Origin of the sequence: uncultured Desulfovibrio sp. (genome assembly GCF_944324505.1) — a bacterium.
Lineage (GTDB): Bacteria > Desulfobacterota > Desulfovibrionia > Desulfovibrionales > Desulfovibrionaceae > Desulfovibrio.
The window spans coordinates 115,343-173,013 of record NZ_CALUWO010000005.1 but is presented as its reverse complement, the minus strand read 5'-3'; the positions used below and the strand labels follow the sequence as shown (position 1 = coordinate 173,013).

At 64.3% G+C, this 57,671-nt stretch carries 44 protein-coding genes and 1 riboswitch (2 of these 45 running past the window's edge); of the genes, 24 read left to right on the top strand and 20 right to left on the bottom strand.

What is annotated here, in order from left to right:
- The 3 genes in view from Q0J57_RS07290 to Q0J57_RS07280 are tightly spaced (at most 2 nt apart) and all read left to right on the top strand, a layout consistent with a single transcriptional unit that may run on beyond the window.
- A protein-coding gene (locus Q0J57_RS07290; protein ID WP_297218757.1) for a hypothetical protein crosses the window boundary here: on the top strand, positions 1–205 show its 3' portion. It extends 176 nt beyond the left edge of the window; only the last 205 of its 381 coding nucleotides appear in the window; the start codon falls outside the window, past its left edge; it ends in the stop codon at positions 203–205.
- 2 nt (positions 206–207) lie between these two features.
- On the top strand, positions 208–1,560 hold the full coding sequence (gene miaB / locus Q0J57_RS07285; RefSeq protein ID WP_297218755.1) for a tRNA (N6-isopentenyl adenosine(37)-C2)-methylthiotransferase MiaB: 1,353 nt from the start codon (positions 208–210) through the stop codon (positions 1,558–1,560).
- The gene (locus tag Q0J57_RS07280; RefSeq protein WP_297218753.1) at positions 1,553–2,155 is read left to right on the top strand and encodes a bifunctional nuclease family protein; all 603 of its coding nucleotides are present in this window, start codon (positions 1,553–1,555) and stop codon (positions 2,153–2,155) included. The genes miaB and Q0J57_RS07280 overlap by 8 nt, the downstream gene beginning before the upstream one ends.
- Positions 2,156–2,294: 139 nt before the next feature.
- Here the strand turns inward: Q0J57_RS07280 and Q0J57_RS07275 are convergent, their stop codons facing one another.
- The 4 genes from Q0J57_RS07275 to Q0J57_RS07260 all read right to left on the bottom strand — a co-directional run bounded on the left by Q0J57_RS07275 (position 2,295) and on the right by Q0J57_RS07260 (position 9,974).
- A complete protein-coding gene (locus Q0J57_RS07275; protein WP_297218752.1) occupies positions 2,295–6,626 on the bottom strand; it encodes an acyl-CoA dehydratase activase-related protein in 4,332 nt (1,443 codons plus the stop codon).
- Between the two features lie 30 nt (positions 6,627–6,656).
- A complete protein-coding gene (locus tag Q0J57_RS07270; RefSeq protein ID WP_297218750.1) occupies positions 6,657–7,409 on the bottom strand; it encodes a CerR family C-terminal domain-containing protein in 753 nt (250 codons plus the stop codon).
- Between the two features lie 233 nt (positions 7,410–7,642).
- Complete coding sequence (locus Q0J57_RS07265; RefSeq protein ID WP_297218749.1) at positions 7,643–9,076, bottom strand: MATE family efflux transporter; 1,434 nt, start codon at positions 9,074–9,076, stop codon at positions 7,643–7,645.
- A gap of 43 nt (positions 9,077–9,119) precedes the next feature.
- Positions 9,120–9,974 (bottom strand): 1,4-dihydroxy-6-naphthoate synthase, encoded by an 855-nt coding sequence (locus tag Q0J57_RS07260; RefSeq protein WP_297218746.1) that lies wholly within the window; start codon positions 9,972–9,974, stop codon positions 9,120–9,122.
- Positions 9,975–10,144: 170 nt separating this feature from the next.
- On the opposite strand from Q0J57_RS07260, the gene mqnE reads away from it, so the two are divergent.
- The 3 genes from mqnE to Q0J57_RS07245 are packed head-to-tail and all read left to right on the top strand — an operon-like array spanning position 10,145 to position 13,252.
- Complete coding sequence (mqnE, locus tag Q0J57_RS07255; RefSeq protein WP_297218744.1) at positions 10,145–11,287, top strand: aminofutalosine synthase MqnE; 1,143 nt, start codon at positions 10,145–10,147, stop codon at positions 11,285–11,287.
- Positions 11,284–12,408, top strand: coding sequence for a cyclic dehypoxanthinyl futalosine synthase (gene mqnC, locus Q0J57_RS07250; RefSeq protein WP_297218742.1), 1,125 nt, complete (start codon positions 11,284–11,286; stop codon positions 12,406–12,408). Before mqnE ends, mqnC begins: the two co-directional genes overlap by 4 nt.
- A 1-nt stretch (position 12,409) precedes the next feature.
- Positions 12,410–13,252 carry a menaquinone biosynthesis protein gene (locus tag Q0J57_RS07245; RefSeq protein ID WP_297218740.1) on the top strand — a complete coding sequence of 281 codons (843 nt, stop codon included), beginning with the start codon at positions 12,410–12,412 and terminating at the stop codon, positions 13,250–13,252.
- 175 nt (positions 13,253–13,427) lie between these two features.
- On the opposite strand, the gene clpB is transcribed toward Q0J57_RS07245, so the two are convergent.
- From clpB to Q0J57_RS07210, 7 genes are all read right to left on the bottom strand, one after another.
- Positions 13,428–16,043, bottom strand: coding sequence for an ATP-dependent chaperone ClpB (clpB, locus tag Q0J57_RS07240; RefSeq protein WP_297218738.1), 2,616 nt, complete (start codon positions 16,041–16,043; stop codon positions 13,428–13,430).
- A gap of 37 nt (positions 16,044–16,080) precedes the next feature.
- Positions 16,081–16,395, bottom strand: coding sequence for a chaperone modulator CbpM (locus Q0J57_RS07235; RefSeq protein WP_297218736.1), 315 nt, complete (start codon positions 16,393–16,395; stop codon positions 16,081–16,083).
- On the bottom strand, positions 16,392–17,342 hold the full coding sequence (locus tag Q0J57_RS07230; protein WP_297218734.1) for a J domain-containing protein: 951 nt from the start codon (positions 17,340–17,342) through the stop codon (positions 16,392–16,394). The genes Q0J57_RS07235 and Q0J57_RS07230 overlap by 4 nt, the downstream gene beginning before the upstream one ends.
- A gap of 239 nt (positions 17,343–17,581) precedes the next feature.
- Positions 17,582–18,682, bottom strand: a complete 1,101-nt coding sequence (gene secF, locus Q0J57_RS07225; RefSeq protein WP_297218732.1) for a protein translocase subunit SecF — start codon at positions 18,680–18,682, stop codon at positions 17,582–17,584.
- Positions 18,683–18,700: 18 nt separating this feature from the next.
- Entirely contained in the window at positions 18,701–20,284 is a 1,584-nt protein-coding gene (secD, locus tag Q0J57_RS07220; RefSeq protein ID WP_297218730.1) for a protein translocase subunit SecD, read from the bottom strand.
- 103 nt (positions 20,285–20,387) lie between these two features.
- On the bottom strand, positions 20,388–20,732 hold the full coding sequence (gene yajC, locus Q0J57_RS07215; protein WP_297218728.1) for a preprotein translocase subunit YajC: 345 nt from the start codon (positions 20,730–20,732) through the stop codon (positions 20,388–20,390).
- A 78-nt stretch (positions 20,733–20,810) separates the two neighbouring features.
- The gene (locus tag Q0J57_RS07210; RefSeq protein WP_297218726.1) at positions 20,811–21,626 is read right to left on the bottom strand and encodes an alpha/beta fold hydrolase; all 816 of its coding nucleotides are present in this window, start codon (positions 21,624–21,626) and stop codon (positions 20,811–20,813) included.
- Positions 21,627–21,681: 55 nt separating this feature from the next.
- Here Q0J57_RS07210 and Q0J57_RS07205 point away from each other — a divergent pair, with 55 nt between their 5' ends.
- From Q0J57_RS07205 to yedF, 10 genes are all read left to right on the top strand, one after another.
- Positions 21,682–23,010 (top strand): amidohydrolase, encoded by a 1,329-nt coding sequence (locus Q0J57_RS07205; protein ID WP_297218782.1) that lies wholly within the window; start codon positions 21,682–21,684, stop codon positions 23,008–23,010.
- 149 nt (positions 23,011–23,159) lie between these two features.
- Positions 23,160–23,426, top strand: a complete 267-nt coding sequence (locus Q0J57_RS07200; protein ID WP_297218724.1) for a PxxKW family cysteine-rich protein — start codon at positions 23,160–23,162, stop codon at positions 23,424–23,426.
- A gap of 243 nt (positions 23,427–23,669) precedes the next feature.
- The gene (locus tag Q0J57_RS07195; RefSeq protein ID WP_297218722.1) at positions 23,670–24,923 is read left to right on the top strand and encodes a M20 family metallo-hydrolase; all 1,254 of its coding nucleotides are present in this window, start codon (positions 23,670–23,672) and stop codon (positions 24,921–24,923) included.
- Positions 24,904–26,808, top strand: coding sequence for a tRNA uridine-5-carboxymethylaminomethyl(34) synthesis enzyme MnmG (mnmG, locus tag Q0J57_RS07190; RefSeq protein ID WP_297218720.1), 1,905 nt, complete (start codon positions 24,904–24,906; stop codon positions 26,806–26,808). Before Q0J57_RS07195 ends, mnmG begins: the two co-directional genes overlap by 20 nt.
- Before the next feature lie 250 nt (positions 26,809–27,058).
- The gene (locus Q0J57_RS07185) at positions 27,059–27,904 is read left to right on the top strand and encodes a hemolysin family protein (protein WP_297218718.1); all 846 of its coding nucleotides are present in this window, start codon (positions 27,059–27,061) and stop codon (positions 27,902–27,904) included.
- Positions 27,894–29,510: an apolipoprotein N-acyltransferase gene (gene lnt / locus Q0J57_RS07180; RefSeq protein WP_297218716.1), complete on the top strand. Its 1,617-nt coding sequence runs from the start codon at positions 27,894–27,896 to the stop codon at positions 29,508–29,510. Before Q0J57_RS07185 ends, lnt begins: the two co-directional genes overlap by 11 nt.
- Positions 29,511–29,525: 15 nt before the next feature.
- A protein-coding gene (prfB, locus tag Q0J57_RS07175) for a peptide chain release factor 2 (RefSeq protein WP_297218714.1) occupies positions 29,526–30,642 on the top strand; the annotation gives its coding sequence in 2 pieces (ribosomal slippage) (positions 29,526–29,600 and positions 29,602–30,642; 1,116 coding nt in all).
- A 144-nt stretch (positions 30,643–30,786) separates the two neighbouring features.
- Positions 30,787–31,062, top strand: coding sequence for an HU family DNA-binding protein (locus Q0J57_RS07170; RefSeq protein WP_297218781.1), 276 nt, complete (start codon positions 30,787–30,789; stop codon positions 31,060–31,062).
- 30 nt (positions 31,063–31,092) lie between these two features.
- Positions 31,093–31,971 (top strand): 4-hydroxy-tetrahydrodipicolinate synthase, encoded by an 879-nt coding sequence (gene dapA, locus Q0J57_RS07165; protein ID WP_297218712.1) that lies wholly within the window; start codon positions 31,093–31,095, stop codon positions 31,969–31,971.
- Positions 31,972–32,094: 123 nt separating this feature from the next.
- On the top strand, positions 32,095–32,688 hold the full coding sequence (gene yedF, locus Q0J57_RS07160; RefSeq protein ID WP_297218710.1) for a sulfurtransferase-like selenium metabolism protein YedF: 594 nt from the start codon (positions 32,095–32,097) through the stop codon (positions 32,686–32,688).
- A gap of 446 nt (positions 32,689–33,134) precedes the next feature.
- Here the strand turns inward: yedF and Q0J57_RS07155 are convergent, their stop codons facing one another.
- The 3 genes from Q0J57_RS07155 to hydG all read right to left on the bottom strand — a co-directional run bounded on the left by Q0J57_RS07155 (position 33,135) and on the right by hydG (position 39,376).
- The gene (locus Q0J57_RS07155) at positions 33,135–34,337 is read right to left on the bottom strand and encodes an iron-containing alcohol dehydrogenase (RefSeq protein WP_297218708.1); all 1,203 of its coding nucleotides are present in this window, start codon (positions 34,335–34,337) and stop codon (positions 33,135–33,137) included.
- A 205-nt stretch (positions 34,338–34,542) separates the two neighbouring features.
- Positions 34,543–37,584: a hypothetical protein gene (locus Q0J57_RS07150; protein ID WP_297218706.1), complete on the bottom strand. Its 3,042-nt coding sequence runs from the start codon at positions 37,582–37,584 to the stop codon at positions 34,543–34,545.
- A gap of 394 nt (positions 37,585–37,978) precedes the next feature.
- Positions 37,979–39,376 (bottom strand): [FeFe] hydrogenase H-cluster radical SAM maturase HydG, encoded by a 1,398-nt coding sequence (hydG, locus tag Q0J57_RS07145; RefSeq protein ID WP_297218704.1) that lies wholly within the window; start codon positions 39,374–39,376, stop codon positions 37,979–37,981.
- Between the two features lie 477 nt (positions 39,377–39,853).
- Between hydG and Q0J57_RS07140 the strand changes: the two genes are divergently transcribed.
- The 5 genes from Q0J57_RS07140 (at position 39,854) to Q0J57_RS07120 (ending at position 46,616) form a co-directional block, all read left to right on the top strand.
- Positions 39,854–41,224 (top strand): aminotransferase, encoded by a 1,371-nt coding sequence (locus Q0J57_RS07140; RefSeq protein ID WP_297218702.1) that lies wholly within the window; start codon positions 39,854–39,856, stop codon positions 41,222–41,224.
- Between the two features lie 201 nt (positions 41,225–41,425).
- Positions 41,426–42,511 carry a BMP family ABC transporter substrate-binding protein gene (locus tag Q0J57_RS07135; RefSeq protein ID WP_297218701.1) on the top strand — a complete coding sequence of 362 codons (1,086 nt, stop codon included), beginning with the start codon at positions 41,426–41,428 and terminating at the stop codon, positions 42,509–42,511.
- Positions 42,512–43,011: 500 nt separating this feature from the next.
- Positions 43,012–44,130 (top strand): alanine dehydrogenase, encoded by a 1,119-nt coding sequence (ald, locus tag Q0J57_RS07130; RefSeq protein WP_297218698.1) that lies wholly within the window; start codon positions 43,012–43,014, stop codon positions 44,128–44,130.
- A 535-nt stretch (positions 44,131–44,665) separates the two neighbouring features.
- On the top strand, positions 44,666–45,766 hold the full coding sequence (locus Q0J57_RS07125; protein WP_297218696.1) for an ABC transporter substrate-binding protein: 1,101 nt from the start codon (positions 44,666–44,668) through the stop codon (positions 45,764–45,766).
- Between the two features lies 1 nt (position 45,767).
- Entirely contained in the window at positions 45,768–46,616 is an 849-nt protein-coding gene (locus Q0J57_RS07120) for a YgjP-like metallopeptidase domain-containing protein (RefSeq protein WP_297218694.1), read from the top strand.
- 10 nt (positions 46,617–46,626) lie between these two features.
- On the opposite strand, the gene Q0J57_RS07115 is transcribed toward Q0J57_RS07120, so the two are convergent.
- Both Q0J57_RS07115 and Q0J57_RS07110 read right to left on the bottom strand, forming a co-directional pair.
- On the bottom strand, positions 46,627–47,286 hold the full coding sequence (locus tag Q0J57_RS07115) for a TrkA family potassium uptake protein (protein WP_297218779.1): 660 nt from the start codon (positions 47,284–47,286) through the stop codon (positions 46,627–46,629).
- Between the two features lie 284 nt (positions 47,287–47,570).
- A complete protein-coding gene (locus Q0J57_RS07110; protein WP_297218692.1) occupies positions 47,571–48,932 on the bottom strand; it encodes a potassium transporter TrkG in 1,362 nt (453 codons plus the stop codon).
- Between the two features lie 86 nt (positions 48,933–49,018).
- Positions 49,019–49,132: riboswitch (TPP riboswitch) on the top strand.
- Positions 49,133–49,196: 64 nt separating this feature from the next.
- On the opposite strand from Q0J57_RS07110, the gene thiC reads away from it, so the two are divergent.
- Positions 49,197–50,486, top strand: a complete 1,290-nt coding sequence (gene thiC, locus Q0J57_RS07105) for a phosphomethylpyrimidine synthase ThiC (protein WP_297218690.1) — start codon at positions 49,197–49,199, stop codon at positions 50,484–50,486.
- A 327-nt stretch (positions 50,487–50,813) separates the two neighbouring features.
- On the opposite strand, the gene Q0J57_RS07100 is transcribed toward thiC, so the two are convergent.
- Positions 50,814–51,740, bottom strand: a complete 927-nt coding sequence (locus Q0J57_RS07100; protein ID WP_297218688.1) for an EamA family transporter — start codon at positions 51,738–51,740, stop codon at positions 50,814–50,816.
- Between the two features lie 118 nt (positions 51,741–51,858).
- Between Q0J57_RS07100 and Q0J57_RS07095 the strand changes: the two genes are divergently transcribed.
- Both Q0J57_RS07095 and Q0J57_RS07090 read left to right on the top strand, forming a co-directional pair.
- Positions 51,859–52,329, top strand: a complete 471-nt coding sequence (locus Q0J57_RS07095; protein WP_297218685.1) for a transcriptional repressor — start codon at positions 51,859–51,861, stop codon at positions 52,327–52,329.
- Between the two features lie 49 nt (positions 52,330–52,378).
- On the top strand, positions 52,379–52,582 hold the full coding sequence (locus tag Q0J57_RS07090) for a FeoB-associated Cys-rich membrane protein (RefSeq protein WP_297218683.1): 204 nt from the start codon (positions 52,379–52,381) through the stop codon (positions 52,580–52,582).
- A gap of 134 nt (positions 52,583–52,716) precedes the next feature.
- Here Q0J57_RS07090 and Q0J57_RS07085 read toward each other — a convergent pair whose 3' ends face one another.
- The 3 genes from Q0J57_RS07085 to priA all read right to left on the bottom strand — a co-directional run.
- The gene (locus tag Q0J57_RS07085; RefSeq protein ID WP_297218681.1) at positions 52,717–54,135 is read right to left on the bottom strand and encodes a DnaA/Hda family protein; all 1,419 of its coding nucleotides are present in this window, start codon (positions 54,133–54,135) and stop codon (positions 52,717–52,719) included.
- Positions 54,136–54,963: 828 nt separating this feature from the next.
- The gene (locus Q0J57_RS07080) at positions 54,964–55,623 is read right to left on the bottom strand and encodes an OmpW family outer membrane protein (protein WP_297218679.1); all 660 of its coding nucleotides are present in this window, start codon (positions 55,621–55,623) and stop codon (positions 54,964–54,966) included.
- A gap of 165 nt (positions 55,624–55,788) precedes the next feature.
- Positions 55,789–57,671, bottom strand: partial view of a primosomal protein N' gene (priA, locus tag Q0J57_RS07075; protein ID WP_297218677.1) — the 3' portion only. The gene runs 478 nt beyond the window's last position; only the last 1,883 of its 2,361 coding nucleotides appear in the window; its start codon lies beyond the right edge, outside the window; its stop codon occupies positions 55,789–55,791.

Sequence of the window (57,671 nt, the reverse complement as noted above, 5' to 3'; positions counted from 1 at the left end):
TGGCTCCGTGGGGCCGGAACTGCCGCTGGATGAAAGCAACAGCGTGCGCGAAGTGGTCCGCCAGGTCCACTCCCGCGTGCTCATGAACTACCACACGGCCAGAGCCGTGCTGGAATGGCTGGAAGACCGCGTGAGTGCCCTGGAAATGGATGCCGGCGAAGATGCCGGCTTCTTCGGCGGACACCCCGGCAATCCCGAGCAGTAGGCATGAAAGAGCACAGCTTTCACATCATCACCTTTGGCTGCCAGATGAATGTCCACGACTCGCAGTGGCTGGCGCGTGCCCTGGAGGCCCGCGGCTTCTGCGAGGCTGCCCCGGAAGAGGCGCAGGTCATTGTGGTCAATACCTGTTCCGTGCGCGAAAAGCCCGAACTCAAGGTCATGAGCACCCTGGGGCGCATCCGCCAGATCACCGGCAATTCGCCGCGCGTGCTCGTGGGCGTGACCGGCTGCGTGGCCCAGCAGCTGGGCGAAAACCTGTTCCGCCACCGGCAGGTGCGTCTGGTGGCCGGCAGCGACGGCATTGCCTCGGCCCCGGCGGCCATCGAACGCCTGCTGGAGGATCCGGCCCTGCGCCTCTCGCTGCTGGACTTCACCAGCCATTACGAGGAGCGCGAAGCCGGGGCACCCCTGCCCCGGGCAGCAGCCGGCCACGTGAACATCATGCAGGGCTGCGACAATTTCTGCGCCTACTGCATCGTGCCCTTTACGCGCGGCCGCCAGAAATCGCGCCTGACGCCTGCCATCCTGGCCGACTGCCGCGCCCTGCTGGCCTCCGGTGCCTCGGAAGTGACCCTGCTGGGACAGAACGTCAATGCCTTCGGCCGGGACAAAAGCGGCGACGGCACCTCCTTCCGGCAGCTGCTTGACGCCGTGAACGCCCTGCCCGGCCTGGCCCGCCTGCGCTATGTCACCCCCCATCCCAAGGATATGGGACCGGAAGATGTGGCCGCCTTCGGCGAGCTGGAGCACCTCTGCCCCCGTCTGCACCTGCCCCTGCAGGCCGGCTCCGATGCCGTGCTCAAACGCATGGGCCGCAAGTATGATGCCGCGCGCTTTCTGGCGCTGGTGGAACAGCTGCGCGCCGCCTGCCCGGACATTGCCCTGTCCACGGACCTCATTGTGGGCTTTCCCGGCGAAAGCGAGGACGATTTTCTCCAGACGCTGGACATGATGCGCGCCTGCAACTTCATGTCCAGTTTTTCCTTCTGCTATTCGGACCGGCCCGGCACCAGTGCCAGCCGCTTTCTGGACAAGATTCCGCCGGATGTGCAGCAGGACCGCCTGCTGCGCCTTCAGGCCCTGCAGGATACGCTTTCGCAGACCTGGCTGGCACAGCGCGTGGGGCAGGAAACGGACGTGCTGCTGGAAGAACGCAGCCGCCGCGACACCCCCGGAGACGACGAAAGCTGGCAGGGCCGCGATCCTTACGGCGCGCTGGTGCATGTGCCCATGCCCGCAGGCGAGCATACGGGGCGCATGGTCCGCACGCGCATCCGCCATGCCCACCGCCACAGCCTGGTCGGGGAAGCTCCCCTGCCGGAGCGCGGTGATGATTGAAGTGCACGTCACGTCCCTGGGGCTGGCACCCGACCGGAAAACCCCGGTCATCTGGCTGCGCCAGGTGGATGGCGATGCCACCCTCATGCTGCTTATGGGCGCCATGGAAGCCATGTCCGTTTCCCTGGTGCTCAACGGCGAAGCCCTGCCGCGCCCCCTGGCCCATGATCTCATGCTCATGAGCCTCAGGGCGCTGGATGCCCGGCTTTCCGCCGTGGAAATCTCGGACCTGCGCGACGGCATCTACTATGCCACCCTGACCATCCGTGCCGAAGGACGCACCATCCGTCTGGACAGCCGGCCCGCCGATGCCGTGGCCCTGGCCCTGCGTGCCCGTGCGCCCATCTATGTGCGTCCCTCCCTGCTGGGCCTGGACGACCATGCCCCCGGTGCGGAACAAACGACCGCGCCCGCCCCCCAGCGCCCGGATGCCGCTACGGACATGGCCCGCCAGATGGAAGCCCGGCGCGAGGCCGACAGCCTTGCCGGGCGGCTGTCGCGGGGGCTGTCCCTGCCGCATGCCGATCCTGACGACGAACGGCGCTACCGGGACCTGCTGCGCGAGCTGGAACCGGATACCCCGCGCAGGATGTAAGCACACCGCTCCGGGCCGCAGCACGCCCGGAGCCGGCCACCCCAGGCCGGCCCAGAAGCCGGCCAAGGGGCCTCCCCAATGCCTTTCAAGTGTCGCCCGGATGTCGCCTGCCTGCGGCTTGCGGATGCCCCTGACCGGTTCAGCGGCCCGGCGCCTGTGCCGCGCGCAGGTCGCCCGCCGTGGCCGGCGGCACGCCCTGCCCGTCCTGCCGGGCCATATCCATGTGGCTGTGTGCCACGGCCATGAAGAGCTTGATGCGGTTGAGCTGATTGGCCTCGCTGCTGCCGGGGTCGTAGTCCACGGCCATGAGGTTGGCCCCGGGGCGCAGGCGCTTCAGTTCCTTCATGACGCCCTTGCCCGTGATATGGTTGGGCAGGCAGCCGAAGGGTTGCAGGCACAGCACGTTATTGACCCCGTGATCCATGAATTCCAGCATTTCCGCCGTGAGCAGCCAGCCCTCGCCGGCCTGATTGCCCCGTGAAATGATGCCCCGGACGCTGCTGGCCAGATCGCCGATGCGCGATGCCGGCATAAAGCGGCTGCCCTGCAGGGCACGGCGCATGGCCTTGCGCAGCCCTTCCACCCGGCGGATGAACAGCCAGCTTGTGAGGGCCGGCAGAATGCGCCCGCCCAGACGACGCCAGGAATAGACCGGATCCATGGAGCAGTAGAGGAAAAAGTCCATGAGGTCGGTGAGCACCGGTTCGCCCCCTTCCTCGCGGATGCGCTGCACCACGTGGTTATTGGCATCCGGATGGTACTTGAGCAGGATTTCGCCCACAATGCCCACCCGCGGCCGCGGCACGCCATCCAGCTTGATCTGGGAAAAATCGCTGACAATCTCCGACATGTGCGTGCGGAAGACCGTATTGTCCCCTGCGGAGGCGCTGGAACGCGCCCGCCGCATCCAGGATTCCAGCAGGCTGTCCGTATCGCCGGGGTGCAGTTCGTTGCTGCGGCAGGACATGCTCACGCGTTGCAGCATGTCGCCGTACAGGCAGCCCAGCACCATGCGGTGGAAAAGCCGGGCCGAGATGCTGAAACCGGGATGGCGGTTGATATTGCCGCTGGTCATGGTGAGCACGGGCACCTGGGGAAAGCCGGCCTCCTGCAGAGCCTTGCGCAGCAGGGCCGGATAATTGCTGGCGCGGCAGGGGCCGCAGGTCTGGGCCAGCATGAGCGCCGTACGCTGGGGATCGCACTGGCCGCTGGTCAGCGCATCCAGCAGCTGGCCGATGACCACGATGGCCGGATAGCAGGCATCGTTATGCACATAGGTCAGGCCAAGCTCAATGGCCCGCGGACTCACCGAGGGCAGCACATCCAGATGATAGCCCGAATGGTTGATGACATCCTTGAGAATGTCAAAATGCAGGGGGGACATCTGCGGGGCAAGGATGGTATGGGTTTCGCGCATGGCCTTGGTAAAGATGGCCCGCGGCACGGGACTGCGCCGCACGGTGCGCCGCACGGCAGCCTCGCGCCGTTCGCGCACCGCAGCCATGAGCGAACGGATGCGGATGCGTGCCGCCCCCAGCGATGCCCCCTCGTCAATCTTGATCAGGGTATGCAGGCGCCCGGCACGTTGCAGCAGCTCCGCCACCTGATCGCTGGTGATGGCATCCAGCCCGCAGCCGAAGGACGTCAGCTGCACCAGTTCCAGCTCCGGCCGCTCGCAGACCAGGGTGCTGGCCCGGTACAGGCGGGAATGGTAGCTCCACTGGTCCAGCACCCGCAGGTTTTCGTCCTCCCGGCCCAGGTGAGCCACGCTGTCTTCGCTGAGCACGGCCGCGCCCAGGGAGGCAATGTAGTCCGGCAGGCCATGGTGCACGGCCGGGTCCACATGGTAGGGCCGCCCGCACAGCACAATGCCCAGCCCGCCGCTCTCGCGGACCAGTTCCAGAATGCGCTCTCCCTCGGCCCGTAGCTCGGCGCGGTAAGCCTCGAATTCCTCCAGGGCCGCCCGCCCGGCCTCGCGCAGTTCGGCGCGGGGCAGGTCCATTTCCTTGTACAGGCAGTCCACCAGCGCATCCAGGCTCTGCAGCGACACAAAGGGCGTGTGCAGACGCACCCCCTGTTCGCGAACCTCGTCGATATTGAGGCGGATGACCTCGGGATAGCCCGACACCACGGGGCAGTTGTAGCCATTGGCCTTGGTGATGGCATCCCCCCGCTCGCGGGGCAGGCAGGGGAAGAAAATGCGCTTCACCCCCTGGCGCAGCAGGGCCGTCACATGCCCGTGCGCCAGCTTGGCCGGATAGCAGACCGTCTGCGACGGCATGGAGGACAGGCCCAGGTCAAAGATGTCCTTGTCCGACGGCGGCGAAAGGATCACGCGGAAGCCCAGATGGGTAAAGAAGGTAAACCAGAAGGGATAGTGCTCATAGATATTGAGCACACGGGGAATGCCCAGCTCGCCGCGCGGGGCCTGGGCCGCGTCCAGCGGCGTATAGGCAAAGAGGCGCCTGTTCTTCCAGGCATAGATATTGGGCATGGGCGCGTGACCGCCCTCGCCCGGCGTTCCGTTCTGTCCGGCGCCGCGCTCGCAGCGATTGCCGGAAACAAAGCGCCGACCGTTGGAGAAGCGGTTGAGCGTCAGGCGGCAATGATTGCCGCAGCCCTGACAGCGCAGGCGCCGGGTTTCAATGCGCAGGGAGCGCAGGGCCGCGGACTCCAGGGGATGGCGGCTGCCTTCGGTCACAGGACGCCGGGCCACCAGCAGGGCCGCCCCGTAGGCCCCCATGAGGCCCGCAATATCCGGCCGGAAAACCTCGCGCCCCAGCAGGCGTTCCATGACGCGCAGCAGGGCGTCGTTCATGAAGGATCCCCCCTGCACCAGCACCTTGTCGCCCAGCTCGTCGGGGCTGCGCAGACGCAGCACCTTGTACAGGGCGTTGCGTATGACGGAATAGCAGAGGCCGGCAGCAATGTCGCCGATTTCCGCGCCTTCCTTCTGGGCCTGCTTGACCTTGGAATTCATGAAGACCGTGCAGCGGGACCCCAGGTCCACGGGATGCCGGGCAAAGAGCGCCGCCCGCACAAAGTCTTCCATGCTCAGGTTGAGGCTCTGGGCAAAGGTTTCCAGAAAGGCGCCGCAGCCGGCGGAGCAGGCTTCGTTGAGCGTGACGCCGGCAATGCAGCCGTCCCGCGCCTTGAGGCACTTCATGTCCTGGCCGCCGATGTCGATGACATAGCTGGTTTCCGGCACCAGCCGGCAGGCGGCCTTGAGATGGGCCACGGTTTCCACTTCGGTCATGGACGATCCCAGGGCCGCCTGGGCAAAGCCGGCGCCATAGCCGGTGCAGGCGCTGTCCTCTATCCAGGCGCCCTGGGGCAGGCTGTCCACCAGGTCCGCCACAAAGGGCAGCAGCTCGGACAGGGGGTCGCCCTGATTGCGGCGATACCATGTGGTGATGACGGCGCCCTCGCGATCGGTCAGCACGGCCTTGACCGTGGTGGACCCCAGGTCCACCCCCAGATAGAGGGGACCGCGGGCATCTTCCAGCGGGCAGCGGGGCACGGCGCCGGAGGCATGACGCCGGCGAAAGGTCTCGTACTCCTCCTCGCTGGCAAAGAGCGGCGGCAGCGCACTGGCCCCCTCCCCTTCGGGAATCCGGTTGCGGGCGCGCCGGGCCAGCTCCGCCACATCCACCGGCGCCGACTGCACGGGCCGGGGCTGCCCCGCCAGCGGCACCAGGCTCAGGGCCGTGCCGCGGGCCACGATGTACTGGGCATCGGGCACATTCATGACCTCTTCCGGCGCAAGGTGCAGCGTTTCGATGAAGCGCTCCCGCAGGGCGGACAGAAAATGCAGCGGTCCGCCCAGAAAGGCCACACGGCCGCGGATGGGATGCCCGCAGGCCAGACCGCCGATGGTCTGTTCCACCACGGCCTGAAAGATGGAGGCGGCCAGGTCCTCGCGCGCCGCCCCTTCATTGAGCAGGGGCACCACGTCGGTCTTGGCAAAGACGCCGCAGCGCGAGGCAATGGGATAGATGGTGGTATGCCGCAGGGCCAGGTCGTTGAGGCCCTGGGCGTCCGTATGCAGCAGGGTGGCCATCTGGTCGATGAAGGCCCCGGTTCCCCCGGCGCAGGCCTCGTTCATGCGCAGATTATCCGACCCGTCGGAAAAATAGATGATCTTGGCGTCTTCGCCGCCCAGCTCCACAGCCACATCCGTTCTGGGCGCCAGGACGGAAATGGCGCGCGACGTGGCCAGCACCTCCTGCACAAAGGGCAGCTCCAGCGTCTGGGCCAGACGCAGCGCGGCCGAGCCGGTAATGGCCGCACGCACCCGCAGGCCGGGCCGGCGGGCAGCCAGCTCGTCCAGCAGGTCACACAGGGTCAGCCGCACGGCAGCCCCGTGGCGCCGGTAAATGGCCTCCAGCAGATTGCCCTGACTGTCGGTCAGGGCCAGCTTGACAGTGGTGGAACCGGCATCCAGCCCCAGGAACAAGACGGAATCGTCCATGCTTCTCCTATCCTTCCGCATCCGCGGCAATCAGGCCCCGTGCGGGCCGGCGCCGGTCGCGCCGTCATCCGCACAGGCAAATTCAGTGGGCAGCTTTCCGCGCCGCTGCCAGCTCCGGGCAGCGGCATCCAGCACGATCATGGCCATCTCGCCCATATAGCCATGGATACCGGGCGTATGACACAGGCGCGGCACAAGCAGCTGCAAAAATTTTCTGTCTGTCACCAGCAGCAGCATGAACGGCCCCAGGGCGCTGATGAGGCAGCACTCCAGCTCCGGCTTGCTCTGGGGAATGCCCGTCATCTCGCTCACAATGTCCTTGACGATCTGCACCTTGGTGCAGACCACCCGGCGCATCACGTCCTGGAGGTATTCGGACGGGGCCACGATTTCCCGCGCCCAGGCGCGCATGAGCCACTGCTGCTGCGGCGCCGTCAGGCCCGAACAGAGGGCTGCCAGAATGCGCTGCATCTTCCGGCGGGCCGGGATGGCCTCGTCGGCCAGGCGTTCCAGAAATTCCCGGTTGAGCAGACGGTCATGCACATCTTCCAGCACGGCAATGTACAGCCCCTCGCGGCTGCCGAAATAGTAGTTGATGGCCGCCATATTGACCTGCGCCGCCTCGCAGATGCTCTTGCTGGTGGTCTGAGCAAAGCCGTTTTCCGCCATGAGGTGTCCGGCTGTTTCGATGATGCGGGCGCGGGTCTGCTCGCCGTCACCCCGCATGGGGCGTATCACAATACTGTCGTCTTCCGCCGATGGGGCGGCCTGTCTGCTGGGCATGGCTTCCTCGACATGGCCTGAGCCGTGGATTGGCGCCCATGGATGGGGGCGCACTGCTTAGAATATCTAATTCAAATTTAAATTTCAACAAAAGGAATGTTTCTCTTTGTTACCGGCAGGATGTCGTCCCGCGGCCCGTGCCGGCACAGGCCCGCCGGCAGCCCCTGACGGTGGCGGGAAGCAGCGGCATGCGTCGCAAGGGGCCAGGCCCTTCGGCCCTGCCGGAGCGGCGGTCAGCGCTGGATCTTCTGCATGACGGCGCCCGTGCCCAGACGGTTCAGCACGCGCAGGCGCAGGCTATAGCAGAGGGCGCCAAAGCCCAGAGCCAGCAGATAGGCTATCCAGAAGCCCTGTGCCCCCAGCGGGGCCGGGGTCAGCAGGCTGGTGCGGGACAGGGTGAAGCCCAGGGGCAGGCCGATGCCCCAGTAGGACACCAGACAGATCAGCGAGATGATGCGCGTGTCATTGTAGGCACGCAGGATGCCGATGCTCACGGTCTGAATGGCATCCACAAGCTGATAGGCCGCCATGAGGGGCAGCAGTCCCATGGTCAGGGCGGCCACCCTGGCATCATCAATGTAGATGGCAATGATTTCCTGACGGAAGAGCATGGTCAGGCAGGCCATGACCAGGGAACAGGCCATGCCCAGGCACAGGGCCGTGCGCCCCACCACACGCGCCCGCCACACGCGCCCCGCCCCCAGGAAGTGGCCCACGCGTATGGTGGCCGTGATCTGCAGGGAAAGGGGCAGCATGAAGATCAGCGCACTGAAATTGGAGGCAATCTGATGCCCGGCCACCACGATTTCCCCCAGAGGCGCCAGCAGAATGGCGCTTACGGTGAACAGGGAAACCTCGAAGCAGAGGGCCAGCGCCCCCGGAAAGCCGATGCGCAGAATACGCAGCACCAGCGCGCCGTCAAAGCGCGGAAACGGCGTTCCGTCTTCGGGGCGCGGCCTGGCGCAGGACGGGAAGAGCAGCGGACGGAACAGCGGCCGCAGGCTGCGGTAGCTGCTGTCGCGACGCACATAAAAGAACATGCACAGGGCCATGAACCAGTAGCACAGGGATGTGGCCACACCGCAGCCCACTGCCCCCAGGGCGGGCAGCCCCAGCTTGCCGTAAATGAACACATAGTTCACCGGCACATTGAGCATGAGGCCCAGCAGGCCCACGATCATGGCCGGCCGCGTGCGCGAGAAGCCCTCCAGAAAACTGCGGATGTTGACAAAGAGCATGAAGCCGGGCAGCCCCCAGAGCATGGCCCGCAGATAGCCCCCGGCCAGTTCCGCCATGCGCCCTTCCAGCCCAAAGAGGTCCAGATGGCGGGACAGCAGCTGAAAGAGACTCATGAGCAGCACGCTGAGAAAGAGGCTCAGCCAGATGCCCTGGCGCAGCAGATGGGCACATTCGGCCCGCCGCCCCGCCCCCACCAGATGGGCGCTCATAGGCGACAGCGCCAGCAGGCAGCCCACCCCCAGCAGGGAAATGGGCGCCCAGATGGAGCCGGATACGGCCACGGCGGCCATGTCCGTGGTACTGAACTGGCCGCTCATGGCCGTATCCACAAAACTCATGCCTATCTGCGAGGTCTGGGCCACCAGCACGGGCAGCCCCAGCGACACAAAGCGCCGCGCCTCGGCAGGCGAAAACACCGTCCGAAACATGTCTCCTTCCGTCAGTTCCTGCATGCAGCCGTCTGTCCGGGCCTCAGGCCCGGGCGGCAGGCACGAAAAGGCCCTCTGCCGGCAGGGACCGTCCCAGCGCGGCCGCGCCCTGCTCCACCAGCCGTTGCACGGCCTCCCGTCCCCGCTCGCCCAGATCGCGGCTGAACTCCGTCACAAAGGTGCGGATATGCGCCTGGGTCACCTCGTCGGACAGCTCCTGGGCATGGGCGCGGATATAGTCCGCCGAATCTGCCGGGCATTCCCAGGCATGGGCCAGGCTGGCGGCAATGGCCCGGTCAATGGCCTGCACCAGCGCGGGGTCCACATCCCGGCGGATCACGATGACGCCCAGCGGCAGCGGCGCATGGTAGGTGGCCTCCCACCATTCGCCCAGGTCAAGCAGCTTCACCAGGCCGCGCTCGCCGTAGGTAAAGCGCCCTTCATGAATGATGACGCCCGCATCGGCCCGGCCGTCCAGCACGGCATCCATGACGTGGCTGAAAAGCATCTCGTCACGCGGCCCCTGAAAGCGGCCCGTGAGCGTCAGCAGCTGATTGGCCGTGGTCATGAGGCCCGGTACGGCCACCCGGGCCGTGCGCTGCGCTTCCGGCGACAGGGCTTCGCGGGCCACCACCAGCGGGCCGCAGCCCCAGCCCAGCGCGCTGCCGGCGGAAAGTACGGCATAGGTATCCATAATGTGGGGCAGTACGCCCACCGAAATCTTGGTCACGGGCAGCTCGCCGCGCAGGGCCAGGGCGTTCAGCTCCTCCACATCGGCCATATGGGGCCGGAAGTGGCAGGGGGACGGCACAAGGCCGTGCAGCAGGGCATGAAAAATAAAGGTATCATTGGGACAGGGGGACAGGCCCAGCACCATGTCGGGTGAGGTGACAGCCATGATTTTCTCCTTGCAAGACAGAACGGGACCGAAGGCCGGAAAGGCCGGCATGCCCCTTGCGGCGGCGAGGACCAGCGGTTTGACAGCCGGCAGCGAGGGGCGTAGCCTAGCGCGATTCAACCGTCAAGCCGGGCGGGGAAGCGTTCCCCTACTCCCGCAAAGGAACATCCATGTTGGACGCTGCATACTATGCCGCACTGGGCCTTTCGTCCATTTATGAAAAGGTACTGGCCGGCCAACGCCTCAGCCGCGAGGACGGGATGGCGCTCTTTGCCTGTCCCGACATTACCGCCGTGGGGGCGCTGGCTCACCACGTGCGCTGCCGCATGCACGGCGACGCCACATCCTACGTGGTGAACCGTCAGATAAATTATACCAACGTCTGCGTCAACGGCTGCGTGTTCTGCGCCTTCCGCCGCGACAGGGACGATGAGGAAGGGGCCTTCCGCCTGAGCAAGGAAGACATCCTGGACCGTCTGCGTGCCGCCGATGCCACGCCGCTGCACCTGGACGAGCTGCACATCGTGGGCGGCTGTCATCCCGATCTGCCGCTGGAATGGTTCGAGGATGTGCTGCGCTCGGCCCGCGCCCTCAACCCCGATCTGCCCATCAAGGCCTTCACGCCGGTGGAAATCGAACACTTTTCCCGCATGGCGGGCATCAGCACCCTGGATGTGCTGCGCCGCCTCAAGGCGGCGGGTCTGGTCATGATGCCCGGCGGCGGCGCCGAAATCTTTGACGAGGGCCTGCGTGCCCGCATCTGCCCGCACAAGGCCTCTTCCGACGCCTGGCTGCGCATTTCCGGCGAAGCCCACAGCCTGGGCATTGTCACCAACTGCACCATGCTCTTCGGCCATCTGGAAACGCCGGCCATGCGCGTGGACCACCTCTGCCGCCTGCGCGAGCAGCAGGACAAAAGCGGCGGCTTCACCTGCTTCATCCCGCTGCCCTTCCTCACGCACAACAGCCGCCTTACCCTGCCGGAAGAAAAGCAGGAGGCTGTCCGCGGCCTGGACGAGCTGCGCACCATTGCCGTTTCCCGCCTGCTGCTGGACAATATCCCGCACATCAAGGCCTACTGGATCATGCTGGGCGTCAAGCAGGCGCAGGCCGCCCTCTGGTACGGCGCCGACGATCTGGACGGCACCATCATCGAGGAGCGCATCGGCCACATGGCCGGCGCCACATCCGCCCAGGGCATGACCATCGACGAGCTGGAAAACATGATCCGGCAGGCGGGCTTCCGCCCGGTGCGCCGCAATGCCACCTTCCGCGAGGTCAGCCCCCGGGCATCTTCGGAGGTTCGCGCATGAGCACGTCCCTTTTTGCCCCGGCGCACAGCGCCTTTGACGAAAGCCCCGCCGTGCGCCAGGCCGCGGAATGCGCCCGCAGCGGGCAGCGTCTGGACCGGGCCACGGCCGAGACCCTGTATTACGGCGCCTCGCTGCACACGCTGGCCGCCCTGGCCCATGCCATGCGCCTGCGCCTGCATCCCGAACCGGTGGTCACCTATGTGGCTGACCGCAACATCAATTATTCCAACATCTGTGTGTGCGGCTGCCGTTTCTGCGCCTTTTTCCGCGCACCGGGCGACCCTCAGGGCTATGTGATCAGCCGCGAGGAAATGGCGGACAAGATCGAGGAAACCCTGCGCCTGGGCGGCACGCAGATTCTTCTGCAGGGGGGGCATCACCCGGACCTGCCCCTGGAATGGTATGAAGACCTGCTGCGCTGGATGCGCGAACGCTGGCCCACGCTGCATATCCACGCCTTTTCCCCGCCGGAAATCTTCTTCTGGTCAAAAACCTTCGGCCTGCCTGTGGCGGAAATCCTGCGCCGCCTGCATGAAGCCGGCCTGCATTCCGTGCCGGGCGGCGGCGCCGAAATCCTCAGCACCGAGGTACGCGCCCGGGTTTCGCCCAACAAGTGCACGGCCGAACAGTGGCTCGGCGTCATGGAAGAAGCCCACAAGCTGGGCATGAAGACCACGGCCACCATGATGTTCGGCCACGAGGAAGAACCGCGTCACCGCCTGGACCATCTCTTTGCCGTGCGCGATCTCCAGGACCGCACCCACGGCTTCACGGCCTTCATTCCCTGGACCTTCCAGCCGGCCCATACGCGCATCGACTGCCAGCCCCTGCCCGCGCCGGCCTATCTGCGCCTGCTGGCCGTGTCCCGCCTGGTGCTGGACAATGTGCCCAACATCCAGTCGTCCTGGGTGACCATGGGACCGCAGGTGGCGCAGCTGGCCCTGTTCTACGGCGCCAACGATTTCGGCTCCCTCATGATCGAAGAGAACGTGGTGGCCGCCGCCGGGGTGTCCTATCACCTCACGCGCCGTCAGATTCATCAGATCATCCGGGCTGCCGGCTTCCGGCCCGTGCAGCGCCTCATGGACTACACGCCCGTCCAGCCCCAGCCGGAGGACTGATATGCAGCCTGCCACTCCCCTGCGCATGGGGCGCATCGGCTACCTCAATGTGCTGCCCATCTACCATCCGCTGGAAGCCGGCATCATTCCCCATGACTACGAGCTGGTGGCCGGACCGCCCGCCGTGCTCAACGACATGATGTCCCGCGGCGAATTGCAGGTTTCGTCCTGTTCCTGCTTTGAATACGGCCGGCGGCCGGAGCGCTACTATCTGGTGGATGATCTGTCCATCGGCTCGCACGGCTCGGTCATGAGCGTGCTGCTGCTGTCGCGGGTGCCCCTGCGCCAGCTGGACGGACAGACCATCCTCATCAGCGGCGAAACGCATACGTCCGTGGCCCTGCTCAAGCTGCTCATGCGTAACCGCTACGGCCTTGACGTGAGCTATACCACCGGCTCGGTGACCTCGGCCCTGCGCCGGGGCATGCCGCCCGTGGCCTTTCTGGCCATTGGCGACGAGGCCCTGCGCCTGCGCAACCACCCGGACTATCCCTACCGTGTGGACATGGCCGATGCCTGGATGGAGTGGACCGGTCTGCCCTTCATCTTCGGCCTCTGGGTCATCAGCCGCGCCGCGGCGGATGCGGGCATACTGCCCGATGACCCCGGCGCCCTGCTCCGTGCCGGACGCGACTGGGGCCTGGCCCACATGGACACCATCCTGGACCTCACAGGCTACGGCTGCCCCCTGAGCCGCGAGGAGCTGACCTTCTACTATCTGCACGGCCTCACCTATTCCCTCAACAGCCGCGAGCAGGACGGCCTGCGCCTGTTCTACGAAAAACTGGCCGACGCCGGCATGATTCCGGCCTGTCCGCCCCTCTGCTTCTACAGCGCCCGCTAGACCGCGAACGGCTCCTGCGTTTGCAAGCGCGGCCCGGTTCGCCCGCCCCGCGGCAGACAGCACGGCGAACAGCAGCCCGGCAGCAGCAAAACAAAAACGGCCTTTCCCCTGATGGGGAAAGGCCGTTTTCTTCTGCCTGTCCGGTGACGGACAGGCGCTATTTGTCAGGAGACGCTCAGGCCTTGGCAGGCGTTGTGGGCGTGAAGGTCAGGGCATCGTCCTTCACATCCACCAGCACATGCTGCCCGTCGCGGATGCTGCCGCCCACCAGCAGACGGGCCAGCGGCGTTTCCACATTGTGCTGCACATAGCGCTTGAGCGGACGTGCCCCGTAGACCGGATCGTAGGACGCGTCGGCAATGAAGTCGCGGGCCGCATCGGTGAGGTCCAGGGTAATCTTGCGTTCTTCCAGGCGCTGACGCAGACGGGCAAACTGCAGGTCCACAATACGGCCCACCTGATCCCGGTGCAGCGGCAGGAAGACCACGGTTTCATCCACACGGTTGAGGAATTCCGGCCGGAAGTGACGGCGCAGGTCTTCCATGACCATGTCACGGGCGCCGGGCTTCAGGCTGCCGTCTTCCGCAATGCCGTCCAGCAGATGGGTGGAACCAATATTGGACGTCATGATGACGATGCAGTTGCGGAAGTCCACCGTGCGGCCCTGGCTGTCGGTGAGGCGGCCGTCGTCCAGCAGCTGCAACAGCGTGTTGAAGACATCCGGATGCGCCTTTTCGATTTCGTCAAAGAGCACCACCGAATAGGGCTTGCGGCGCACGGCCTCGGTGAGCTGACCGCCTTCATCATAGCCCACGTATCCCGGAGGCGCCCCGATGAGACGGGACACGGAATGCTTTTCCATGTACTCGCTCATGTCCAGACGCACCATATTGTCCTCGGTATCAAAGAGGGCTTCGGCCAGGGCCTTGCACAGCTCGGTCTTGCCCACGCCCGTGGGTCCCAGGAAGATGAAGCTGCCCGTGGGCCGTGCCGGGTCGGACAGACCGGCACGAGCACGCAGCACGGCATCGGCCACGGCGCGCACGGCCTCGTCCTGGCCCACCACACGTTCGTGCAGCTGGTCAGCCAGATGCAGCAGCTTTTCCCGTTCGGATTCCATGAGCCGCGTCACCGGAATGCCGGTCCAGCGGGCCACGATTTCGGCCACGTCATCGGGGCGCACCTCTTCCTTCAGCAGACGCTGTGCACCGGCATCCTGCGCAGCAGAGGCCGCTTCCAGCTTTTTCTGCAGTTCCAGCAGGGTGGAATACTTGAGTTCCGCCGCCTTGTTGAGGTCGTAGTTGCGTTCGGCCTGTTCAATGGCCAGACGGGTCTGCTCAATCTCGCCCTTGATGCGGCGCACTTCGTCAATGCCGCGTTTTTCGTTTTCCCACTGCGAGCGCAGGCTGCCCTGCTGCACGCGCAGCTCGGCCAGTTCGCTCTCCAGCTTTTCCAGACGTTCGTGGGACGCCTCATCGGTTTCACGGCGCAGGGCCTCGCGTTCAATTTCCAGCTGCATGACCTTGCGGTTCACTTCATCAAGGTCCGCCGGCAGGGAATCAATTTCCGTGCGGATCAGGGCCGCGGCCTCGTCAATGAGGTCAATGGCCTTGTCCGGCAGCTGACGGTCCGTGATGTAGCGGTGCGACAAGGTCACGGCTTCCACAATGGCCGAGTCGCTGATGCGCACGCCGTGGTGCACTTCAAAGCGTTCCTTGAGACCACGCAGAATGGAAATGGCGTCCTCCACCGAGGGTTCGTCCACGATGACCGGCTGGAAACGCCGTTCCAGCGCCGGGTCCTTTTCGATATACTTGCGGTATTCGTCCAGGGTGGTGGCGCCGATGCAGTGCAGCTCGCCACGGGCCAGCATGGGCTTGAGCAGGTTGCCCGCATCCATGGCCCCGTCGGTCTTGCCGGCTCCCACGATGGTATGCAGCTCATCGATGAAGAGGATGATGCGGCCTTCGCTCTTTTCCACTTCATTGAGCACGGCCTTCAGGCGTTCCTCAAACTCCCCGCGGTACTTGGCGCCGGCAATGAGTGCCCCCATGTCCAGCGCAAAGAGCTTGTGCCCCTTGAGGCCTTCGGGCACGTCCCCCTTGAGGATACGGAAGGCCAGCCCTTCCACGATGGCGGTCTTGCCCACGCCCGCTTCGCCCATGAGCACGGGATTGTTCTTGGTACGACGGGACAGAATGCGGATGACCCGGCGGATTTCGGCATCACGCCCGATGACCGGGTCCATCTTGCCTTCCCTGGCGGCTTCCACCAGGTCACGGGCGTATTTGGACAGGGCCTCGAAGGTGTCTTCCGGCGTCGGGGTATTCACATGCGCCCCGCCGCGCAGTTCTTCCATGGTCTTGCCAAAGGTGGCGCGGCTGATGTTGTATTCCCGCAGCAGCCCGCCCAGAGGCGACGAAGCAGCCGCATCGGACAGCGCCAGAAAGAGATGATCCACGCTGACGTATTCGTCCTTCATGCGCCGGGCCTCGTTCTGGGCATCGCCCAGGACCTTGGCCAGGCCCTGCGTGATCATGATCTTGCTGGGGTCCGCGCCGGGACCGGAAACGGAAGGCCGCTTGCGCAGCAGCTCTTCCAGGCCCACGGCAAGGGCGCGGGTCTGCACGCCCATCTGCTCAAGGATGCGCGGCACAATGCCGTTTTCCTGCTGCACCAGGGCCAGCGCCAGGTGCTCTGTATCTGTTTCCTGATGGCCCATGCCTGCCGCGATGTTCTGGGCATCGCTCACAGCCTCGCGGGCCTTGTCGGTAAATTTGTTGATATCCATAAAAACCTCCTCACTGGAAGGATGTCGTCTTTCTCTCTCAGTCTTCCATGTCGTGCAGGGCCTTCACCTTGCGTTCCAGCTGGTCCACACGTTCCAGCAGGTCCACAATGATGGTGCCGCCCAGCACCGGCAGATCAAAATCGCAGCAGATGCGTTCCAGTTTGCGCACCCGGTAGATGTCCACATCCCGGAACAGAATTTCCTCCCCTCTGCCGCGGTCTGCCTCCAGCCAGCCCAAGGCCAGCAGTTCGCGCAGCCGGTCGGGGTCTATGCCCGTACTGGCAATAAATTCTTCCCATACCAGCAGGCCCTGGTCCCCGGAACACACCGTTGTACCATAGATCATGCTCATGCCCTGCCTCCCTGTGCATTCTGACGCGGCGAGAAGGACGAGGTATCTGCCAGCTTCTGCCACAGCTCGCGTTCCGCATCACTCAGCTTGTCGGGCACGCGGATCATGACCCGCGCCAGCAGGTCACCACGTGCCGAGGGGCTGCCCAGCCCCTTGCCGCGCAGGCGGAACTTGCGGCCGGACGAACTGCCCGCCGGAATGTTCAGCTCCACGCTGCCGTCCAGGGTCTGCACCGGCACCCGTGCGCCCAGCGCCGCTTCCCACGGAGCCAGGAGCACATCGCATTGCAGATTGTCGCCATCCACCCGGAAAACGGGATGCGGCAGGTAGCGCACCCGCAGAAAAAGATCGCCGGGCGTTCCACCGGGAAAACTTTCTCCCTGTCCGGCCAGGCGCAGCTTGGCCCCTTCGCGGATGCCCGCCGGCACATTGACCTCCAGGGTACGCGGCCCGCTGGATGTTTGCAGCGTTACGCTGCGGCGGCCGCCGCGGGCCACATCTTCCAGCGACAGGGGCAGCTCGGCTTCCACGTCGTGCCCCCGGCGCGGACGGGCGGAATAGCCGCCGAAGGGATCACCGCCAAAGGATGCCCCATGGCCGCCGCGCCCCCCGAACAGCGTTTCAAAGAAGTCCGAAAAACCGGCTCCGTCAAAATTCTGCCCGTTGAAGGTAAAGTGCACGTTTTCATGCCCGGGCGCGCCGTGAAAATTCTGCCCGTGCTGCCAGTTTGGCCCAAGCTGATCATAGAGCTTGCGCTTTTCCGGGTCTTTCAGCACCTCGTAGGCTTCATTGATTTCCTTGAACTTTTCCTCGGCCTGCTTGTTGCCGGGGTTGAGGTCAGGGTGATATTTGCGGGCCAGCCGCTTGTAGGCCCGCGAAATCTCCTCGGCAGCGGCCGTGCGGTCCACCTCGAGGAGCTTGTAATAATCTTTGTAGGATACTGCCATACGCGTCACCCCCTGCGGGATTCTTACCAATATACTAAGACATGCTGGCCAGTCGTCAATATGTCCGGTTCCCGGGACGCTGCCCGGCGGTAATTTCCCACGCAAGCATAGGTAACCATGCCCCGCGCATCTGGCAAGACCTTTGATCGAACAATATATGCCCCGCGGCACGGCCACAAAAAACGGGAGGAGGGTTTCCCCTCCTCCCGTTGCACCGGCAGGAAACGGCAGGCAGTTGCCTAGACCATGCCGTGTTCGCCGGGCTTTTCGTATTCCTGCTTCTTCTGCTGCTGCACGTACAGGTCCGTATCGCCCAGGGCCAGCAGCACGGCGGACGACACATAGATGGACGAGGCCGTGCCGATGAAGATCCCCAGCAGCATGGTCAGGGCAAAGTCATGAATGACGCCGCCCCCCAGCAGATACAGGGCCAGCGTGGCCACAAAGGTGGTACCGCTGGTGAGAATGGTGCGGGAAAGGGTCTGGTTGACACTGCGGTTGATGAGCACCTCCAGCGGCAGAGTGGGCGCGGCCCGCAGATTTTCACGCAGGCGGTCGTAAACGATGATGGTATCGTTGAGCGAGTAGCCGATGAGGGTCAGCAGGGCCGCCATGACGTTCAGGTCAATTTCCACATTGAACAGCGTCAGCAGGCCCGTGGTGATGAAAACGTCGTGCAGCAGGCCCACAATGGCCCCCAGGGCAAAGTTGAGCTTGAGCACAAAGCAGACCACCAGCGTCACCGCCAGGGATGCCAGCACCAGCCAGCCCATGCCCAGGCCGGTCATGCTCACCAGATACATGCTGCCCCACAGCGCGGCAGCCATGATGATGCCGGCCATCCAGCGCTGTTCGAAACGCCCGGAAATGTAGACGGCAATGAGCAGCACCGCGTAGTAGAGGGCGGCCAGGGCCTTGTTGGTCAGGTCATCGCCCACCTTGGGACCCACCACCTCAAAACGCTGGATTTCCACCGGATTATCGGGAAAGGCCTTGTTCAGGCTTTCCAGCATGAGGGTGCGAAGCGCGGAAGAGGAGCCGTCTTCGGCGGTGGAGACGCGCAGCAGGAACTGACGCCCGTCATCCCCGTAGCGCTGTGTGGATATGCCCGGCAGGCCGGAATCGGAAAGGCTCTTCTTGAGCGCCTCGTCCGGCACGCTGTTCTGAAACTGCACCTGGGCCACCACGCCGCCGGCAAAGTCAATGCCCAGCCTGAGGCCGTTGCCCCAGATGGCGGACCAGAGGCCCACCAGAAAGAGCAGAGCCGACAGGGCATAGGCAATGTGACGCTTGCCGATGAAGTCGATATTGGTATCGTGCTTGATGAATGCAAAACCCATGTTCGTTCCTCCCTGCGCCTAGATGCTGATGCCCTTGGGTCCGCACTTGCGCGCCCAGTACTCGAAAATGGCGCGCGAGACAAAGATGGCCGTGAACATGGAGGCCACGATACCCAGCGACAGGGTGACCGCAAAGCCGCGGATGGGGCCGGTACCAAACTGATACAGGATGACCGTGGCAATGATGGTGGTGAGGTTGGAGTCCGTAATGGAGATGGTGGCGCGCTCAAAGCCCGCCCGTACCGCCGCCAGGGGCGTCAGCCCCAGGCGCAGTTCCTCGCGTATGCGCTCATAGATGAGCACATTGGCGTCCACGGCCATGCCGATGGTCAGCACAATGCCCGCAATGCCTGGCAGGGTCAGGGTGGCGCCAAAGGCGGCCATGCCCGCCATGATGATGAGCATGGTAAAGCCCAGCATGATGTCGGCGATGATGCCGCTCATGCCATAGTAGATGCCCATGAAGAGCACCACGGCCGCAGCCCCCACCAGCGCGGCCCGGATGCCGCTGTCAATGGATTCCTGTCCCAGCGAGGGACCGACGGTGCGCTCTTCCTCCACGGTGACCGGCGCAGGCAGGGAGCCGGCACGCAGCACCACGGCAAGGTCGGTGGCTTCCTGGGTGGTAAAGTCGCCGCTGATGGAGGCGCGCCCCCCGCCGATGCGCTGGCGGATGACCGGCGCGGAATAGACCTTGCCGTCCAGCACAATGGCCATGCGGCGGCCCACGTTTTCTCCGGTAACCCGCTCAAAGATGTCTGCGCCGCGGCTGTTGAAACTCAGGCTCACGGCCGCCTGGCCCTGCTCGAACACCGGCTGGGCATCGGACACATCCTCGCCCGAAAGCATGGCGTCCTTTTCCAGCGCAATGAGGCGCGGGCCGCCCTGGGGCGTGGCGCCGCTCTTTTCCAGCAGCGGCAGGGCAATGACGCCGGAGGGCAGCACGGCCCTGGCGGGGTCCACATCGTCGCGCACAAGGTGGAATTCCAGGTGCGCCGTCTGCCCCAGCACCTGCACGGCCCGGCGCGGGTCCGACAGGCCGGGCAGCTGCACCTGTATGCGGTAGCCCGCCTGCTTGCGGATATCCGGCTCGGCCACGCCGAACTGGTCAATACGGTTGCGGATGGTGCGCAGGGCCTGGTCCACGGCCATGTCCTTGAGGCGGTTGGTTTCCGCCTCCGTGAACTGCCCCACATAGCGCAGCTGGCCGGCATCACCGGCCACCGGCGTGGCAAAGCGGATCTGCGGATAGTGCTTGTACAGGATTTCTTCCAGCTTCTGCCTGTCCTCGGCGCGGGGCAGCACAAATTCCAGCCGGTCACCCGCCACCACGCGGGGGCGCAGCACCACCATCTTCTCATCCTGGGCCAGACGGCGGATGTCCTGCCCGGCCAGGGCCAGCGAATTGCTTACCGCCTTGTCCACCCCCACGGACAGGGTGAGGTGGATGCCGCCCTTGAGGTCAAGACCAAGGTTGATCCTGCTGCTGGGCAGAACGGACTCCAGTGCCGTTCCGATGCCGGGCATGCTCGGCAGGGCGTAGACAAGGCAAAGCACAAAAACGGCTATGGCAACGCCAAGCCGGGTACGCAAACCTATCATCGAGGTACCTTCCGCTCAAAAAAGGGAGGCCGGGCAGCCCCGTCCGCACGGGGCCGCTCCGGGAAGGATTCCAGCCTGGGTGCCGCCCACGGCGGCACGCGGCCTACTTCTTTTCTTCGACGGTCTTGCCGTCCTTGTTGGTCACGGCGCTGATGGCGGCGCGGTTGAGGCGCAGCTTGGCTTCGCCGCATTCCAGCAGCACCTGTTCGTCATCAATTTCCAGAATGCGGCCCATGAGGCCGGCGGACGTGATGACATGATCGCCACGCTTGAGTTCGGCCAGCATCTGCTTGTGCGCCTTGGCGCGTTTCTGCTGCGGGCGGATGAGCAGGAACCAGAAGATGGCAAACATGAGGATGAGGGGCAGGAACTGCATCAGCATGTCCGTGCCGGACGCCGGGGCACCAGCCTGGGGCGTACCCATGGCATATGCGATGGAATGGAACAAGGTGTACCTCCAGAAGGGGATGTCTGGCAGAGACGCCATAACGCCTCTGCGGTGTTTACACAACGATAGTCCGGTATTTTAGCCTGCTCCGGAAAAACATGCAAGCCTGCCGGCCCGCAAATTCCCGACGGCCTCCCCCCGCAGGCAGCGGCAGGCAAAGTCCGCCGCCAGGGCCGCCACCAGTTCCCGGCTTTCCCGGTGCGTTGTGGGCAGGTGTCCGCCGTGCGGGCTGCGCACACGCAAAAGATGCACATCCACCCGCGCGCCGCCCCAGCGGCGTGCCAGCAGCAGGCTATTATAGAGGTTGCAGCTCTGGTCATGCCGCAGCTGCACCACACACAAAGGCACGCGGCAGCGCGGCAGCGCACGGCGCAGGGCCGGCAGGGCTGCCTCCATTTCCGCAAAATGCCGCAGGCAGTATACGGTCTCGTGCCCCTGCCACGGCGCCATGTCCCGCGCGGCTTCAGAACGCGGCGGCACCGTGATCACCGGGTGCAGCCAGGCCCTCAGACGCAGCAGGCGAAAACACGGCGCCGCGAGAAAACGGGGATGCCACTTGCGGAAGTACAGCGGCGTGGCCAGCGCCAGCAGGCCCGCCGGCTGCGGCAGCCTGCCGCAGGCCGCCTGAACGCAGATGTCCAGGGCCAGGATGCCACCAAGGGAATAGCCGGCCAACCACACCGGCCCCTCTCTGCTCAGGGCAGCATAGCGCTGCCGGGCAAACTCCCGCCACTGCCTGTAGCTGCTGCGCACATAGGCGGCGGCATCCGCCCCGTGCCCGGGCAGCAGCGGACTGTCGACATGCTGCTCCGGCAGGGCTGCGCGCAGCGCCCCGGCCAGGCTTTCCATCTCAAACGGGCTGCCCGCCAGCCCGTGCAGAAGCAGACAGGACATCCTTGCCCCCCGCAGCGGCCCGTTCTATACTGCCGCCCACACATTTCAAGGAGATATCATGCAATGCTGCGACTTGCTGCTCACGGCAGCCTGCATCCTCACGCAGGACGCTGAGCACACCATCTGGCAGAATGGCGCCCTTGCCATCACGGCAGGCCGCATTGCCGACCTGGGACCCGCGGAGGACCTCCGCGCCCGCTGGCAGGCAAAAACCGTCGTGGACGGCTCGAGCATGCTCGTTCTGCCCGGCCTCGTCAATGCCCATACCCATGCGGCCATGACCATTCTGCGCGGTCTGGCGGACGACATGCCCCTCATCAGCTGGCTGACACAGCGCATCTTTCCCGTGGAAGCCGGCCTGAACCCCGAAGAGGTCCGTCTCGGTTCCCTGCTGGGTTTTGCGGAAATGCTGCGCACGGGCACCACGGCCTGTGTGGACATGTACATCCACGAGGCACAGGTACTGGAGGCGGCCCATACCGCCGGCATACGCTGCCTGGCCGGCGAAGGGGTTTTCGGCTTTCCCTCGGCGGCCTGCCCGTCCTACCGGCAGGCGCTGGACATCACCCGTGATCTGGCCGCCCGCTGGGCCGGCCATGACCGCCTGCGCGTGGCCGTCAATCCCCACAGCGTCTATACCACCAGCCCGGACATGCTGCTGGCCTGTCGCGATCTGGCCGAGGAACTGCACCTGCCCGTCCACATCCATCTGGCGGAAAGCCCGGATGAAACGGCGCGCAGCCTGGAACAGCACGGGGTCCGCCCCGTGGAGCACGCCCGTGCCTGCGGCCTGCTGGACCTGCCCTGCACCGCTGCCCATGTGGTGGATGTCACGGACGAGGAAATCGCCCTGCTGGCCCGCAAGCGGGTGGTGGCCGTGCACAATCCCTCGTCCAACATGAAACTGGCCTCCGGCATCCTGCCGCTGGCCCGCATGCAGGCTGCCGCCCTTTCCCTGGCCCTGGGCACGGATGGCGCCGCCAGCAACAATCAGCTCAATATGTTTACGGAAATGGGCCGTGCCGCCCTGCTGCACAAGATCGCCCAGAACGATCCCACCGCCGCCAGCGCCGCCTGTGTGCTGGACATGGCCACCCGCCACGGCGCCGCGGCCATGCACGACGCCCGCCTCGGGCAGCTCACCGTGGGCGGACCGGCAGACCTCACGGCCCTGGACCTCACGGCGCCCAATATGCAGCCGCTCTACCATCCCGTTTCCCACGCGGTCTATGCCGCCACGGGGCACGAGGTCCGCCTGACCATGGTTGCCGGAGAAATCCTTTACCAGGACGGTCGCTTCACCCGCTTTGACTATCCTGCCCTGCTGCAGGAACTACGCGCCGTGCGCAGTGCCGTCCTGCGCCGTGCCGGCACGGCGCACTGATCCGTGCGGCCCCGGCCCGGCTGATGGCGCAGCGCGGCGGCTGCCCGGCGGGCGGGAGGGGTCGTCACCATGGTTGACAGCCGAAGAAATTTGCTTATACTGGCTCGTTCCAAGTGTAATACAAGCGCTCAGGCGCGTGGAGGTATGTTATGGCTGCTCTTCTGCAGAATGCCGTGAAAACGGAAAATGGCGTAACGGTGAACGGCATTGCCGTCCTGCCCGTGATTGACAAGTGCGAAGGCTGTGATCGCGTGCGCGAGTTTGAAGGCCAGTCCTTCTGCTCCAGCTATCCCAGCCCCGAACGCAAGTGGGCCAATGGCCGCTGCAACTTCGCCACCCACGTGAAGGAGGCCGTTGCCGCTGCTGCCAAGGTCAACCCCCTCAAGGCGTCCAAGCGCGCCGCCAAGGGTCGCTAGGCCGACGATTTTCTGTGCCGTCCCCGGGACGGCAGGGCAGGAGGCCGGCATGCCGGCCTCCTGCTTCCGTGTTCGTGGAAAAAGCCCCCGGCCTATCCCGAACCGCGGCATGCCCGCCAACATCAGGAGGCGGTATGCCCCGCTGTCCGCAGGGCAGCGTCAGGAGGCCCATGGGCCTCCTTTGTGTTTGCCGTCGCGGCAGACGCGTTTTCTTGTCCTGCCCGTTACCGGGCCGGAGCCAGCATGAACGGTTCTTCTTCCGCCTCTCCTGCGTCCCTGTCCCGCCTTCTTGCCCATCTGGAAGGCCGCACCGATGATGTTATTGCGCTGCAAACAGCCCTGACCGCCTTTCGTGCCCTTGGCCCGGAAAATGGCGGCGACGGCGAAATGCCCAAGGCAGCCTTCATTGCCCGTCAGCTCCAGGCGCTGGACGCGCCCCTGACCCTGCACTGGTACAATGCGCCGGATACCCGAGTCTCTGCCGGCGAACGTCCCAATCTGGTGGCCCGCCTGCCCGGACGGCAGGAGCGCACGCTCTGGCTCTTTGCCCATACGGATGTGGTGCCCAGCGGTCCTGAAAGCAGCTGGAAGGGCGACCCCTGGCAGGTTCGCCGGGAAGGCGATCTGCTGGTGGGCCGCGGTGTGGAGGACAACCAGCAGGGACTGGTCAGCATGCTGCTGCTGGTCAGCGCCCTGGCCGCCTGCCGGATACAGCCGGAACTTTCCGTGGGCCTGGTCTTTATGGCTGACGAGGAATGCGGCAACAGCATGGGGCTTCAGTACCTGCTGCGCACGGCCGGGCAGCTCTTCCGGCCGGATGACCTGTATATCGTCCCTGACTCCGGCTCGCCCACGGGAGCAGACGTGGAAGTGGCCGAAAAGCACGTCCTCTGGCTGCGGGTGCGCACCAGCGGACGCCAGTGCCATGCCTCCCGGCCCCAGAGCGGCGTCAATGCCTTTGTGGCCGGTGCGGCGGCCGTGCTGGCCTGCGCCGGCCTGCACGAGGACTTTCCGCAGCGCGATCCCCTTTTTGACCCGCCCTGCTCCACCTTTGTGCCCAGCCGCCACGAGGGCGGTGCCCCCAGCATCAACATTCTGCCCGGCGACGACTGCTTTTACGTGGACTGCCGCCTGCTGCCCCACGTGGACCCGGCTGCCGTGCTGGAAGCCGCCCGGCGGCGGACGGCCAGGGTGGCCGAACAGTACGGCGTGCGCGTGGAGGTGGACATTTTCCACCATCAGCCCGCCAGCGTCAGCCCCGCGGACAGCCCGGTGGTGGAGGCCCTGCGCCGGGGCATCCGCGCGGTCTACGGGGTGGAAGCCCGTCCCGTGGGCATCGGCGGGGCCACCGTAGCCGCCCTGCTGCGCCAGCGCGGCCTGCCGGCCGCCGTCTGGAGCCGCATGGACGGCGTCTGCCACCAGCCCGAAGAACATTCCTCCATTTCGTCCACCATCCGGGACGCACAGGTATTTGCCCATGTCGCATTGCTTCTCTGATTCTGGCCGCACCTTTGACGCCATTGTGGTGGGCGGCGGGCATGCCGGCTGCGAAGCCGCCGCCGCGCTGGCCCGCATGGGCCACAGGACCCTGCTGATCACCAGCAATGTGGACCGCCTGGGGCATCTCTCCTGCAATCCGGCCATCGGCGGCCTGGCCAAGGGGCACATGGTGCGTGAAATCGACGCACTGGGCGGCATGATGGGCCTGTGGGCCGATGCGGCGGGCATTCAGTTCCGCACGCTGAACATGAGCAAGGGACCGGCCGTGCGGGCCACACGCGCCCAGATGGACCGTGATGCCTATATGGCTGCCGTCAAGCAGACGCTCTTTTCCCTGCCCGGTCTGCGCATCTGGCAGGACGAGGCGCGCGAGGTGCTCACCCAGGGCGACCATGCCGCCGGTGTGCGTACCGCCCTGGGCCTGGAATTCCAGGCGCCGCATGTGCTGCTGACCACGGGCACCTTTCTGAACGGGCGCATCCACGTGGGGCTTACCCATCTGCCTGCCGGGCGGCTGGGCGATGCTCCGGCCACGGGCCTGTCGGACAGCCTGCGCCAGCTGGGCTTCCGCCTGGGACGCCTCAAGACAGGCACCTGCCCCCGCCTGCTGCGCTCCAGCATTGATTTCAGCCGACTGGAAGAGCAGCACGGCGACACGCCGCCCCCGGCCTTCAGCTTTCATGGTCCCGGCCCCCGCCTGCCGCAGGTGAGCTGCCACATCACCTGGACCAATGCCGCCGCGCACGAGGCCATCCGCAGCGGCTTTGACCGCTCCCCCCTGTTCACGGGCGTCATCCAGGGCACGGGCGCCCGCTACTGCCCGTCCATCGAAGACAAGGTGGCCCGTTTCCCGGACAGGGAACGGCACCAGATATTTCTGGAGCCGGAGGGCCTGCACAGCGCCGAAATCTATGCCAACGGCATTTCCACCAGCCTGCCGCTGGATGTGCAGCAGGCCATGCTGGCCGCCATTCCCGGGCTGGAACATGCCGTCATGGTCCGGCCGGGCTATGCCATCGAATACGACTTTGCCAATCCCACCCAGCTGCATGCCACCCTGGAAAGCAAGCCCCTGCCCGGCCTGTGGCTGGCCGGCCAGATCAACGGCACCTCGGGCTACGAGGAAGCGGCGGCACAGGGCCTGTGGGCTGCCTGCAATATCTCGTGCCGCCTGCGAGAACGCGAAGCCTTTGTGCCCGGCCGGGACACGGCCTACATGGCCGTGCTGGTGGATGACCTGGTCACCCTGGGCACGGAGGAACCCTACCGCATGTTCACCTCGCGGGCAGAACATCGCCTGCTGCTGCGCGAGGACAATGCCGACAGCCGCCTGACCCCCCTTGGCCGGGAGCTGGGCCTGGTCAGCGACAGCCAGTGGGAACATTTCTGCCGCCGGCAGGAACAGGCGGCCCGCCTGCACGACCTGCTGGACAGCAGACGCCTGACCGGCGGGGACGCCTCCCTGCGCGGGCACACCCTGGCAGAGGTGCTGCGCCGTCCGCACATGGACATGGACACCCTGGCCGCAATGGATGACGGTCTGAAAGCCCTGCTGGCCGAGGATACGGAAAACGCGGCCTTCAGCGTGCAGGTGGACGTGAAGTATGCCGGTTATCTGGAACGCCAGCGCGAGCTGGTGGCCCGGGCCGCCCGGCTGGAATCCGTCCCCCTGCCGGAGGACATGGACTATACGGCCGTGGCCGGCCTTTCCCGCGAGGTGGAAGAAAAGCTGCAACGTGTGCGCCCCCGCAATCTGGGGCAGGCCGGGCGCATTTCCGGCGTCACGCCGGCGGCTGTGGGCTGCCTGGAAATTCACCTGCACAAACTGGGTCTGCTGCACGGCAAGGCGGCACGAGCGGAGGCGGCGCGGCATTCCCGCTGAAAACTGCCACATGTTCCGGGGCATTTTGCCACAAACATCCGCCCGCCCCGTTGACCTTGCGCGCCCTTCGCCGCTATTCTGTTTCCTGTTCCTGCACAAAAGGATCATGCCCTGCCGTGCTGCCGGGCACCGGGTGCAGCAGGCCCCGCCGGAAAAGCCATTCTGCCGGCGTGCCTGACGGCGCAGGGGCGCCGCCGGACCAGCCCGCGCAGGGAGGGTTGCCTTTCACGCCAACTACAAGGAGGCCGCTGTGGACGGAGGTCCCGAAAGTCATAGTACCATCTGGTCGCGCCTGGGACGTCTTTTCGGGCGTGGCGACGAGGAATCGCTGGAAAAAGCCATTCTGGAAGCCCGTGCCGAAGGCGAGGTGGAACCGGATGAAGAGTCCATGCTGCTGGGCATTCTCCGCTTCAATGACCTGCAGGTGCAGGATACCATGACCCCCCGCACGGATATCGACTGCGTGCCGGAAGACATGCCCCTGCCCGATGTGGCCCGGGTCATCGTTTCTTCCGGCCATTCGCGCATCCCCGTCTTTCGGGATACCCGCGACAATATGGTGGGCATCCTGCACGCCAAGGACATTCTCAGCGCCCTGCTGGACAAGGACACCACCTCCTCCGTCAGCAGCATCATGCGTGAACCCTTCTTTGTGCCCGAAACCAAGCCCATCCGCACCCTGCTGCAGGAATTCCGGGCCAGCAAGCAGCATATCGCCATTGCGCTTGACGAATACGGGGGCACATCCGGCCTCATCACCATCGAGGACCTGCTGGAAGAAATCGTGGGGGACATCGAGGACGAACACGATGCCCCGCGCGAGGAAGACATCCGGGAAGTGGCCCCCGGTATCTACGAGCTGACGGGCCGCGCCCTGCTGGAAGACCTGCAAGAACTGGGTGTGGACATCGAATCCGACGAGGTGGACACCATCGGCGGCTATCTGAGCATGGAAGCCGGGCATGTGCCCGATGTCAACGAGCGCTTTGCCCTGCATGGCTATCTTTTCACCGTGCTGGATGCGGACAAGAAGCTCATCCGCCGCCTGCGCATGGAACCGGATCCCGACGCTGCCCAGCAGACGCATGAAAACTGACCTCTCCGGCGCTCCGGCGTCTCCTTTCGCCGGGCTGCGGGAGCGTGCCGCCCTGCCCCTGGCCATTATTCTGTGCCTGTGGCTGGGCTTTCCCAACGACCTGCCCCTGTCGCTGGCCGGTCTGCTGCCGGCGCATCTGCCGGTTCTGCCCTCTGCACCCGGCGCTCTGCCGGGGCTGGTGCTGCTGCTGCCGCCGCTGCTGGCCCTCACAGGACTGCGCGCCCATACAGCCGGACAGGCCCTGCGCACAGGCTGGCTGAGCTGCTGGGCCGGGCATGTGGCCGCCCTCTACTGGCTGGCCCTGCCCATCCACAATGTGGGCGGGCTGCCGTGGGCACTGGCCGTGCCCTGCGCCGTTTTTGTGGCCGGCTGCCTGTCCAGCGCCGGCGGTCTTTTTGCCTGTGCGGCCTTTGCCCTGCGCCGGCGTCCGCCGCTGGTGCTGGCCGCCCTGCTGGGCCTGTGCTGGTATCTGCTGGAATGGGGCTATGCCGTGGTGGCGGGCTTTCCCTGGCTGCCGCTCAGCGGCGCCCTGGCTGTCTGGCCCCTGTTCATCCAGCCGGCCCACCTGGTGGGCGGCTATCTGCTGGCCGGCATCTGGTCCTTCATGGGCGTGCTCTGCCTCATGGCGCCACGGGGGCGCCGCTATCCGCTGCTGGCCGTTCTGCTGCTGCTCGCCAGCCTGGGCTATGGCGCCTGGCGCCTGCACCAGACGCCGGCGGAGCAGGACCCGCAGGGCAGCGGCTCCTTTGCCGTGCTGTTTGTGGAAGGCAATATCGATCAGAACCAGAAATGGCTGCCGGCCTTTCAGCGTTCCACGGTGGATACCTATCTGACCCTTACGGAGCAGGCCCTGGCCCGTCATCCCGGCGAGCATCCGCTCATCATCTGGCCGGAAACGGCCATGCCCTACAACTTTGCGGCCAATACCCTGCATACGCCACGCATCCGGCAGCTTGCCGCCCGCGCCAGAAGCCCCCTGCTCACCGGCGCCCCGGCATTCGAGGGCACGCGGGAAAACATGATCGTCTACAACCGGGCCTACCTGCTGGGACCGGACGGCAGCCTGGCCGGCTATTACGACAAGGAACACCTGGTTCCCTTTGGCGAATATCTGCCTTCCTGGCTGGACTGGGACCTGCTGTCCGGCCTGTTGCAGGAAGTGGGCGTCTATACCCCCGGCAGCCAGCTTGCCCCCCTGCGCAGCAGCGGGCTTGAGCTGGGCATGCTCATCTGTTATGAGGGCGTCTTTCCCTGGCTGGCGCAGCAGCGCGTGGCTGATGGGGCCAATGTGCTGGTGGACATCAGCAATGACGGCTGGTTCGGCCGTTCCCCCGCCGCCATGCAGCATCTGGCCCTGACCACCGTGCGCGCCGTGGAGCAGGACCGCTGGATACTGCGCGGCACCAATACCGGCATCTCGGCCATCATCGACAGCCGGGGACGTGTCGTAACCCACGGCCGCCAGTTCGAGGAGGCCGCCATCTGGGGGCGCGCCCGCATCAGCACCAGCCGGACCGTCTATCATCATCTGGCGCCGTGGCTGCCCGGCGCAGCAGCGCTGCTTGCCCTGCTGCTTGTCGTCGGCCGCTGCCGCCGCAACCCCTAACCCCTTCGTGACATCATGTTGCAACTCAGTGATCTTCGTGCCCGCAGTCAGACGCTTTCCCAACGCTTCTCCAACCTCTGGGGGCGTCTTTGACGCCGCCTCCGGCCAGCACCGCCTTGCCGAAATCGAAAAGGAACTCTCCCGCCCCGGCGCCTGGGACAAACCCGAGGCCCTGACCCCCCTGCTGCGAGAAAAACGGCAGCTTGAGGATGAGGCAAAGCGCCTCACCGACCTCAAGACCGCCCATGATGACATGCTGGCCTGGCAGGAACTGGCCGGCGAGGAGGAGAGCGAAGAAGCCCTGCAATCCCTGGAAGACCAGCAGAATACCCTGGAAAAGCTGCTGGAAGACACGGAACTGGTGCTGCTGCTTTCCAGCGAAGAGGACAACCAGGACGCCATTCTGGAAATTCACCCCGGCGCCGGCGGCACCGAATCCCAGGACTGGGCAGAAATGCTGCTGCGCATGTACACCCGCTGGGCTGCGCGCCGCGGCTACGAGGTGGAAGAGCTGGACTATCTGCCCGGTGACGAGGCCGGCATCAAGAGCGTGACCCTGCGCATCGCCGGGCCGCACGCCTTCGGCTTTCTGCGCAGCGAGCGCGGCATCCACCGCCTCATCCGCATTTCTCCCTTTGACTCCTCCGGCCGGCGGCATACCTCCTTTGCCTCGGTGGATGTCATCCCCGATGTGGGCAACGACATCGAACTGGACATCAAGGAAACGGATCTGCGTTTTGATACCTTCCGCTCCAGCGGCCCCGGCGGCCAGAGCGTCAATACCACCAGTTCGGCCGTGCGCGTCACCCACCTGCCCACAGGCATTTCCGCCCAGTGCCAGAACGAGAAATCCCAGCATCACAACAAGGAATCCGCCCTGCGCATCCTGCGGGCGCGCCTCTATGCCCTGGAACTCCAGAAGCGCGAGGCAGAACGCCAGGCCGAATATGCCGGCAAGGATGCCATTGCCTTCGGCAGCCAGATACGCACCTACACCCTGCAACCCTACCGCCTGGTCAAGGACCATCGCACAGGCTGTGAAACCGGGGATGTGGAAGGGGTGCTCAATGGCGAGATAGACCGCTTCCAGCACGATTTTCTTCTGTATCGTCACGCCCAGCAGCAGCGCTGACCGTTCATGCCCCTGCCGGAGAGGGTGCGTACCGTGCGTGCGGCCCTTTACGTCATGAAAAAACTTGGGTAAAGTTGATGGTGATATGTGTCAGAATGCCTCGCCAGCGCTCTGGCATACCCCCCCAATCCTTCCGGAGGCATGATGAACAAGAGCGAACTTATCAAGGCTCTGGCAGAGGAAAGCAGTCTGCCACTTGAAGATGCGTCCCTGGTGGTCAACACCTTTGTGGACGCCATGAAGGACGCGCTCATCGAAGGAGATCGCATCGAAATCCGAGGTTTCGGCAGTTTCAAGGTCAAGGAATACGACGGCTATGCCGGACGCAACCCCAAAACCGGCGAAAGTGTTTCCGTCATCCCCAAGCGCCTTCCGTTCTTTCGCGCCGGCAAGGAACTGAAGGAATTCATCAATCAGTAGCTGGCCAGTCCGCTGGCCAAGGAGTCTCCCATGCAGTTTTCGGGTGCCCTGACCGCTCTGGTGACCCCGTTCAGGAACGGCGCGGTGGACGAGCGCGCCTATCGTGACTTCATCGAATGGCAGATTGCCGAAGGTGTCCACGGCCTTGTGCCCTGCGGGACCACCGGCGAATCCGCCACGCTGACCCACGAGGAGCACGAACGCGTCATTGAAATATGCATTGACCAGGCTGCGGGGCGCGTGCCCGTTCTGGCCGGAGCCGGCTCCAACAATACTGCCGAGGCCATCCGTCTGGCCCGCTTCGCCAAGCAGGCCGGCGCCGATGGCGCCCTGCTCATCACGCCCTATTACAACAAACCCACGCAGGAGGGCCTCTACCGGCATTTCCGGGCCATTGCCGAGGCCGTGGATCTGCCCCTGGTCCCCTACAACGTGCCCGGACGCACGGGCTGCAATATGCTGCCCGCCACCCTGGGGCGCCTGGTGCATGACTGCCCCACCATTGTGGGCATCAAGGACGCCACGGGGGACCTGCACCAGGGCAGCCAGACCATCGCGGCCTGCCCGCCCACCTTCAGCGTGCTGTCCGGTGACGATTTCACGGCCCTGCCCCTCATGAGCATTGGCGGCAAGGGAGTCATTTCCGTTACAGCCAATATTCTGCCCGGCGCCATGGCCCGCCTGTGCAATGCCTTCAGCGAAGGCCGGCTGGACGAGGCCGCCCGGCTGCACCACAGGCTCTACCCCCTGCATCAGGCCATGTTCCTGGAAAGCAACCCCATTCCCGTCAAGACCGCCCTGGCCCTCATGGGCAGAATGAGCGACGAAATGCGCCTGCCGCTCTGCCCCCTGTCGGCAGACCATCTGGAAGCGCTCAAAGCGGCGCTCCATGCCCAGGACCTGATCTGACCACGTAACGGGGCCGTCCGCCAGGGCGCCCCGTTTTTTCACCCCTGCCGCCTGACGGCAGAATCCGGCATGGCCCCGGCGGTCGCACGGACCACGGCGCTCTGCCCCCAAAAGGACTTCACCATGAAAGAACTTGACTGCCGTGGCCTCGCCTGTCCGCAGCCTGTGCTGCGCTGCCGTGATGCCGTGGACGCCGGCGCCAGCTGCCTGCAAATTATTGTGGACAATGATCCGGCCTGCGAAAATGTGCGCCGCTACCTGCAAAATCAGAACTTTTCCTGCGACGCCGTGCGCAAGGGACCGCTCTGGATCATCAGCGCCACGCGGGAAGCGCACGACCAGCACCCCGTCGCCGCTCCCCACCACCATCCTGACGTAACAGAAGGCCGCACCCTGGTGCTCATCACCACGCCCACCCTGGGACGCGGAGACGATACCCTGGGCACGCGCCTCATGACCACCTTTCTCCAGACCCTGCCGGAAATGACCCGGCTCTGGCGCGTTGTGCTGCTCAATGGCGGGGTGAAGCTGGCAGCCACCCCCGGCGACCCCCTGGATGCCCTGAAGAAGCTCAGCGAAAACGGGGTGGACATTCTGGTCTGCGGCACCTGCCTGGCCCACTACGGCCTGACCGAGGCCAAGGCCGTGGGCGAAACCTCCAACATGCTGGATATTGTGACCAGCCTGGATGTGGCCGACAAGGTTGTGCGCCCCTGACGCCATCCCGCCTGCGGCCCGGGCACTGGGGAGCGGCAGCCGCCGCCTCCGGCAGCCGGATGACGGCCGTACCATGAACCGCGGCAACAGATGCCGGGCTGCCGCTGCTCACGCGGCATGATCCACGGCCCTGCGTATCTCGCGCCTTTCCCGCTGTTTCTCCACAGATGTTTCCGGGGATGTCGTCCTGTGTGCGGCATCCCCGTTTTCTCTTCCCGTTCAGGAAAACGGGCACACGGCAGGCCGACCGCCGTGCCGCAATGCGCGGCCGGCGCCCGGTATGCGAAAACAGCGGCATCTCCTCCTGCGGGCGACTGCAACGCCAGAGCGCGCCTCTGCCATGCCCCGTACCGACGAACTCCCTTTCCCGGTGTGAAGATGTCCGGTTCCGGCAATGAAAAAGGCCCCTTGCGGGGCCTTTTTCATTGCACGGGAAGAGCGATGCGCTACATGGCAGCCTTGTAAATGGCGGCCACAGCGGCATCCGTCATGATGCGGGGGTTGGTCAGACCGCAGGCGTCCTTCTGGGCGTTGGCCGTCATGGTGGGAATGTCTTCTTCACGCACTTCCTTGCCGTACTTCTTGCCCAGGGCAACAAGGCCGGTGGGGATGCTCACATCCTTGGACAGGATGTTGATGGCGACGATGGCGCGTTCCGAGGCTTCATGGGCGCTCAGGTTGTCCACGCGTTCGCCCAGGAGCTTGGCAATACGGCCGAAGCGGCGGCGGGCAGCAATCAGGTTGTAATTGCACACATGGGGCAGCAGAATGGCATTGCATTCGCCGTGCGGCAGGTCATAGAAACCGCCCAGCTGATGCGCCATGGCATGCACATGGCCGAGGCTGGCATTGTTGAAGGCCATACCGGCGAGATACTGGGCATAGCACATGCCTTCGCGGGCTTCCTTGTCCTTGGCGCCACAGGCCACGGAACGGCGCAGGTAACGGTTGATGTATTCCATGGCCTTTTCAGCGCAGGCGTCGGTCATGGGCGTGGCAGCGGTGGACACATAGGCTTCGATGGCGTGGGTCAGGGCATCCATGCCGGTGGCCGCCGTGAGGGAAGACGGCATGTTCATCATGAGCACCGGGTCGTCAATGGCCACGCTGGGGGTGCAGCGCCAGTCCACAATGGCCATCTTCACCCTGCGGGACAGGTCGGTGATGATGCAGAAACGGGTCATTTCCGAGGCCGTACCGGCCGTGGTGTTCACAGCCACATAGGGCGGGAAGGGCTTGGAGGACTTGTCCACGCCTTCGTAGTCGTGGATGGTGCCGCCGTTGCTGACCACAAAGCCCACGCCCTTGCCGCAGTCATGCGAGCTGCCGCCACCCAGGGTAATGAGGCTGTCGCACTTGTTTTCCTTGTACAGCGCCGTGGCTTCCGCCACATTGGCGTCCGTGGGATTGGGCACCGTACCGTCATACACGACGTACTTCATACGGGCCTTGTCCAGAATGTCCGTGATGTGTTTCAGGATGCCGCAGTTGACAATGCCCTTGTCGGTCACGATGAGCGGACGCTTGCCGCCGATATTCTTGAGGCGCTTGGGGATTTCGGTGCAGCAGTTTTCACCCACCAGCGTTACGTTGGGGATGAAGAATGAGGTGATCTGACCCATGTGCATGCTCTTCATATCCGTGCTCATAACCGACTCCTTTTTTTCTACCGCAGTTGCTCATACGGTGTGTTTATTGTTTGGTACGTCACTACGTTACGTTAGGCCTCATAATATGACAAGTTTTTTTTCCAATTTTTTGCATAATATAAAAAAATCACAAGACTGTTTGAGTGAACAGTTAAAAAACGCTCATACAGACGACAATACGGAAAACAGGCCTGTATCAGGGCTTTCATGCAGTCTGCCCCGTTCTGCCTTCGGCAGCGGCATGTGCGCTCCTTCCCTCGGCAATGCGGCACAGACGGGTCATGGCCCTCAAGTAGCTGCCATTGTTATTAAGAAAAAAGACCAACGGTTTCGAAAAGTTATGCCCAAGAAGGCCATTTACCATGAGCTGACTGATCTCTTTTTCCCGCAAAAGGACCAATTGGGAACGAAAGAACACCCTCAAATCCGCCGGAGACATGCTTCGCAGCACCTGTCGGAAGGCTTCCTGGGCACGCGGCTGGTAAAACCAGAAGTACTGGAGGTCCAGTGCGCTGATGATCAGCGCCCGTTCCAGGCGGGCCGCCTCCGGTCCGCCCCGACCACCCAGCCCCCCGGGACGGGCCAGCTTGTTGAGCGCGTCTTCCCGCGGAAAGAGCAGCTCCAGTCGGGTGGCACAGTCAAAAACCCGCCGCAGCTTCTGCCAGTAGTCCCGCCGACGCATGCGCAGGTTAGCCTGGCTGTCGGCAAAACCTTCGATGAGTGCCGCCACCGCATCCGACGCCAGCTTGGAAACGATGGCCGCACTGGGGGTCAGATACACAAGCGGATCGGCAATGCCGCAAAAGAGCAGCAGATAGAATAGGCAGGTATTGCCCAGCGAAGAAACGGGAATGGCCAGAATACTGCGAAACAGATTTCCTATTGATGCTGTACGCGGAAAGCCACGAAAGACGTTGTGCGAAAATATATAGAAGCCGTTGATAATGTTGAGAACGGAAAAAACAATAATGGGACTGTCGGCAATTGTTATACCGAAGATGTCTTGCAGGATAAGTACGCGCAGGATACCCTCAAGCAAAAGAACGGATATACCGGTGAACATAAGCGAATCACAGAGCCGTGTAACGCTGACATGCTCCTTCCAGTGTGTAAGAGACCCCCGCGTAAAGCCCTGTGCGGCCATGACCATTTGCAGCACATTGCGCACGCCGGTGATACCGAACCAGATAAATGCCCCGAACCAGGCCAGCACCCACCATTCCTGCGTATACAAAAAGGTGAAAAAGGCCGGAAAAAAGCCCGCCAGCACCTTGAGCGTATCACATACCGCGCTGTTGAGCTGCCCCAGGCCCGGCCTGGGGTGGTGCGTTTCCGCAGGCGGCAGCAGCGCATTGGGCGCCGGAATGCTGTGACCGCCCAGGGCAAGGATATTGCCGTCAGGGGCGTAGCGGCAGCCTTCGCTGGCGGCAACCCAACAGCGGTGCCGCTCCATGCCCAGGTGGTTGCCCCCCGGCAGAAAGCGCAGCCGGGACAAAGCCTGCTGGCAGGGCGTGGGATGCTCCGGCTCGGTATAGGAAAAGTGCTCCTCCACCGGAGAATAGATGGGAATGGGCGGTGTGGAGGCATTCTTGCCGCTCAGGGCCGCCACACCACGCCGGGGCAGCGTCTCCCGAATGGCCAGCCCCATGCCGAAGGTGCGCAGGCGCGTGGCGGCATTGCTGCCCAGGCGGGTCTTGAGGGGCGTGTGCCGGTAGGTTTCCCAGAGCTGGGGGATGTCGCGCAGGATCTCCTGAAACTTGGGCAGCCGCTCCTCGTTGTGCTCTGCCTCCAGGCGCCGGATGATCTGCCGCACCATCTGCTTCATGTGCGGCCCCATACCGTGATTGAGAATCTGCTGCAATTCGCTGATTTCGCGGATGTGCGTCAGCTCCCCGGCCATCCAGCTCTTGGTGTTGAACAGTTCAAGATGGGTGATGCCTCCCTGGCAATCCCAGATCAGTTCGATGACATCGGCAGCATCCAGGCCGTCGGTGCAGAGCGTCAGACGATAGCCCGGCGTCAGCGCGCGCAGCTGGCGCACCAGTTCGCCCATGGAGATGCGGCGCAGTTCGGGAACACTTTCCTCCAGGGAGGGCACCTGCACGTCGGGCAGCTCGGGAAATTTGTCCACCGACAGCCAGCTGTGCAGAATAACATCCGATGTCAGATGCTCCAGCTCGTCGATTTCGGCCCGGGCCGCAGCATCGCCCCCTGCCGCCAGCGGCGCCAGCTGCTGCGCCCGTTGCCGCAGGGCAGGCAGCACCAGCTGATGCAGATATTCGGCCAGGCGCAGCATGAAGGAGTGGTGCCGGCCCAGAAAATCCAGGAAGTCCTCCACGCTGGCAGGCGGAATGCTGACCTTCCAGCGGGCTTCCAGCTCAGGACGCTGCCGGTCATTCCAGCATTCAAGCACCTGCATGGCATGCTCGCGCAGCCAGTGCAGCACGCCGCGGCCGCGCTGCTGCATGGCCTGCATGGCCGGACTGTCCATGAAGGCCATGAAGTCACGGCTGGAACTGAAGCCCCGCGGCACCCAGAGCAGGCTCACATAGCGGCCGTAAAAGGGTACCCGGTATTCAATGCCCACGCGCACCTTCATGCCGGTGATGGCCGCCGCCTCCAGCAGCTCTCCGGCGGCCTCCATTTCAATGCAGTTGTCATACAGGACCGTGAGACAGCCCATGCCCTTGATCCAGGCATCCATGATGAGATGCGTGGGAGTCTTGCGCCCCTTGGTGTTCACATCATACACATGATTGTCAAAGGCAACCTGGTTCCAGTCCTCCGGCATTTCGGCCAGATGATACAGCGCCAGCATGCGACGCACCACACGCGGCCTGCCCAGCGCCGTCTGCCGGAAGGCCCGGGCCAGGCGCAGCTGTTCCTGTGTGTCGCCGTGGGCGCGCACCATTTCCTTCATGATCTGCAACAGCACGCGGGCCGTATTGCGCCGCAGCCAGGAATGGGCGCTGGCCATGACCTCGTCAAACAACGTCTGCAGGGCGCACAGGCGTCCGCGGGCACTGGATCCGCCCCCTTCCAGATTGCGCAGCAGGTTCACCGTGGCCGCCGCCATGCGCGAAGCCTGCGAGGTGACCATTTCCTGAATGCCGTGCGGGTGCAGCTCCGGCTCGATGAGACCTTCCACAAAGGCCGCACTGGGCGCATCGAGAATCCTGTTTACCAGGCTGAGAATCTCCCTGTCCTGCTGGTCAAAATACAGGCTCATGTGCCTTCTGCCCTTCATGCTCTTCCTCCGCGCACCGTCGTTACCGAACAGCAAGGGGCCGCCCGCAGGCGACCCCCTGTTCGTTTCTGAAAATTCCGATCACCGGAAGCTGTACTCTCGCAGACCCGGCGCACCTTGTCCAGTCCAGGCCAGTCCAGGTCAGTCCAGGCCCGGCCCGCGTGTGCCGGCAGGCGATCTGACCACAGGGCGAGGCACTTCCGGGGGCAGGGGTCCCCGCCCGCGCTGGCAGAGACTCCCCCCTTTCCCGCATGCGGGCATGGGAAGGTTACAGCATGGCCGGGCAGGCCGCGGCATTTCCCCGGCAGCCGGCCGCCGGGATCATGCGCCCGGACACAGGTCCTCCTGCGCCGTCTGTCATGTGTCTGCGGCCCGAAACGGCAGCCAGCCGCCCCTAGATGAACTCGTCCACCCGGCCGGCCCGCACCTTCTGCAACAGGCGCTCGGCAGCGCCCTTGTCCGGCTCGGGCATGGCGGCCAGCTTTTCGGCAATGAGGGCCTCACCCAGCCGGCGCGTGACCGGCGTGGCATAGTTGAGCAGAAATTCCAAGAAGGACGCCATGGAATTGGGACCGCACTGCCCCTTCATGCCGCTTTCGCGCACCATGGAAAGGAACTCCACCCCGCTGCGCCCCAGGCGCGGACAGGCCGTGCAGAACGACGGCAAATGCCTGGCCTCTTCCAGCAGAAAGCTGACCACGTCATCCACGTGGCAGTTCTCCCCGATGGGGAAAGGCACCCCACCCGGGCCGGGCAGGGGACTCCAGTCCGCGTAGGGATTGGCCACACTGCCCGTCAGCAGCTGCGAACAGCCCACGCTGCACCCGTCACGCCACAGGCCGGACGGCTCGCGCGTGCTGAGAATGATGCCCGTATAGGGAATGGCCAGCCGGGTAATGGCCACGCAGCGCAGAAAGTCCTGGTCACTCACCGGGAAGGGGGCCTGTTCCAGACCGCCGGGGGCGGGACGCAGGCGGTGCATGCTCACCGTATGCCCGCCCGTGCCGTAGACGCGCACCAGGTGGGCCGCATGCAGTGACAGGGCCAGCACGTCAAACTGCCAGGGCGCCAGCCCCAGCAGCAGGCCCAGCCCCACATCCCCCATGCCGGCGGACAGGGCCACATCCGGCCCGTTGATGCGCCGGTTGTAATCGGCCTTGGGGCCGGAACGGTGCATGGCGGCATACTGCTCCGGATGGTAGGTATCCTGATAGAGCAGCACGGACCCCACATCCACGGCACGCAGCTCGGCATAGTCCGCGGCAGAGAGCGGCCCCACATTGACGTTGACCCGGCGGATCTCGCCGTCCGACTCATCATATACCGTATACAGGATGCTGATGGCCTCGGCCAGATATTCGATATCGGCATTGGGCAGCTGCCCTGTCACCAGAAAGACGCGCTTGTGCCCCTGCCGGACGAGCTTGCGCGCCGCATCGCGGATGTCCACGGAGGTCATGTAGCAGCGCTGCACCATGGTATTGCCCCGCCGGTTGGCACAGTAGACACATTCGCTGCCGCAGTGATTGGTGAGATGCAGGGGCGCGGAAAGCACGATGCGGTCCCCGTAGACGCGCTGCTTCACGGCATCGGCCGCCTGCATGAGCATGCTGAGGGCATCGGGATCCGTAACGCGCATGAGCGTGGCAATCTCGGCCAGACTCAGGGACTGCATGGCCAGGGACTTGTCAAGAATGGCCCGCAGGCGGGCGGCATCAGGCGCCACGGCGCAGGCGAGGGCCTCCTCAATGGCGCGGATATCCAGCCACGCGGGAGGAGTGAACTGTGACATGGTTGCGACCTCGAAACGCGGCAGGCATGCACCTGCCGGATGGTAGACAGAAAGCACAGCGCGGAACGACGCACCGCACCCGGCGCGTCCGCTGCGGGCGCTGCATCCGTAACAGGGGGAAATATAGCAGCCTTGTCCGTACAAAGCTAGCGCTTTTTTTCACAGTATGCCGCTTTTTTTGCCTGATTCAGGCATTTTTCCCTTCCGGCTTCCGGGGGCCTCTTATCAATGCAGGCCGGCAGAAGCATCGCAGCCGCTGGAAAACATGCGGCGAAAATGGCCGAAATGCTCATTTTTTTACCAATTAAATCAATAAATTAAGAAAAAAATCCAATCTGGTTGACAAGGCATCCCAAAACTCATATCAGTGCTCGTAGCGAAGGCGTGAACGGTTTCGGCGGAGTCGCACGGACGCTGGTGCACGTTTTCATTATGGGATTGGCCCAGGACCATTTTATAATGACATTGGAGGCTACCATGGCTGATTTCAATGCTGCCGATCTGATTTCCACTGACAAGAAGTATGTGTGGCACCACCTGACCCAGCACAAGGTGTACGAAAATTCCGATCCCGTCATCTTCGTCGAAGGCAAGGGCAACCGCGTCACGGACGTGTACGGGAAGGAATACCTTGATGCCGTGTCCGGCGGCGTGTGGACGGTCAACGTGGGCTACGGCCGCGAAAAGATCGTCAAGGCTGTGGCGGATCAGCTGCAGAAGCTCTGCTACTTTGCCAATGCCTACGGCAACATCCCGACCATCCAGTTCTCCAAGAAGCTCATCGAAAAGATGCCCGGCATGAGCCGAGTGTATCTCTCCAACTCCGGTTCCGAAGCCAACGAAAAGGCCTTCAAGATCGTGCGTCAGATCTCCGCCCTGAAGCACGGCGGCAAAAAGAGCAAGATTCTGTACCGCGAGCGTGACTACCACGGCACCACCATCACCACGCTGAGCGCCTGCGGCCAGTTTGAGCGCCGCAATCAGTTCGGCCCCTTCACGCCCGGCTTTGTGTCCTTCCCCGACTGCTGCGCCTATCGCTCGCCCTACAGCGACAATACCGATCTGGGCAAGAAGTTCGCCCTGGAAATGGAAAAGGTCATCCAGAAGGAAGACCCCGATACCGTGGGCGGCGTCATTCTTGAACCCATTACCGCCGGCGGCGGCGTCATCGTGCCCCCGGACGGCTACTTTGAAACCATTCAGGAAATCTGCAAGAAGTACGGCATCCTGCTCATCATTGACGAAGTGGTCTGCGGCCTTGGCCGTACCGGCAAGTGGTTCGGCTACCAGCACTTCGGCGTGAAGCCCGACATCGTCACCATGGCCAAGGGCGTTGCCTCCGGCTATGCCCCCATCAGCTGCACCGTGACCACCGAAGAAGTCTTCCAGGACTTCATCGCCGATCCCAGCGACCGTGACGCCTACTTCCGCGACATTTCCACCTTCGGCGGCTGCACCTCCGGTCCGGCCGCGGCCCTGGCCAACATGGAAATCATCGAGGAAGAAAACCTGCTCGACAACGTGGTGAAGCAGGGCGAACACCTCATGGAAGGGCTGGAAGGCCTGAAGAGCAAGTACGCCATCGTGGGCGACGTGCGCGGCAAGGGTCTCTTCGCCGGTCTGGAACTGGTGAAGGACCGCGCCACCAAGGAACCCGTGGACGAAGCCGTGGCCGGCAAGGTGGTGGCCGAATGCTTCAAGCAGGGCGTCATCATCGGCAAGACCTCCCGCAGCTTCCGCGAATTCAACAATACCCTCTGCCTCAGCCCGGCCCTGATCTCCACCAGGGACGACATCGACGCCATTGTGGCCGCGCTGGACAAGGCTCTGGCTGTGGTCAGCGCCTAATCCTCTTCCATCCATCAGCAACCACGGGGGGCTTCGGCCCCCCTTTTTGTTGCTCCCTGCCTTTTCCGCCCGCGGCATCAATCTTGTCAAGCCGGGGTTTTGCGGGCACACTCCCCTCCGTCCCGCCGATACGTCCGCCCGGGCGGGTCTGTCCCGTGGCGGCACTGCCGGCCGCCCCCAACCCCTTTTGCGGAGGATGCCATGTCCTGCTTGCTGTTATGCCATGCGCCGCGCCCGGCCCTGGCCGGTCTTCTGCGCTGCTGTCTGATTCTTCTGCTCCTGCTGGCCGCCCTGGCCCCGTCCCCGGCCGGTGCCGCCCCGGCGGCCACACCGCCCGCCGGCGTCGTGACCCTGCTGCTGGAAGACGATAGCCCGGACCAGGGCTGGAACGATCTGCTCAAAAGCGGCCTGCAACGCGCCGCCCGCAGCACCGGCCTGCCTGTGCGCGTGGTGGTGGCGCCGGCCCATGCCGACCAGCAGGCCATCTTCCGACAGGAAGCTGCCCGCTCCGGTCTGCTTATCGTGGCCTGCGACAATCTTCACGAAGTACTGCGCAACAATGCGGCCAATTTCCGCCAGACCCGCTTCGGCTGCATTGATACCGGCGTGCGGGCAGCCAATATCATGTCCATCACCTTTGCCGACGAGCAGGCCGCCTTTCTGGCCGGAGCCGCGGCAGCCATGCTGACAGCCGATGGCACACAGTCCGGGAGCAGCCCCCGGGCACTGGGCTGGCTTTCTGCCTATGAAACCGGCGCCGTGCGCACCATGCTGAACGGCTTTCTGGAAGGGGCACGCCTGGTGACGCCTGACATGCGCATTCTGCACCGGGTTATCGGCTCGTGGACCGATACGGCTGCCGCCCGGGCAGCCGTCCAGGAAATGCTGGATCAGGGGGCGGCCGTTGTGGTGCTGTCCGCCGGACGCGCCGGACTGGGCACACTGGATCTGCTGCGGCAGCGGCAGGCCCTGGCCATCGGCATGGATGCCGACCAGGACAGCCTCATGCCCGGAACCGTGCTGACCTCTATCCGCAAGCGGGCCGACCGTGCCGTGGAGGAACTGGTCACAGCCTATGCCGACGACCGCTTTCAGGGAGCGGAAATCATTACCTATACGCTGGAAAACGGCGGCGTGGACATCACCAACTTTGCCAGCTATGCCGCCGCGGGCAAGCCCCTGCCGCCCCGACTGCTCCAGCGCTGCAAGGAACTGCGCATGGAGCTGAGCAGGGGCAGCATACGCCTGCCTTCCCTGCGTCAGGGCACGCTCTGCAACTGCCGCTGATTCCGTCAATTGTGAAATTTATCCTTTTATCTTCTCAATCTTTGTGAGATTGTCTGAACAAGTTCCCAGGACATTGCCAAAAATCCATAAAAAAATATTTTTTAACCATAAGTATTTATTACCTTTTTTCGGAAACTTCTGCGCAGGGTCCGGCACAGGGCGGTACAGGCGGCGCGTTCCACGGACATTTTGTGGGAAAGAACTATTTTTTTCCTATGATATCAATGAATTATATGTTTTTTGACATTTTTTTCTCTTTCCCCTTGCTCTTGACCACAAAACGCGCTAAGTTGCCCTCGTGAGCCGGGAAAACAGGCTGAGCCTGGTGCTGCTCCCCGTAAAGAGCTTTTCTTCACAACAGAAAAACCAACGGCACAGCACCCCGCGCAGAGCGTGAGAGGCCGGACCCCTCGGATATCCTCCCTCTCATGGTACGAGGCACTGTTCGTCTTGTGCGAATCTTTCCAACTTCACCTGCAGCCTTTTCAGGAGGCATCCAAATGCTTATCGGCGTTACCAAAGAAATCAAGGCCAACGAACATCGTGTAGGCATCACCCCCGCTGGCGTCAAAGCTCTGAAGGACCATGGCCACGAGGTCATGATCGAAATCGGCGCCGGTCTCGGCAGCCGCATTTCTGATGACGACTACAAGGCTGCCGGCGCTACCATGATGCCCGTGGCCGATGTCTGGGCCAAGGCCGACATGATCATGAAGGTGAAGGAACCTCTGCAGAGCGAATACAAATACTTCCGCGAAGGCCTGCTGCTCTTCACCTATCTGCACCTGGCCGCCGACAAGCCCCAGACCGATGCCCTGCTCAACGCTGGCGTGGTGGGCCTGGCCTACGAAACCGTGCAGCCCGATGACCGCACCCTGCCCCTGCTGGCTCCCATGTCCGAAGTGGCCGGCCGCATGTCCATCCAGGTGGGCGCCAACATCCTCACCAAGCAGGCCGGCGGCTGCGGCGTGCTGCTGGGCGGCGTGCCCGGCGTGCAGCGCGGCAAGGTCGTCATCGTGGGTGGCGGCATCGTGGGCACCAACGCTGCCAAAATGGCCATCGGCATCGGCGCCGAAGTGACCATCCTTGACAACAACCTGAACCGCCTGCGCTACCTCGACGACATCTTCGGCGCCCGCGTGCAGACCATGGCTTCCAACAGCCACAACATTGCCGCCGCCGTGAAGGACGCCGACCTCGTCATCGGCTCCGTGCTCATCCCCGGCGCCAAGTGCCCGCAGCTGGTGACCGAAGACATGATCAAAACCATGCGCCCCGGCTCCGCCGTGGTGGACGTGGCCATTGACCAGGGCGGCGCTGTGGAAACCACCGCCGGTCATCCGACCACGCACGAAAACCCGACCTTCGTGAAGCATGACGTTGTCCACTACTCCGTGGCCAACATCCCCGGCGCCGTGCCGATCGCCTCCACCTACGCCCTGACCAACGCCACCCTGCCCTATGCCCTGCAGCTGGCCGACAAGGGCTGGAAGAAGGCCTGCGCCGACAACATCGCTCTTGCCCGCGGTCTCAACACCGTCTATGGCAAGTGCACCTTCAAGGGCGTTGCCGATGCCTTCGGTCTGGAATACGTTCCCGCCGCCGAAATGCTGAAGTAACGGGCTGACCCGCCCTGCCATCCCTCTCCCCCCGGCTTCGCGGCCGGGGGGATTTTTTTATGCTGTGCCTGCCGTCTGCGGGCTTCGACACGCCCCTTCCCACACAAGGCGTCCGGCCCGCTGACACATGCCACGTCCGCCGGACGTTCCCTCCCGAAGGGGCCTCCGGCCAGCCCCGACATGCTGCCACAATGGCCCGGCATGACGCCGGTTACCCCATCCGGGCCAGCCAGTTCGTTCCAGTCCATGCCAGTCCGTGTGCTGCTTCGTTGCCAGTGCATGCCGGGTTGTAGCCTCTGCCCGGGTCCGCTACCCCGTAGCCACCATCCCGGAGCGGTCCTGCCCGCGCCCGCATGTCCGGTCTTGCCGCAGGCCTGCCGCACACGCCGCACTACCTTGCGCCCCGCCGTGGGACAGGCTATGCTCAGCAACATCTCTCCCTGGCAGACACGCGGCCCCGCCGCCTCCGGCCGGCCTTCCGGCTGTGCTGCGCTGTTTCCCCTTCGCGTAACGCCCACGTCCACGGAGTGTCCCCATGCTGCACATGCTTCCGCGTCTTCTCCTGGCTGCCCTGCTTGTTGCCACCCTGTTTCCCCGCGCGGCCATGGCCGGGGAACTGACCACGGTGGTCAGCGCCTGGCTGGGCGATCATGAAACCTTCCCCATGTGGTATGCCAAGGAACACGGCTGGGACAAGGAAGCCGGCCTGAACGTGGAGATGAAGCGCTTTGCTTCCGGCGCGGACATGCTCACCGCCCTGGCCTCGCGCGGCTGGCACTTTGCCCTCATGGGGGCCGTGCCTGCCATGCTGGGCAATCTGCGCTACAACAGCAGCATCATTGCCCTGGGCAACGACGAGTCAGGCAGCAATGGCGTCCTGCTGCGGGCCGGCAGCGACATGGCCCAGGTACGGGGCTGGAACCGCCAGTATCCCCAGGTCTGCGGCAGTCCCCAGACGGTGCGGGGCAAGACCTTTCTGGTCACCACCGTCTCTTCCGCCCACTATGCCCTCAATGTCTGGCTGGAAATACTGGGCCTGCGCGACAGTGACATCATTATCAGGAACATGGAGCAGAAAGAGGCCCTGGCGGCCTTTGAACGGGGAGAAGGAGACGGCGTGGCCCTGTGGGCGCCCTATCTGTTTGATGCCCTGCACAGAGGCGCCGTTCTTGCCGCAGACATGCGCCTGTGCGGGCGCGGCAATCCCGTGGTGATGGTGGCCGACACCCGCTATGCTGCCCGCCACCCCGACGTGACGGTGCGCTTTCTGGGGGTTTACCTGCGGGGCATTGCCGCCATCAGAAGCACCCCGCCGGAACAGCTCGTGCCCCAGTACCAGCGCTTCTATCAGCAGTTTTCCCACCGGGAGTACAGTGCTGCCCTGGCGTTGCAGGACCTGCGCAACCATCCAGTCTATACCCTCCAGGAACAGCTTGCCCTGTTTGACGACAGTCACGGCCCCAGCCAGGTGCAGCAGTGGCAGGCCGGTGTGGCCCGCTTCTTTACCGCGCTGGGGCGCATCACCCCCCAGGAGGCCCGCAAGGTGGGCGACGGAACCTATGCCACCGGAACCTATCTGCGCCTTCTGGCCCGGCAGCAGCCCGCTTCGTCCGGGAACGAGGCCCCCGGACAGTAAGATGCCACAAGCTCCCTCCGCCCCGGCGGGCAGCGTGCATCTTCAGGATGACGAGGTCTGCTTTGTTCTTGCCGACGGAACCCGCCTGTCCGCCCGTATCCGGCGGCATGCCGCCTGCCGGCTGCTGCGCCTGAGCCTTTCCGCCCAGGGACGCCTGCGCCTCTCGGTGGCTCCCGGTCTGTCCGCCGCCCGGCTGCTGCCCCAGCTGCGCGCCGCGCTGCCCTGGCTGGAAAAGGCCTGGGCCTCCCGCCCTGTGCAGGAGGAAGCCCACCCCCTGCCGGCAGCGCTCTGTCTGCCCGTGGCGGAACTGTCTCTACCCCTGCGCCTGGAAGGTTCGCTGGCCCAGGGGCGGCATGCGGCAGCCAGGCCGGGCACCCGCTCCCTGCTGCGGGAACAGGGCGCGCAGCGACTGCTGCTGCTGGAAGACGGGACGGCCCTGCGCCTCTATGGTGATCCGGTGGAAACCCTGATGGCCCGCGTGCTGCAGGACTGGTGCCGGGCGCAGGCCCAGCGCTGCCTGCCGCCGTTCCTGCAGGCCCTGGCCCGTCGGCACGGCTTTGTCGTGCGCAGCGTGCAGGTGCGGGACCAGCGCTCCCGCTGGGGCAGCTGCTCACGGGACAAGGAACAGCCGGACAGCGGGCACATCCGCCTCAACTGGCGGGCCGTCCTGCTGCCACGGGAGGATGCGGTCTTTCTGTGCCTGCACGAACTCTGCCACATCCGCCACATGAACCACTCGCCCGCCTACCGGGCCGAACTGGCCCGGCTGGCGCCGGACTGGGCCGCACGGGAGCGCCGCCTTTCCCGCTTCTGGCAGGAGCTGCCCTGGTGGGCACAGCACAGGGACTGAACAGGCGCTCTCAGGGGCGCAGACGCCCCATGGAGGCAGGCCGCCCGGCCACCACCAGCCGGTCACCCCGCTGCAGGACCGTGCGGGCGGGCGGAACAAAGATGAACGCATCCGCACCGGCCGGCCGAATGCCCATGACCATGACGGCATGCTCCTGCATGAGGTTCAGCTCCACCAGCGTCTTGCCGTGCCAGCGGTCCACATCCAGTTCCTGGATGGCAATGCCCCCGTATTTGGGAATCAGGTCCAGCATGCCCGGATTGGCCAGCTGATGCGCGGCCATGACAGCCGCATCCACCTCGGGCACAATGGCTCTGTCCACGTGCAGGCGCTGCAGAATCTTGCGATGTTCCTCATTGGAAGCCTTCACCAGCAGACGCGGACCGGCCAGCTCCTGCACATTGAGCGTGATGTTCAGCGACTGTTCCACACTCTCTCCCACGCAGATGACGACCCAGTCCAGTTCCTGCATGTGCAGTGAGCGCAGCACCGTCAGATTGGTGGCATCGGCCCTGTAGACCGTTTCCAGATATTCCTCGGCCAGCTGCACGCGATTTTCAGAGGCATCAATGCCAATGACCGTATGCCCCAGGTCCCGCAGGGTCCGCGCCATGCGCAGACCGAATTTCCCCAGACCGATGATGCCGATTTCCATGCTTTTCCCCGTCAGTACTCATGATACGCCCGGTGCGCCGCGCTCCTGCACTGTGCCGGACAGCCGAAGCCAGGGCCGCCCGCAGCCATTTTGCCCATACGCAGCCCCATGCCGCAGGATAGCGCTCCCGTGCCGGACTCCGCTGGCCGGGCCGACCTGGTCGACCGGACGAATCGGGTGGGCGGCAGCCTGCGTCCTCCTGAACAGCACACGCACCAGCAACGGGCCAGGCACCGAGAGCCATGCGCCTGAAGGGGCCCGTTCGTCCTGCCGCAGCGCGCCTGTTGCGCGGACAGCCGCTAGCCGATGGGCAGCTCGCTTTCCGCATAGCGGTAGGCCCGGCGCGGGTGCAGACTGCGCAGGGCCAGCAGAATGCCCAGCAGCCCCACACGGCCGGCAAACATGTTTACCATGATAATGCACTTGCCCTCAAAGCTGAGTCGCGGCGTCACATTGGCGCTCAGGCCCACGGTGCCCAGGGCAGACACCACCTCGAACAGCAGGTGAAGAAAGCTCATGCCGCTGTCCGCCGTGCGGTACAGGATGCCCGACTCCGTCAGGCTGAGCAGAAAGATGGATGTCATGATCATGAAGCCGTACAGAAAGAACAGCGTCAGGGCGCGGGTCAGGTTCTCGTCCCGCACGCCGCGATTGGCCAGGACAATCTGCCCGCCGCCGCGCAGCTGGGCCAGCAGATAACCCAGCAGCACCCGGAATGTGGTTACCTTGATGCCGCCGGCACAGGACCCCGGCCCGCCCCCCACAAACATGAGCGCCATGAGCACCATGAGGCTGGCATGACTCAGGCTGGCAATGTCCACCGTATTGAAGCCCGCCGTCCGGGCAGAAATGGACTGGAAAAAGGACGACAGCAGCAGGGCAAAGCCCTCGCCCACCACCTGTTCATTGCCGGGGCGCCTCCAGCCGATGACATAGAGCAGCAGCCCCCCGGCCAGCACCAGAAAGAGGGACGTGCTCACCACCAGCCGGCTCAGACGGCTGAAGCGTGTTCCCCCCGGGCCGAGCCGGCCGCGCGTGAGCACTCCCAGCAGCTCGTGCAGCACCCCGAAGCCAATGCCCCCCAGTATGATACAGACACAGATGACCACATTGACCACCACATCGTCACGATAGGCCATGAGATTGTCGGGGCGCAGGGCAAAACCGGCATTGCAGAAGGCTGAAACCGCATGAAAGACCGCGCTGAAAGGAGTGAAAAAGTCCGGGTCATGCCAGTGCAGAACCAGGGCCGCCACGGCCTCTATGCCCAGCACCATGCCCAGCAGACAGCGCAGAAAGGCCCGCAGATCAAAATTTCCCCCCAGCAGAGCCTGGCTGACAGCCTCGCGGCTGCCAAAGGGCACGTGATGCTTCCAGAGCAGAAAGACCAGACTGGTATAGGTCATGACCCCCAGGCCGCCCACCTGCACCAGACAGAGCAGCACCCCCTGCCCCAGGGGCGTAAGCAGGGTGCTGATGTCCACAGGACTCAGCCCCGTAACGCAGACCGCAGACGTGGCCAGAAAAAAGGCATCCACCGGATGCAGGGCCGCATCCACGCTACAGTACGGCAGGCAGAGCAGCAGGCCGCCCAGAATGATGGCCAGCAGAAAGGAAAGCACCGGCCAGGTAAGCGGAGTCAGCAAACGACGTCGCGTCATGCTCCATGAGGTACCGTAAGCCCGCCGGCATGGCAAGACAGGAAAAACAACCTTTACAAAAGAGGCATTTGGGCGTATAAAAGAGGTCTACTAGCTAGGGGAGCCGCATGTGGCAGCAAGGCGGCTGAGAGTGGGCATGACCCAGACCCTATGAACCTGACGCAGCTTGTACTGCCGGAGGGAAGCTATGCCATCGCACCCGCTTTCCCCGGTGCGATGTTTTTGTTCCTGCCCTGCGTCGCAACGCTTGCGAGGCTCTACGATATGGCATCTTCGCTCATTTCCCAGAACTCCGCCCTGCGCGGCCTGCTTGACAAACACCTTGCCCGGATCGCTGCCGAAGAAGGTCTGGACCCCGCGTTCATCACGGACGCCATCAATGCCGGCACCATGGTTCTTCTGGGCAATCCGGCCCACAGTGGTGTCTCCCCCATTGTGGTGGGGCAGCCGTCCCGCATCAAGGTCAATGCCAACCTTGGCACATCGCCGCTGAACAACTGCATCAGCACCGAAGAGCGGAAACTCAAGGCCGCCCTTGCTGCCGGTGCCGACACGGTGATGGACCTTTCCATTGCCGGCGATCTGGACGCCATTCGCACCGGCATGCTCACCAACAGCCCTGCCCCTCTGGGCACGGTGCCCATGTATGCCGTGGGCCAGCAGATTCTGGACGCGGATCGCGACATCGCCAGCATGAAGGCCGATGACCTCTTCAACGAGATCGAAAAACAGGCCCGCCAGGGGGTGGATTTCATGACCGTGCACTGCGGTCTGTCCCTCAAGGGCGCTCAGTTCGGTGTGGAAAGCACCCGCGTCATGGGCGTGGTTTCCCGCGGCGGTTCCATGCTCTCCCGCTGGATGCTGGAAAACCAGCGCGAAAATCCCCTGCTGGAATATTTTGACCGCCTCATCGATGTCTGCCGCGAATACAATGTGACCCTGTCCCTGGGTGACGGCCTGCGCCCCGGCGCAGGGGTGGACGCCGGCGATGCCGCCCAGTGGGAAGAAGTCATCAACCTGGGCCGCCTGGCAAAATACGCCCTGGAACGCGGCGTGCAGTGCATGATCGAAGGGCCGGGCCACGTGCCCATGCACCTGGTGCGCACCCAGATTCAGGGCATCAAGCGCCTGACCCACAATGCCCCCCTCTATGTGCTCGGCCCCCTGTGCTGCGACAGCGCCCCGGGCTATGATCACATTGCCGGCGCCATCGGCGGGGCCATCGGCGTGGAAGCCGGAGTGGACTTCCTCTGCTACCTCACCCCGGCCGAACATCTGACCCTGCCCGATGAGGCTGATGTGCGCGCCGGCGTCATGGCCTCCCGCGTGGCGGCCCAGGTGGGCGAAGTGGCCCTGGGCACGGCCCGTGCCAGGGCACGCGAGGCCCTCATGAATGAGGGTCGCAAAAACCTTGACTGGGACAAGATGCGCGCCGCCGCCCTTGACCCCGAACAGCTCGACAAGCGCCGCGAAGAGCACAAGAACGAAGAAGTCTGCGCCATGTGCGGCAAGTTCTGTGCCGTGAAGATGCTGCGCGACCGCAAAACGTCCTAACTGTCCGTGCTCTCCTGAAAACAGGGCCGTCCGGCAATGCCGGGCGGCCTTTTTCTTTGCTGCGCCAGGCAGGCAACAGGGCGCCTGCCGCTCCACCTGGCGCGGGGCACGCGCCCTGGCAGCGTGCATGCCACAGCCCGGGCCACAGACACGCCGCCGTCCCCGGGCAGCGCCCCGGCAGGCACCTGCCGGAAAAAACGATGCACACCGGGCCGCGGCAGTGGGTTCCCGAAACGTATGCCCGGGAAAGCATGCAGCACCACAGGACAAAAAACGCCCCAGGCACGAGCACGGTTTCCCCGGCAGCCGCATGCCGTGCACACAGGTCTAGGAGCTGTGCCGTCCCTGGATGACAAAGAATACCGATCCCACAATGAGCACGCAGGACAGGATGATCCGCAGATTCAGGCTTTCTCCGCCCAGCCACCAGCCCAGCAGCACGCCGATGACAGGAATGACGTATTCATAGGAAACGGCCGTGGCAATGGAGGCATGGGCCAGCAGCCAGAAATAGGAATAATAGGCAATGATGGAGCCGCCCACCACCATCCAGGCAAAGGCCAGTGACACCTGCCAGCCGATATCCTGAAGATGCAGGGATGCCCCCTCTCCGCTCAGCGCTGCCGCCAGCAGCGATTCCAGCCCGCCCAGCATGAGCAGCAGGGCACAGGACTGGGTGCCCCCCAGGGCGGAACGGTAGCGCACCCGGCGGGAAATGAGCGTCCCCGTCACCCAGCCCAGCGTGCCCGCAAGAACCCAGAGCATGCCCACAAGGGAAAACTGCCCTGCTGCCGCCTCCAGTGCACCCTGCGCATCCTGTCGTCCCAGGGTCAGCAGCAGCAGGCCCGTGCCGCCGCCCAGCAGGCCGCAGCACTGCCGGCGCGTGGGCCGTGGCTCCCCGGCAAGCAGCCAGCCGGCCACCAGCATGGTGATGGGGGTGGAGGCGGAAACGATGGCCGCCATGGAGGACGGTATGCTCTCCTGCCCCTTGGCCAGCAGCCCGCTGGCCATGAGCACCATGAACAGGGCCAGCCAGGCGGCATGACCCATATCGTGCCATGTGGGGCGCTGCCAGCGGCCGCGCAGCAGAAGCAGCAGGCTCAGCAGCAGGCCCCCGGCCAGCATGCGCGCACCGCATACCGTAAAGGGACCGGCCGCATGCATGCAGAATTTCAGGCAGATATAGGTGGACCCCCAGGAAATGTAGAGCAGGAACAGATTAAGCAGTATGCCCGTGCGCCGTGAAAGAACCATGACATCCTCCTGGCAGTGGCTTCTAGCCGCCTGCCCGTGCGCCGTCAAGGGCGCCCCCCTTTCGGACCCTTGGCAGAATGCAGCGCCCATGCTACACACGCAATCAGGGAGGCAGGTAATGGACAATGCAGATTTTCACGCCGCGTTTCAGGAATTCATCACCCGCAAGGGCATGAATGCCACGGCCCAGCGCCGCACCATCGCCGAGGTGTTCTTCCGCTTCCGCGGGCATCATACCCTGGAAGAATTCTATCAGCATGTGCAGGAGGCAGATCCGAGCATCGGGCAGACCACCGTCTACCGCACGCTCAAGCTGCTCTGCGAGGCCGGCCTGGCCACGGAAATACATTTCAGCGACGGCCTGGCCCGGTATGAAGTGGCCTCGTCCGACAACCACCACGACCACATGATCTGCATTTCCTGCGGCAAGGTCATCGAGGTCTTTGATCCGCGCATCGAAAAGATCCAGCGCGACATTGCCCGCAAGCACAACTTCCTGCTGCGGGGACATTCACACAATCTCTACGGCATCTGCGCCGACTGCCATGCCCGGAAGGCGCATGACGCAGCGGACATAAACAGCCATTGACTTTCATTTTCAAAAAAGGCAGGCTCTTTTTCAACAAAGGAGCCTTGTCATGGAAACCGTCCTCATCGCTGCCATTGTGCTGCTGGCCGTGCTCTACATGGGAAACAGACTCTATCGGGCTGTCCGCCGCCGCCCGGGGGGAGGATGCTCGTGCGGCTGCTCAGGCTGCGCCTCCCGTCAGGCACCGGCCGCCATGCACACGCCGGGACAGGCATCTGCCTGCTCCCACTGCCAGCCGCAGAGCCGCCGCTGACCCGCCCCGCACCTGCTGCGCCGGCTCCCGCGAGCCGCTCGTCCTGACCCTGTAAAAAAAGAAAAACGGCATGCCCGCACGGGATGCCGTTTTTGCTTTTCTGTCAAATGCCTGACGGCAGGCGCCGCTGTGTCCTACAGCGGGCACCCAAGGCCGGCATTGCGCTCGATGAGGCTCACTGCCCGGGCAATCTGCCGGCCCATGCTGCTTTCCCGGGCCAGCTCCCGCTCCAGCGAGGTAATGCCCTTGATGACCGACGAATGCCGCCGGTTGAAGCGCTCGCCGATTTCCGCAAGGGACATGTCCGTATGCTTGCGGGCCAGATAAAAAATGGTATTGCGCCCCATGACGCATTCCCGGCGGCGCGACCGGGATTCCAGCTGACGGGTGCTCAGGCCAAAGGTCTTGCAGACCAGCTTCACAATGCTGTCCCAGTCCGGGCTGCCGCAATCCGCGCTGACATACTGCTGCAAGACTTCCAGCGCCATTTCGGGGCTGATCTGCCGCCGCAGCAGGCGGGCCTTGTAGACCAGCGTATTGAGGCAGGATTCCAGCTGGCGGATGTCGCCAGCCAGGCGTCCGGCCAGCAGTTCGCTCACCTCATCGGGCAGAATGACCTGATGCAGGCTGGCCTTGCGCTCCAGAATTTCCCGCCGCATGTCCAGCGTGGGCCGCTCCATGGGCGCAAGAATGCCCGAGGCAAAGTAGGAGGCCAGCTGACTGTCCAGCTTGACCAGCTCGCGCGGACTGAAGGTGCTGGTGAACACCGCGCGCCCGCCGCGGTTTTGCAGGCTCTTGACCAGATTGAGCACCATTTCCTGAAATTTGTCCTTGCCCTGCAGGAAATGGATGTCCTCCAGCAGCAGCACATCCCACTGCCGCATCTGCTCCTTGAAGGTCTCCACATCGTGGCTGCGCACTGCCTGCACAAAACGGGAGGTCAACTCCTCGGCCGTCAGATAGGCCACATGAGCGCCCTCCCCTGCCTGTTGCAGGGTCTGGCCCACGGCCTGGGCCAGGTGCGTCTTGCCCATGCCGGAAGCGGAACTCACAAAGAGCGTTTCCACAAAGCCGTCATCCCGACAGACATCACGGGCAGCGGCCACGGCCATTTCGTTGCTGCTGCCCACCACAAAGTCATCAAAGTTGAAACGGAAGCGGGGGCGCATCCTGGGCATGGGAGCCAGCGGCATGGGCAAGACCCCCTGCTGCATGGCAGCCCCCGGCGACGGCGCGGAAGCGGCAGGCGCCTTTTCCGCCGGAGCCACGGGCGCGGCGGACGGTGACGGCGCGGCCAGTGTGCCGGACGTGCTGGCAGAACGGAATTCAAGCACCAGCGCAGAGGCATCACACCCCAGCACGGGGGCGGCTGCTTCGCGTATCTGCCCGGCCAGACGACTACGCAGCCAGTTGGCGGCATAGGGCGTAGCCGTGGTCAGGCACAGGTGCGTTCCCTCAATGGACGCCGCAAGAGAGGAAACCCACACCTTGTAGGTTCCCGGATCCAGCGTATCTCTGAGAGATTCCCGAATAGTCTGCCATTGTTCCTGCATGCGAACCTTATAGGCGAGCCGCCATTTTGAAGGCAATGAAGGGAAAAAGCGCATATTCCGGCATGTGGGGAATTCTTTGTCCCCAGGGGGAAAAATTATGCTAACCCATTATTTTTATTGCCGTTATTATTTTCTTAATGCCGTTTCCCAATATGCCGTGAATATTAAAAATCCAATGAAACAAACGAGATATAGCCTACTTTCAACAAAAAGAAAATATTTTTCAACAAAGCACACTTCTTTTTTCTTCGTTTTTTGTAGGAAATCTCGATTTTTCTTGCACCAGCCGGAAAAGCACTACCCGCGTACCTCTGCGGCTGTCAAGAGATAAAAAAAGTTTTTTCCCGCCGGCTCCCGTTCCCCGCCGTCTGCCGCCCGTCCCGTGGCAGCCGCGCCCACGGCGCTTTTTCGGCAGGAGTTCCCTCCTGAACGTCAGGTCTGTGGCATGCTGCCGGGAACGCACCCCACCTCGCCTTCGATCCCCGGAGCAGCCCGGCAGGGGCAGCCGACCAGCAGAAAAGGATGACAGACAGTACTTATCCACAGCCATGAATCCGCAGCACATAGCCTTCCGCCGGGAAAACGCCGCTTTTGCCACCCTGTCGTCCTCCACGTCGACAGCACGCAGCAGGGCGCCAAACGTCCCGTCATGGCTATTTTCCCTGTGATGACAGGTGGACGGCGTGCTGCGCTGCCCGCAGTACTTGCCGAAGGACGGCTGTCCGCCGACGGCCGGCCATCAGGACACCGTGCCGGCAGCCGGCAGGCGCAAAAACGGGCCTGTCCCTGAGGAACAGGCCCGTGTCTCGTTGGGAGGCAATGCCCCGTCTAGAAACCGAAGCGCAGACCGAGCATGAACTCGTGATTGTAGGGACGGGTCCCCACTTCGTAGTTCTTGCCGCCCACCGTGGTGCTCACTTCGTTATAGCCGAGGTCCACATAGCGGTAGCCGGCATCAATGGCAAAGTTTTCGTTCACGTTATAGGCCACACCGGCGCCCACGTTCCAGGCAAAGTTGGTGAAGCGCTCGTCCATGGAGAACTTGTCGCTGCCACGCTTCACATCATACCCGGCGTAGGAGAAGGACATGCCCAAACCGGCGCCGATCCAAGGGGTGAAGGCGGTGTCGTTGTGGATATCAAAATAGAGGTTGGCAAACAGGGTGGAATGGTTCCAGGTGCCCTCGATGGAGCCAAGGTTACCGTCCCAGCTGGTTTCGTTATTGCCACGCATGGCAAATTCCAGTTCCACGCGCAGGGGCACCATATACATGGGCCAGAAGTCATAGCCGGCGGCCAGGGCGCCGCCCAGCGTGAACTGGGAATAGGCATCCGCGCCGGAACCGGCCAGGGCGCTGCTGCGCTCAACGGTACCGGTTTCCTGAATGGTCATGAGAAATTTGGGGGCAAGGTACATGCCTTCAGCCTTGGCCATGCCCGGCATGGCAAGCACGGCAAGCAGAAACAGGGAAACGAGTATGCGTTTCATGGGATTCCTCCAGGAAAGATTTTGCCGATCCGGCGGGACTCTCAAGGGTTGCCCAAAGCAGCCCCTTTGTCAACGAAAAAGTCTAGACATTCTCAAGAAAGCCACAGCCCGCGCCCTGCGCATGCCGCGCCCGGCCGCCGCCCGCTGCCAGCGGAACCCGGCGGTTTACAGCATGTTTACCGGGTCAAGATCAAGGAAGGGACGCAGCCGCTCCACGCCCTTCTGCCGGCAAAGCCGCTGAAAGAGCTGCCGCAGGGATTGCCAGTCCGTCCCTTTCAGCAGGCAGTGGAAGCGGCGGCGGCCCCTGAGCAGCGCCAGAGGCGCCGGCGCCGGACCAAGCAGCCGCACGCCTTCCTCCCGGGCAGCCTGGCGCAGCAGCTGCCCCGCTCCCTGCAGGGCCTCCGCCCCGCCGGGATCATCCACGGCATAGGACAGGCGCACAAGCGCCAGCCGCACAAAGGGCGGATAGCCGTAGCGGCGGCGGCGAGCCAGCTCTTCCGCATAAAAGCCTTCATAGTCCGCCTGCTGCACATAGCGCCAGCAGTAATGCGTCCTGTCCCGGGTCTGGATGAGGACCGTACCGGGCTGCTCGCCGCGGCCGGCACGTCCGGCCGACTGCACCAGCAGCTGAAAGGTGCGCTCGGCAGCCCGGTAATCCGGCAGATTGAGCCCCAGATCGCCGTCCGCCACCACGGCCAGCGTCACCCCCGGAAAATGATGTCCCTTGGACAGCATCTGCGTGCCCACCAGAATGGGAGATTCCCGGCGGGCAAAGGCAGCAAGGATTTCCTCCATGCGTCCCGGCCGGCGCGTACTGTCCCTGTCCAGGCGCAGTACGGGCTGGCCCGCCAGCACGGACAGCTGTTCGGCGAGTTTTTCAGTGCCCTCGCCCAGCGGCAGAAAGCTGGTGCCCCGGCACACAGGACAGGGCGACGGAAAGGGAACGCTGTACCCGCAATAATGGCAGACCAGCCGCTCCCGCCCCTTATGATAGGTCAGCCCTATCTGGCAATGCGGGCACTTGAGCGTCTGCCGGCAGTCCTGGCAGAACATGAGCGGCGCATAGCCGCGCCGGTTGAGCAGCACCACGGCCTGCTCGCCGCGCTCCAGCACCTGACGCAGCAGGGCCTCGCTGCGGGGCGCCAGCAGGGAGGCTCCCCCGGTGGCCGTCGCGGCGACCTGCGGATCCATGTCCACCAGTTCCACCGGCGGCAGGGGGCGGCCGCCAATGCGGGCAGGCAGACGCAGCATGGGCAGCTGCCCCTGCTCCACGGCATAAAAGGTCTTGATGTCCGGCGTGGCCGATCCCAGCAGCAGCAGAGCGCCGGCGCGAGCGGCCCGGAACCAGGCCACTTCCTTGGCCTGATAGGGCAGGCTTTCGTCCTGCTTGAAGGAGGCGTCGTGCTCCTCGTCCAGCACAATGGCGCCCAGGTGCGGCACGGGCAGGAACAGGGCCGAACGTGTTCCCACCACCAGGCAGGGGTCCTCCCGGGCAGCCAGTTCCCGAAAAAGACGCTCACGCCGGGACGCCCCCTGATACCCGTGATACAAATACACCGGAGCATCCGTGCCCAGCAGGCAGGCGGCATCCCGCCGCAGCTTGTGCGCCAGGGCCACCTCCGGCGCCAGCAGCAGGCAGCTTCTGCCCTGTGCCAGGCAGTGCCGGGCCAGCTCCAGATAGACGGCCGTCTTGCCGCTGCCGGTTACGCCGAAAAGCAGGCGCGATGCCGGATCGCCGGCATCCACGGCCGCCGTCAGATCCTCCAGCACGGCCTGCTGTGCCGCATTCAGGGCAAAGGGCAGGGGCGCGGGGGGCAGCAGGGCCGTATCCGTCGCATCATCGCCGTCCTCCCGTTGCAGGCCAACCAGACCCTGCCGCAGCAGCACACCAAGGGCCGCTGCCGTGCCGCTTCCCAGCTGCCGCAGCAGCTGGCGCCGGTTCACGGCCCCGTGCTCGTGCAGATATTCCAGAATACCCAGCTGGCGCGATGCCGACGGGCGCACGGGCCATGGCGGGTCCACGCGCAGCAGGCAGCGTTCCCCCTCTG

Bases quoted from the DNA above. Each gene is read 5' to 3' on its own strand.
- miaB (WP_297218755.1), top strand. From the start codon at position 208: ATGAAAGAGCACAGCTTTCACATCATCACCTTTGGCTGCCAGATGAAT.
- Q0J57_RS07280 (WP_297218753.1), top strand. From the start codon at position 1,553: ATGATTGAAGTGCACGTCACGTCCCTGGGGCTGGCACCCGACCGGAAA.
- Q0J57_RS07275 (WP_297218752.1), bottom strand. From the start codon at position 6,626: ATGGACGATTCCGTCTTGTTCCTGGGGCTGGATGCCGGTTCCACCACT.
- Q0J57_RS07270 (WP_297218750.1), bottom strand. From the start codon at position 7,409: ATGCCCAGCAGACAGGCCGCCCCATCGGCGGAAGACGACAGTATTGTG.
- Q0J57_RS07265 (WP_297218749.1), bottom strand. From the start codon at position 9,076: ATGTTTCGGACGGTGTTTTCGCCTGCCGAGGCGCGGCGCTTTGTGTCG.
- Q0J57_RS07260 (WP_297218746.1), bottom strand. From the start codon at position 9,974: ATGGCTGTCACCTCACCCGACATGGTGCTGGGCCTGTCCCCCTGTCCC.
- mqnE (WP_297218744.1), top strand. From the start codon at position 10,145: ATGTTGGACGCTGCATACTATGCCGCACTGGGCCTTTCGTCCATTTAT.
- mqnC (WP_297218742.1), top strand. From the start codon at position 11,284: ATGAGCACGTCCCTTTTTGCCCCGGCGCACAGCGCCTTTGACGAAAGC.
- Q0J57_RS07245 (WP_297218740.1), top strand. From the start codon at position 12,410: ATGCAGCCTGCCACTCCCCTGCGCATGGGGCGCATCGGCTACCTCAAT.
- clpB (WP_297218738.1), bottom strand. From the start codon at position 16,043: ATGGATATCAACAAATTTACCGACAAGGCCCGCGAGGCTGTGAGCGAT.
- Q0J57_RS07235 (WP_297218736.1), bottom strand. From the start codon at position 16,395: ATGAGCATGATCTATGGTACAACGGTGTGTTCCGGGGACCAGGGCCTG.
- Q0J57_RS07230 (WP_297218734.1), bottom strand. From the start codon at position 17,342: ATGGCAGTATCCTACAAAGATTATTACAAGCTCCTCGAGGTGGACCGC.
- secF (WP_297218732.1), bottom strand. From the start codon at position 18,682: ATGGGTTTTGCATTCATCAAGCACGATACCAATATCGACTTCATCGGC.
- secD (WP_297218730.1), bottom strand. From the start codon at position 20,284: ATGATAGGTTTGCGTACCCGGCTTGGCGTTGCCATAGCCGTTTTTGTG.
- Q0J57_RS07210 (WP_297218726.1), bottom strand. From the start codon at position 21,626: ATGTCCTGTCTGCTTCTGCACGGGCTGGCGGGCAGCCCGTTTGAGATG.
- Q0J57_RS07200 (WP_297218724.1), top strand. From the start codon at position 23,160: ATGGCTGCTCTTCTGCAGAATGCCGTGAAAACGGAAAATGGCGTAACG.
- Q0J57_RS07195 (WP_297218722.1), top strand. From the start codon at position 23,670: ATGAACGGTTCTTCTTCCGCCTCTCCTGCGTCCCTGTCCCGCCTTCTT.
- mnmG (WP_297218720.1), top strand. From the start codon at position 24,904: ATGTCGCATTGCTTCTCTGATTCTGGCCGCACCTTTGACGCCATTGTG.
- lnt (WP_297218716.1), top strand. From the start codon at position 27,894: ATGAAAACTGACCTCTCCGGCGCTCCGGCGTCTCCTTTCGCCGGGCTG.
- Q0J57_RS07170 (WP_297218781.1), top strand. From the start codon at position 30,787: ATGAACAAGAGCGAACTTATCAAGGCTCTGGCAGAGGAAAGCAGTCTG.
- dapA (WP_297218712.1), top strand. From the start codon at position 31,093: ATGCAGTTTTCGGGTGCCCTGACCGCTCTGGTGACCCCGTTCAGGAAC.
- yedF (WP_297218710.1), top strand. From the start codon at position 32,095: ATGAAAGAACTTGACTGCCGTGGCCTCGCCTGTCCGCAGCCTGTGCTG.
- Q0J57_RS07155 (WP_297218708.1), bottom strand. From the start codon at position 34,337: ATGAGCACGGATATGAAGAGCATGCACATGGGTCAGATCACCTCATTC.
- Q0J57_RS07150 (WP_297218706.1), bottom strand. From the start codon at position 37,584: ATGAAGGGCAGAAGGCACATGAGCCTGTATTTTGACCAGCAGGACAGG.
- hydG (WP_297218704.1), bottom strand. From the start codon at position 39,376: ATGTCACAGTTCACTCCTCCCGCGTGGCTGGATATCCGCGCCATTGAG.
- Q0J57_RS07140 (WP_297218702.1), top strand. From the start codon at position 39,854: ATGGCTGATTTCAATGCTGCCGATCTGATTTCCACTGACAAGAAGTAT.
- Q0J57_RS07135 (WP_297218701.1), top strand. From the start codon at position 41,426: ATGTCCTGCTTGCTGTTATGCCATGCGCCGCGCCCGGCCCTGGCCGGT.
- ald (WP_297218698.1), top strand. From the start codon at position 43,012: ATGCTTATCGGCGTTACCAAAGAAATCAAGGCCAACGAACATCGTGTA.
- Q0J57_RS07125 (WP_297218696.1), top strand. From the start codon at position 44,666: ATGCTGCACATGCTTCCGCGTCTTCTCCTGGCTGCCCTGCTTGTTGCC.
- Q0J57_RS07120 (WP_297218694.1), top strand. From the start codon at position 45,768: ATGCCACAAGCTCCCTCCGCCCCGGCGGGCAGCGTGCATCTTCAGGAT.
- Q0J57_RS07110 (WP_297218692.1), bottom strand. From the start codon at position 48,932: ATGACGCGACGTCGTTTGCTGACTCCGCTTACCTGGCCGGTGCTTTCC.
- thiC (WP_297218690.1), top strand. From the start codon at position 49,197: ATGGCATCTTCGCTCATTTCCCAGAACTCCGCCCTGCGCGGCCTGCTT.
- Q0J57_RS07100 (WP_297218688.1), bottom strand. From the start codon at position 51,740: ATGGTTCTTTCACGGCGCACGGGCATACTGCTTAATCTGTTCCTGCTC.
- Q0J57_RS07095 (WP_297218685.1), top strand. From the start codon at position 51,859: ATGGACAATGCAGATTTTCACGCCGCGTTTCAGGAATTCATCACCCGC.
- Q0J57_RS07090 (WP_297218683.1), top strand. From the start codon at position 52,379: ATGGAAACCGTCCTCATCGCTGCCATTGTGCTGCTGGCCGTGCTCTAC.
- Q0J57_RS07085 (WP_297218681.1), bottom strand. From the start codon at position 54,135: ATGCAGGAACAATGGCAGACTATTCGGGAATCTCTCAGAGATACGCTG.
- Q0J57_RS07080 (WP_297218679.1), bottom strand. From the start codon at position 55,623: ATGAAACGCATACTCGTTTCCCTGTTTCTGCTTGCCGTGCTTGCCATG.